The organism is Phytohabitans kaempferiae (assembly GCF_042433955.1).
Classification (GTDB): domain Bacteria; phylum Actinomycetota; class Actinomycetes; order Mycobacteriales; family Micromonosporaceae; genus Phytohabitans; species Phytohabitans kaempferiae.
Window position 1 is genome coordinate 169984 of sequence record NZ_JBHLUH010000009.1, and the last position, 56136, is coordinate 226119.

Annotated in this window: 55 protein-coding genes and 1 pseudogene (2 of these 56 cut by a window edge); 13 read left to right on the plus strand and 43 right to left on the minus strand. The window is 72.6% G+C overall.

Going from position 1 to position 56136, the window contains the following annotated elements:
* The 5 genes from ACFFIA_RS07530 to ACFFIA_RS07550 form a co-directional block, all read right to left on the minus strand.
* Window positions 1-739, minus strand: partial view of an alpha/beta fold hydrolase gene (locus tag ACFFIA_RS07530; RefSeq protein ID WP_377247543.1) — the 5' portion only. Its footprint begins 125 nt before the window's first position; the window shows 739 of its 864 coding nt (coding positions 1-739); the start codon lies at window positions 737-739; its stop codon lies off the left edge, out of view.
* Between the two features lie 17 nt (window positions 740-756).
* Window positions 757-1584: a 3-methyl-2-oxobutanoate hydroxymethyltransferase gene (locus ACFFIA_RS07535; RefSeq protein ID WP_377247546.1), complete on the minus strand. Its 828-nt coding sequence runs from the start codon at window positions 1582-1584 to the stop codon at window positions 757-759.
* Between the two features lie 14 nt (window positions 1585-1598).
* On the minus strand, window positions 1599-2084 hold the full coding sequence (locus tag ACFFIA_RS07540) for a hypothetical protein (protein ID WP_377247549.1): 486 nt from the start codon (window positions 2082-2084) through the stop codon (window positions 1599-1601).
* A 7-nt stretch (window positions 2085-2091) separates the two neighbouring features.
* Entirely contained in the window at window positions 2092-3378 is a 1287-nt protein-coding gene (locus ACFFIA_RS07545) for an aromatic ring-hydroxylating dioxygenase subunit alpha (protein WP_377247552.1), read from the minus strand.
* A gap of 89 nt (window positions 3379-3467) precedes the next feature.
* The gene (locus ACFFIA_RS07550; protein WP_377247555.1) at window positions 3468-4589 is read right to left on the minus strand and encodes a cupin domain-containing protein; all 1122 of its coding nucleotides are present in this window, start codon (window positions 4587-4589) and stop codon (window positions 3468-3470) included.
* A 124-nt stretch (window positions 4590-4713) separates the two neighbouring features.
* Between ACFFIA_RS07550 and ACFFIA_RS07555 the strand changes: the two genes are divergently transcribed.
* Window positions 4714-6312, plus strand: a complete 1599-nt coding sequence (locus tag ACFFIA_RS07555; RefSeq protein ID WP_377247558.1) for an ethanolamine ammonia-lyase reactivating factor EutA — start codon at window positions 4714-4716, stop codon at window positions 6310-6312.
* 58 nt (window positions 6313-6370) lie between these two features.
* A complete protein-coding gene (locus ACFFIA_RS07560) occupies window positions 6371-6766 on the plus strand; it encodes an STAS domain-containing protein (protein WP_377247561.1) in 396 nt (131 codons plus the stop codon).
* Between the two features lie 9 nt (window positions 6767-6775).
* Here ACFFIA_RS07560 and ACFFIA_RS07565 read toward each other — a convergent pair whose 3' ends face one another.
* Window positions 6776-6976, minus strand: coding sequence for a hypothetical protein (locus tag ACFFIA_RS07565; RefSeq protein WP_377247564.1), 201 nt, complete (start codon window positions 6974-6976; stop codon window positions 6776-6778).
* A gap of 172 nt (window positions 6977-7148) precedes the next feature.
* On the opposite strand from ACFFIA_RS07565, the gene ACFFIA_RS07570 reads away from it, so the two are divergent.
* On the plus strand, window positions 7149-7898 hold the full coding sequence (locus ACFFIA_RS07570; protein ID WP_377247567.1) for a FadR/GntR family transcriptional regulator: 750 nt from the start codon (window positions 7149-7151) through the stop codon (window positions 7896-7898).
* 4 nt (window positions 7899-7902) lie between these two features.
* Here ACFFIA_RS07570 and ACFFIA_RS07575 read toward each other — a convergent pair whose 3' ends face one another.
* The 6 genes from ACFFIA_RS07575 to ACFFIA_RS07600 all read right to left on the minus strand — a co-directional run bounded on the left by ACFFIA_RS07575 (window position 7903) and on the right by ACFFIA_RS07600 (window position 13307).
* Window positions 7903-8643 carry a class I SAM-dependent DNA methyltransferase gene (locus ACFFIA_RS07575; RefSeq protein WP_377247570.1) on the minus strand — a complete coding sequence of 247 codons (741 nt, stop codon included), beginning with the start codon at window positions 8641-8643 and terminating at the stop codon, window positions 7903-7905.
* Between the two features lie 86 nt (window positions 8644-8729).
* A complete protein-coding gene (locus ACFFIA_RS07580) occupies window positions 8730-9392 on the minus strand; it encodes a DUF2306 domain-containing protein (RefSeq protein ID WP_377247573.1) in 663 nt (220 codons plus the stop codon).
* A gap of 213 nt (window positions 9393-9605) precedes the next feature.
* Entirely contained in the window at window positions 9606-10268 is a 663-nt protein-coding gene (locus ACFFIA_RS07585) for a response regulator transcription factor (RefSeq protein WP_377247576.1), read from the minus strand.
* Between the two features lie 37 nt (window positions 10269-10305).
* A complete protein-coding gene (locus ACFFIA_RS07590) occupies window positions 10306-11463 on the minus strand; it encodes a sensor histidine kinase (protein ID WP_377247579.1) in 1158 nt (385 codons plus the stop codon).
* Between the two features lie 87 nt (window positions 11464-11550).
* Window positions 11551-12207, minus strand: a complete 657-nt coding sequence (locus ACFFIA_RS07595; RefSeq protein WP_377247582.1) for a response regulator — start codon at window positions 12205-12207, stop codon at window positions 11551-11553.
* Window positions 12204-13307: a sensor histidine kinase gene (locus ACFFIA_RS07600; RefSeq protein WP_377247585.1), complete on the minus strand. Its 1104-nt coding sequence runs from the start codon at window positions 13305-13307 to the stop codon at window positions 12204-12206. The genes ACFFIA_RS07595 and ACFFIA_RS07600 overlap by 4 nt, the downstream gene beginning before the upstream one ends.
* 154 nt (window positions 13308-13461) lie before the next feature.
* Here ACFFIA_RS07600 and ACFFIA_RS07605 point away from each other — a divergent pair, with 154 nt between their 5' ends.
* On the plus strand, window positions 13462-14079 hold the full coding sequence (locus ACFFIA_RS07605; RefSeq protein WP_377247588.1) for a hypothetical protein: 618 nt from the start codon (window positions 13462-13464) through the stop codon (window positions 14077-14079).
* A 40-nt stretch (window positions 14080-14119) separates the two neighbouring features.
* Here ACFFIA_RS07605 and ACFFIA_RS07610 read toward each other — a convergent pair whose 3' ends face one another.
* The 12 genes from ACFFIA_RS07610 to ACFFIA_RS07665 form a co-directional block, all read right to left on the minus strand.
* Complete coding sequence (locus ACFFIA_RS07610; protein ID WP_377247591.1) at window positions 14120-15337, minus strand: MFS transporter; 1218 nt, start codon at window positions 15335-15337, stop codon at window positions 14120-14122.
* Window positions 15334-16155 (minus strand): ATP-binding cassette domain-containing protein, encoded by an 822-nt coding sequence (locus ACFFIA_RS07615; protein WP_377247594.1) that lies wholly within the window; start codon window positions 16153-16155, stop codon window positions 15334-15336. The genes ACFFIA_RS07610 and ACFFIA_RS07615 overlap by 4 nt, the downstream gene beginning before the upstream one ends.
* A complete protein-coding gene (locus ACFFIA_RS07620; protein ID WP_377247597.1) occupies window positions 16155-17192 on the minus strand; it encodes an ABC transporter ATP-binding protein in 1038 nt (345 codons plus the stop codon). The genes ACFFIA_RS07615 and ACFFIA_RS07620 overlap by 1 nt, the downstream gene beginning before the upstream one ends.
* Window positions 17189-18073: an ABC transporter permease gene (locus ACFFIA_RS07625; protein ID WP_377247600.1), complete on the minus strand. Its 885-nt coding sequence runs from the start codon at window positions 18071-18073 to the stop codon at window positions 17189-17191. The genes ACFFIA_RS07620 and ACFFIA_RS07625 overlap by 4 nt, the downstream gene beginning before the upstream one ends.
* On the minus strand, window positions 18063-19010 hold the full coding sequence (locus tag ACFFIA_RS07630; protein WP_377247603.1) for an ABC transporter permease: 948 nt from the start codon (window positions 19008-19010) through the stop codon (window positions 18063-18065). The genes ACFFIA_RS07625 and ACFFIA_RS07630 overlap by 11 nt, the downstream gene beginning before the upstream one ends.
* A gap of 10 nt (window positions 19011-19020) precedes the next feature.
* Complete coding sequence (locus ACFFIA_RS07635) at window positions 19021-20595, minus strand: ABC transporter substrate-binding protein (protein WP_377247606.1); 1575 nt, start codon at window positions 20593-20595, stop codon at window positions 19021-19023.
* Between the two features lie 163 nt (window positions 20596-20758).
* Window positions 20759-21634 carry an alpha/beta fold hydrolase gene (locus ACFFIA_RS07640; protein ID WP_377247609.1) on the minus strand — a complete coding sequence of 292 codons (876 nt, stop codon included), beginning with the start codon at window positions 21632-21634 and terminating at the stop codon, window positions 20759-20761.
* A 13-nt stretch (window positions 21635-21647) separates the two neighbouring features.
* Window positions 21648-22448, minus strand: a complete 801-nt coding sequence (locus ACFFIA_RS07645; protein WP_377247612.1) for an SDR family NAD(P)-dependent oxidoreductase — start codon at window positions 22446-22448, stop codon at window positions 21648-21650.
* Window positions 22445-23287 (minus strand): NAD(P)-dependent oxidoreductase, encoded by an 843-nt coding sequence (locus ACFFIA_RS07650; protein WP_377247615.1) that lies wholly within the window; start codon window positions 23285-23287, stop codon window positions 22445-22447. The genes ACFFIA_RS07645 and ACFFIA_RS07650 overlap by 4 nt, the downstream gene beginning before the upstream one ends.
* Complete coding sequence (locus tag ACFFIA_RS07655; protein ID WP_377247618.1) at window positions 23280-24173, minus strand: polysaccharide deacetylase family protein; 894 nt, start codon at window positions 24171-24173, stop codon at window positions 23280-23282. Before ACFFIA_RS07655 ends, ACFFIA_RS07650 begins: the two co-directional genes overlap by 8 nt.
* A 41-nt stretch (window positions 24174-24214) precedes the next feature.
* Window positions 24215-25081: a polysaccharide deacetylase family protein gene (locus ACFFIA_RS07660; RefSeq protein ID WP_377247621.1), complete on the minus strand. Its 867-nt coding sequence runs from the start codon at window positions 25079-25081 to the stop codon at window positions 24215-24217.
* A gap of 549 nt (window positions 25082-25630) precedes the next feature.
* Entirely contained in the window at window positions 25631-26305 is a 675-nt protein-coding gene (locus tag ACFFIA_RS07665) for a hypothetical protein (protein WP_377247624.1), read from the minus strand.
* Between the two features lie 367 nt (window positions 26306-26672).
* Here ACFFIA_RS07665 and ACFFIA_RS07670 point away from each other — a divergent pair, with 367 nt between their 5' ends.
* Entirely contained in the window at window positions 26673-28091 is a 1419-nt protein-coding gene (locus ACFFIA_RS07670) for a glycoside hydrolase family 10 protein (protein ID WP_377247627.1), read from the plus strand.
* 49 nt (window positions 28092-28140) lie between these two features.
* Here ACFFIA_RS07670 and ACFFIA_RS07675 read toward each other — a convergent pair whose 3' ends face one another.
* Window positions 28141-29574, minus strand: a complete 1434-nt coding sequence (locus tag ACFFIA_RS07675) for a coiled-coil domain-containing protein (RefSeq protein WP_377247630.1) — start codon at window positions 29572-29574, stop codon at window positions 28141-28143.
* 399 nt (window positions 29575-29973) lie between these two features.
* Here ACFFIA_RS07675 and ACFFIA_RS07680 point away from each other — a divergent pair, with 399 nt between their 5' ends.
* Entirely contained in the window at window positions 29974-30513 is a 540-nt protein-coding gene (locus ACFFIA_RS07680) for an NUDIX hydrolase (RefSeq protein ID WP_377247633.1), read from the plus strand.
* Between the two features lie 152 nt (window positions 30514-30665).
* Here ACFFIA_RS07680 and ACFFIA_RS07685 read toward each other — a convergent pair whose 3' ends face one another.
* Together ACFFIA_RS07685 and ACFFIA_RS07690 are read right to left on the minus strand one after the other, a co-directional pair.
* Window positions 30666-31970 (minus strand): class F sortase, encoded by a 1305-nt coding sequence (locus ACFFIA_RS07685; protein WP_377247636.1) that lies wholly within the window; start codon window positions 31968-31970, stop codon window positions 30666-30668.
* A gap of 9 nt (window positions 31971-31979) precedes the next feature.
* Window positions 31980-32441, minus strand: coding sequence for a hypothetical protein (locus ACFFIA_RS07690; protein ID WP_377247639.1), 462 nt, complete (start codon window positions 32439-32441; stop codon window positions 31980-31982).
* Between the two features lie 190 nt (window positions 32442-32631).
* Here ACFFIA_RS07690 and ACFFIA_RS07695 point away from each other — a divergent pair, with 190 nt between their 5' ends.
* Window positions 32632-33954 carry a cytochrome P450 gene (locus ACFFIA_RS07695; RefSeq protein ID WP_377247642.1) on the plus strand — a complete coding sequence of 441 codons (1323 nt, stop codon included), beginning with the start codon at window positions 32632-32634 and terminating at the stop codon, window positions 33952-33954.
* Between the two features lie 189 nt (window positions 33955-34143).
* Here ACFFIA_RS07695 and ACFFIA_RS07700 read toward each other — a convergent pair whose 3' ends face one another.
* From ACFFIA_RS07700 to ACFFIA_RS07740, 9 genes are all read right to left on the minus strand, one after another.
* Entirely contained in the window at window positions 34144-34989 is an 846-nt protein-coding gene (locus tag ACFFIA_RS07700; RefSeq protein ID WP_377247645.1) for a DUF427 domain-containing protein, read from the minus strand.
* Between the two features lie 32 nt (window positions 34990-35021).
* Complete coding sequence (locus ACFFIA_RS07705; protein WP_377247648.1) at window positions 35022-36560, minus strand: polyamine aminopropyltransferase; 1539 nt, start codon at window positions 36558-36560, stop codon at window positions 35022-35024.
* Window positions 36557-37315 (minus strand): hypothetical protein, encoded by a 759-nt coding sequence (locus tag ACFFIA_RS07710; protein WP_377247651.1) that lies wholly within the window; start codon window positions 37313-37315, stop codon window positions 36557-36559. Before ACFFIA_RS07710 ends, ACFFIA_RS07705 begins: the two co-directional genes overlap by 4 nt.
* Window positions 37315-37734 carry a DUF350 domain-containing protein gene (locus tag ACFFIA_RS07715; protein ID WP_377247653.1) on the minus strand — a complete coding sequence of 140 codons (420 nt, stop codon included), beginning with the start codon at window positions 37732-37734 and terminating at the stop codon, window positions 37315-37317. Before ACFFIA_RS07715 ends, ACFFIA_RS07710 begins: the two co-directional genes overlap by 1 nt.
* A gap of 13 nt (window positions 37735-37747) precedes the next feature.
* On the minus strand, window positions 37748-38173 hold the full coding sequence (locus ACFFIA_RS07720; RefSeq protein WP_377247655.1) for a DUF4247 domain-containing protein: 426 nt from the start codon (window positions 38171-38173) through the stop codon (window positions 37748-37750).
* The gene (locus ACFFIA_RS07725) at window positions 38173-38622 is read right to left on the minus strand and encodes a DUF2617 family protein (RefSeq protein WP_377247657.1); all 450 of its coding nucleotides are present in this window, start codon (window positions 38620-38622) and stop codon (window positions 38173-38175) included. Before ACFFIA_RS07725 ends, ACFFIA_RS07720 begins: the two co-directional genes overlap by 1 nt.
* 5 nt (window positions 38623-38627) lie before the next feature.
* Window positions 38628-39257 (minus strand): DUF4178 domain-containing protein, encoded by a 630-nt coding sequence (locus ACFFIA_RS07730; RefSeq protein ID WP_377247660.1) that lies wholly within the window; start codon window positions 39255-39257, stop codon window positions 38628-38630.
* A 138-nt stretch (window positions 39258-39395) separates the two neighbouring features.
* Window positions 39396-40736, minus strand: a complete 1341-nt coding sequence (locus ACFFIA_RS07735) for an FAD-binding oxidoreductase (RefSeq protein WP_377247662.1) — start codon at window positions 40734-40736, stop codon at window positions 39396-39398.
* Window positions 40737-41159: 423 nt separating this feature from the next.
* A complete protein-coding gene (locus ACFFIA_RS07740; protein ID WP_377247665.1) occupies window positions 41160-42737 on the minus strand; it encodes a DHA2 family efflux MFS transporter permease subunit in 1578 nt (525 codons plus the stop codon).
* A 431-nt stretch (window positions 42738-43168) separates the two neighbouring features.
* Here ACFFIA_RS07740 and ACFFIA_RS07745 point away from each other — a divergent pair, with 431 nt between their 5' ends.
* Window positions 43169-43993 carry a siderophore-interacting protein gene (locus ACFFIA_RS07745; RefSeq protein WP_377247668.1) on the plus strand — a complete coding sequence of 275 codons (825 nt, stop codon included), beginning with the start codon at window positions 43169-43171 and terminating at the stop codon, window positions 43991-43993.
* Window positions 43994-44000: 7 nt separating this feature from the next.
* Here ACFFIA_RS07745 and ACFFIA_RS07750 read toward each other — a convergent pair whose 3' ends face one another.
* Together ACFFIA_RS07750 and ACFFIA_RS07755 are read right to left on the minus strand one after the other, a co-directional pair.
* A complete protein-coding gene (locus ACFFIA_RS07750; protein WP_377247671.1) occupies window positions 44001-44126 on the minus strand; it encodes a hypothetical protein in 126 nt (41 codons plus the stop codon).
* Between the two features lie 130 nt (window positions 44127-44256).
* Complete coding sequence (locus ACFFIA_RS07755; protein WP_377247674.1) at window positions 44257-45231, minus strand: helix-turn-helix domain-containing protein; 975 nt, start codon at window positions 45229-45231, stop codon at window positions 44257-44259.
* A gap of 109 nt (window positions 45232-45340) precedes the next feature.
* Here ACFFIA_RS07755 and ACFFIA_RS07760 point away from each other — a divergent pair.
* The 4 genes and pseudogenes from ACFFIA_RS07760 to ACFFIA_RS07775 form a co-directional block, all read left to right on the plus strand.
* Window positions 45341-45793 (plus strand): annotated as a pseudogene (locus tag ACFFIA_RS07760) (PP2C family protein-serine/threonine phosphatase); the annotation flags it as partial.
* A gap of 481 nt (window positions 45794-46274) precedes the next feature.
* Window positions 46275-46664 carry a hypothetical protein gene (locus ACFFIA_RS07765; protein WP_377247677.1) on the plus strand — a complete coding sequence of 130 codons (390 nt, stop codon included), beginning with the start codon at window positions 46275-46277 and terminating at the stop codon, window positions 46662-46664.
* A gap of 111 nt (window positions 46665-46775) precedes the next feature.
* The gene (locus tag ACFFIA_RS07770) at window positions 46776-47948 is read left to right on the plus strand and encodes an aminotransferase (protein ID WP_377247680.1); all 1173 of its coding nucleotides are present in this window, start codon (window positions 46776-46778) and stop codon (window positions 47946-47948) included.
* A 62-nt stretch (window positions 47949-48010) separates the two neighbouring features.
* A complete protein-coding gene (locus ACFFIA_RS07775) occupies window positions 48011-49249 on the plus strand; it encodes a cytochrome P450 (protein WP_377247683.1) in 1239 nt (412 codons plus the stop codon).
* 14 nt (window positions 49250-49263) lie between these two features.
* On the opposite strand, the gene ACFFIA_RS07780 is transcribed toward ACFFIA_RS07775, so the two are convergent.
* From ACFFIA_RS07780 to ACFFIA_RS07795, 4 genes are all read right to left on the minus strand, one after another.
* Entirely contained in the window at window positions 49264-50529 is a 1266-nt protein-coding gene (locus ACFFIA_RS07780; protein WP_377247686.1) for a cytochrome P450, read from the minus strand.
* 181 nt (window positions 50530-50710) lie between these two features.
* A complete protein-coding gene (locus tag ACFFIA_RS07785) occupies window positions 50711-51370 on the minus strand; it encodes a helix-turn-helix transcriptional regulator (RefSeq protein ID WP_377247689.1) in 660 nt (219 codons plus the stop codon).
* A gap of 255 nt (window positions 51371-51625) precedes the next feature.
* Window positions 51626-53200, minus strand: a complete 1575-nt coding sequence (locus ACFFIA_RS07790; RefSeq protein ID WP_377247692.1) for a helix-turn-helix domain-containing protein — start codon at window positions 53198-53200, stop codon at window positions 51626-51628.
* 509 nt (window positions 53201-53709) lie between these two features.
* On the minus strand, window positions 53710-54534 hold the full coding sequence (locus ACFFIA_RS07795; protein WP_377247695.1) for an SDR family NAD(P)-dependent oxidoreductase: 825 nt from the start codon (window positions 54532-54534) through the stop codon (window positions 53710-53712).
* A 510-nt stretch (window positions 54535-55044) separates the two neighbouring features.
* Here ACFFIA_RS07795 and ACFFIA_RS07800 point away from each other — a divergent pair.
* Window positions 55045-55689: a helix-turn-helix transcriptional regulator gene (locus tag ACFFIA_RS07800; RefSeq protein ID WP_377247698.1), complete on the plus strand. Its 645-nt coding sequence runs from the start codon at window positions 55045-55047 to the stop codon at window positions 55687-55689.
* A gap of 239 nt (window positions 55690-55928) precedes the next feature.
* On the opposite strand, the gene vioC is transcribed toward ACFFIA_RS07800, so the two are convergent.
* A protein-coding gene (vioC, locus tag ACFFIA_RS07805) for an arginine beta-hydroxylase, Fe(II)/alpha-ketoglutarate-dependent (RefSeq protein ID WP_377247701.1) crosses the window boundary here: on the minus strand, window positions 55929-56136 show its final stretch. 821 nt of this gene lie beyond the right edge of the window; 208 of the gene's 1029 nt are visible here — the last part of the coding sequence; its start codon lies beyond the right edge, outside the window; its stop codon occupies window positions 55929-55931.

Genomic DNA, 56136 nt, shown 5'->3' on the forward strand with positions numbered 1-56136 from the left:
GCGCCGCGGAGGTGGCGTGGGACGCGTCCTGCCCCGGTACGACCAGCGCCGGCGCCGCCACGCGCATCAGCTCCTCCGGCTCCGGTCCCGGTACGGTGTCGCGGTCGAAGAGCGTGCGGGCGGTGCCGCCGGCCACGAGCTGGTACCAAAGCGGGTCCAGCCCGGCGTACGCGCGGGCGAAGCCGTCGTCGGCGCGGAGCACGGGCGCCCACGGGCCGACCCGCGCGTCCTCGCTGAAGCCCTTCCCCTCGGCGCGGGCCAGCTCGACCACCGCGGCCAGCCCGTTGGCCCGGACGAAGACCTCGTGCTCGGCGAAGCGCGCGTGCTGGAGCATGCGGTACCGGGCGCCGCCCGCCGGCGAGTAGAGCACCAGACCGCCGGTCGCCTCCGGGTACCGCACCGCGAACTCGGCCACCACCGAGCAGCCGACGCAGCCGCCCATCAGGTGCGCCCGGCGCAGGCCCAGGTGGTCGAGCAGCCCTTTGCCCTGCGCCGCGTAGTCACGCCAGGACAGGGACTGGACCCGCCCGCCGGAGCGGCCCGACTCGCGGCGGTCGAAGAGCACGCAGCTGAACTCCTCGGCGAGCCGGGGCACCAGGTTGAGTCCCTTGTAGACGCCGTGCCGGCTCCAGTTGTCGAGCCGCGCGTTGAAGCCGCCGGGCGAGAACATCAGCAGTGCCGGGCCGCTCCCGACGACCTCGTAGTACGTCGCGATCCCGTCGATGTCCACAGTGGGCATGGTGACTCCCGGTCCGGTCAGGCGGGCGGTGTGGCGACGCCGCGCAGGTGCCGCCCGGCCCGCACGTCGCCGGCGTACTCGCTGATCGCCTCGTACGCCACGCGGGCCACGTTGGCGTACGCGCCGGCCGCCTCCTTCTCCAACGACTCGGCACCGTAGCCGAGCGCGGCCGTGGCCAGGCGCATCCGGCCGTCGAGCCACGGGCCGCCGCCGAAGCCGCCGACCACCGGGATGCCGACCGAGGCGACCACGGCGGGGCCGACGACCGGGCCGGAGTTGGTGAAGTTGAGCAGGGCCGCGCCGGCGGACTCCAGCAGCTTCGCCTCCGCGACCATCCGCTCGGTCATCGCGGCCGGCACCTCCTGCGCGGCGTCCGCCTGGCCCGAGTAGGCGACCCCGTACCGCAGGGCGGTCTGCGGGGTGATGCCGAACTGGGCGAACACCGGGATGCCGGCGCGCGTGACCGCCCGCACCGCCTCCGGGTAGTCGGCCGCGCCGTCGAGCTTGACCAGATCCGCCCCGGCCTCCTTGACCAGCCGGATCGCGGCGCGCACCGCGCTGTCCGGCCCCTCCTGGAGCGGCCCGTACGGGAAGTCGCAGCTCACCAGCGCCCGATTCACGCCGCGCCGCACGGCCCGGCAGACCACGATCATCTCCTCCAGGGTCACCTCGAACGGGGTGCGGTGCCCCCACAGGTTGACCCCGACCGTGTCGCCGACCGAGACGATCTCGACGCCGGCGCGGTCGACGATCCGGGCGATCTGGTAGTCCCAGGCGACCACGCCGACGATCTTCTCGCCGCGCGCCTTCATGGCGTGCAGGTCGGGGAGGGTCACGGCTGCCATCACACAAGCTCCGTTCAGGCGCGCAACGCGGTCAGGACGGCGCCGATGTCGTCCTCGTCGCCGGTCAGCAGCAGGACGCGGGCGTACGGCCGGAGCATCGCGACCGCGTCGAGCGCCTCCGGCCCACCGTCGACGACCAGGCCGGCGGTCATGATGCCGCGCTCCCGGCAGATCCCGCCGATGCCGGCCGCGGCGCCCGCCCCCTCGGGCGAGGTCGCCACGAGCACGCCCACGTCGGCACCGTCGAGCTCCGCGGCCACGTCGGCCGTCCCCGGTGAACCCCCGTGCAACGGTCGCATCCGGTCACCGCCGGCCGGGGCGAAGAACCGCGCGGTCGCCCAGGACCGATCGGCGGCGACCCGCCCGACGACCGCCTCGGCGGCGGCGTCGAGGGCGAACACGCGAGCGCCCCGGGACGGCGCGATCGGCGCGTCGATCCGGAAGCGGGCCTCGGCCGCCGTCGCCGCCCGCGCGCAGCTGTTGAGCAGGATGGGTCGCATGGTCGTCCTAAATGGAGGACTGCCGCACGCCCGGCCGCACGCTCACCGCGTCGCGGCAGGACTCGATGAAGGCCTCGTCCTTGGGGAGCACGACGGCCGCGGAGCGTACCCTCTGGTGTTCGGGCTCGATGCCCGGCGGCGGCGTGCCCTGGTCGCGGAGGGCGACCACCGCGCGGCGCAGCTTCTGCCTCGCCTTGATGATGCCGCTGTCGGCGGGCACGAGCCGCTCCTTGGTGCGGTCGACGATCGGCCCCATGCTCTCCTGGAGCGACGCGTCCTGGATCGCGATGCCGCGCACGCCGGAGAAGTTTTCCCCGCTGCGCTGCGTGGCGCGGTCCATCAGGTAGTCGTTCTCCTTGTTCTGCACCGGACGGTACGTGCCCGGCATGTTCTCGCTGTGCACGCCGAAACCGTCCATCATGGCCTGGCGCTCCTCCGGCGTGAGCGCCCGCACGGGGTGGTAGTCGAACGTGTAGACCCAGCAGTTCTCGTCGTCGATCGGGACCCAGAAGTGGCCGTGCACGGGGTGGTCGCCGCGCGGCGGCACCACCGTGAAGGCGGGCATCACCCACGGCGTGATCCGCCAGTAGTAGTGCCCCTCCTCGGCGTTGCGCCGGGCGCCCACGAAGAGCCCGCCCGGCGCGTCCACCACTTCGAAGAACGGCTTGAAGTCGCTCATGTTGTACTGGTTGCCCTTGGCGCCCTTGAAGAGCGGGTCGCTCTTGAGCGCGCCGGCGTGCAGCCAGGAGACGTGGCTGGAGTCGATGCCGCCCTCGAGCGCCTGGAGCCAGTTGCTCTCCTGCCAGCGCTTCGACGTGTACGTCTGCTCGGACGGCACGTGGACGAACTCGAACTCCGGCAGCGACGGCTGGTGCTGCGGCTCCCCCATGAACGCCCAGAGGATGTCGCCGACCTTCACCAGCGGGTACGCCCGGAGCTTGACGTTGCCGCAGAAGCTGCCGTTGTCGGGCTCGGAGGGCACCTCGACGCACTGGCCGGTGACGTCGTACTTCCAGCCGTGGTAGGCGCAGCGCAGCCCGCCGTGCTCGTTGCGACCGAACCACAGGGAGGCGCCGCGGTGGGCGCAGAACTCGTCCATCAGGCCGTAGCGCCCGTGGCTGTCCCGGAAGGCGATCAGCCGCTCGGAGAGCAGCTTGACCCGCACCGGCGCGCAGTCGTCCTCGGGCAGTTCCTCGGCGAGCAGCGCGGGCAGCCAGTAGCGCCGGAACAGCTCTCCCATCGGTGTGCCGGGGCCGGTCTGCGTCAACAGCTCGTTGAGTTCCCTCGTCAGCACCTCGGCACCTCCACGCTTCCCGCCGCGCCCGTCGCAGCGGGCGCCGGCCAGGCTAAAGATAATACCATTAGATAATCAGAGCAATCGCTTCAAGATCGCGACTTGGGCGGGAGCGTGCCGAGCTCGGCCTGGTACGCCTCGTCCATCCGCGGCTCGGCGCCGCTGACCCGCAGCGCGTCGGCGAACATCGAGCGCACCTCGGCCGACTCGTCGGCGTAGTCGATCTGGTGACCGCCGACGCGCCGGCTGATCCACGCCTTCGGCACGCCCTGCCCGTTGCGGATCGCCACGCCCTCGTGCTTGAGCGCCAGGTACCGGGCCGGCGTCGTGCCGGTGTTGAAGTGCTGGTGGTACCACATGTTCGGGGGGACGATCAGCGTGCCGACCTCCCAGTCGTACCGCTTGGGCTCCTCCCCCTCGGCCCACATCAGGCTGTACCCCTCGCCGGAGAGGATGATCACGTACGCCCCGGGGCCGTGCGCGTGCGCCTTCTTGTACGTGCCCACCGGAAACTGCGAGATGTGGCTGTTCATCGAGCCCTTGGCCAGCGCGAAGCGGATGTGCCCACCTCCGGCGCCCCGCTCTGCGGCGGAGACGAGCGGCAGGTTGACCGCGTCCGCGACGAAGTTCGTCCGCAGCAGCAGCCCGTCCTGCTCGCCCTTGTCGGCGAAGTAGTCCGGCTCGCCGTCGAAGCGCCCGGTGAAGTCGTGCGAGGTGTTGAAGACGAAGTCCGGGTCCTCGTAGAGGTTGATGACCGGCGGCGCGTTGGTCACCGCGACGTAGCGCGCGGGCTCGGAGCCGGAGGCGTTGTAGTGCCGGTGCCAGGTGTTCAGCGGGATCGCGAAGAGCGCGCCCTCGCGCCACTCGAACGACACGCGCTGCCCCTGGTCGTTCCAGACCTCGGTGGAGCCCTGGCCGCTGAGGACCAGGATCATCTCCTCGAAGAGCTGCCGCTGCGGGGCGAGCTCGCCGCCGGGCGGGATCTCCATGACGTAGCTGTCGTTGGACGTGCGGGACGCGTCGTGGTTGAGGAACACCGCGCTGCCGCCGCGCCGCGCCCACGGCTTGAGCTCCACCGTCCGCAGGTTTCGCACGTAGATGGCCGGCAGGATGTCCAGCCCTTCGGCGGCGACCCAGCGCGTGTAGGGGGACTCCTTCTCCGTGGCGAACTTCCTCGCCGTCTCGTCCGAAACCAGGGCGGTATCCGTCATCGTCGCCTCCTCGCGGCCTGCCACAGCCGGCCCGTCGCCGATGCCGCACACGGCTCCGGGCCCGTTGACCGGTGATGGTATCCCAGATATGGTCTGAATGTTAGTCCAATCCGGGAAGGGGCCGATGGAGCAGCCGCACAGCCTCCATGAGCACGCGCTCGGCGACTACACGCCGCACGAGCACGGGCCGGACGCGGACCACGACCATGACGACCCGGCGACGTACGGCCCGCCCCACGAGAGCCCGCTCTACCTCCAGGACAACGTGACGCTGACCAGCGTGGGCATCGACATCGGCTCGGCCGGCACGCAGGTCGTCTTCTCCCGGATCCACATGAGACGGTTGGGCGAGCGGCTGACCAGCCGGTACGTAACGGTGGATCGGGAGCCGCTCTACCGCTCGCCGGTGCACCTGACCCCGTACGCCACGGCCCACCGGCTCGACCACGACGCCATCGCCGAGCTGGTCGACGGCGCCTACCGCACCGCCGGCCTCCGCCCGGCCGACCTCGACACCGGCGTCGTGATCCTCACCGGCGAGGCGCTGCGCCGGGAGAACGCGTCCGCCATCTCCGCCGCCCTCTCGGCCGATCGCGGCGACTTCGTCTGCGCCTCCGCGGGCCACCACATGGAGGCGATGCTGGCCGCGTACGGCTCCGGCGCGGTCCGCCGCTCCCACGACACCGGCGAGCGGCTGCTCAACGTCGACATCGGCGGCGGCACCACGAAGCTCACGCTGGTCGAGGCGGGGCGCGTGGCGCGGACCGCCGCGTTCCACGTCGGCGGCCGGCTGGTGGCGGTCGATCCGGACGGCACGGTCATCCGCATCGAGCCCGCCGGCGCGCGCCACGCGCGGCGCTCGGGATACGACTGGCGGGTCGGCGACCGGGTCGACCCGAAGGCGCTCGACCGGGTCGCGCGGGAGATGGCCGACCTGCTGGTCACCGCGGTCACCACCTGGCCACCACCGGCGCACGCGCTGGCCTGGTTCCTCACCGAGCCGTTCCCGGCCACGGACGGAGTCGACGCGGTGATGTTCTCCGGCGGCGTCGCCGAGTACGTGTACGGGCGCGAGGAGCGCGACTTCGGCGACCTGGGGCACCGGCTGGGTCCAGCGATCCGGACGCGGCTGGCGGAGCGCCGGCCGGACCTGCCGGTGCGCCCCGCGGGCGAGTGCATCCGGGCCACCGCGCTCGGCGCCTCCGAGCACACGGTCCAGCTCTCCGGAAACACCTGTCACGTGTCCGATCCGCGCGCGCTGCTGCCCCGGCGCAACCTCCAGGTGGTACGGGCGCCGGTTCCGCTTCCGGACGAGGTGGACCCGGCCGAGGTGGCGACCGCGATCCGGGAGCGGCTGGCCGCCTTCGACGCCGGCGGGGACACCGACGTCGCCATCGCGCTCGGCTGGCGGGGGCCGCCGTCACACCGCCGCCTGCGCGCGCTCGCCGACGGTGTGGCCGCCGCGCTCGCGCCGCGTACCGCCGCCGGCCGGCCGATCCTGCTCATGCTCGACGGCGACGTGGCGATGTCGCTGGGCCGGCTGCTGGTCGCCGAGTGCGGCGTTCCGGCCGAGGTGCTGGTGCTGGACGGCCTGACCCTGCACGACTTCGACTACGTCGACATCGGGCGGATCCGGCTCCCCTCCCGCACCGTGCCCGTGACGATCAAGTCACTGGTCTTCGCGGAGCCGGGACACGGCGGCGATCCTCACAATCTGGTTTGACCCCCCGCCTCGGGGGGCAACCACCGCGGCACGATCTATGTTGATCATGAGGTGCGGGATGGATGAAAGCCTGAGTACGATCCGCCGCCGGTATCCGGCCGCCGACGCCTACGGCGAGCTGGGCCTCGCCGTCGAGGTGGAGGAGCGCGACGAGATCACGCTGGTACGCGCGCGGGGGGTCATCGACTTCTGGAACGTCGGGCCGTTGCAGGAACAGTTGCACGACGCGTTGCAGGTGGATCCGGCGCGGCTCGTGCTCGACCTGCGAGATGTGTCCTTTGTAGACTCGACCGGCCTGGGCCTGCTGCTCTCCGTCCAGGACCGGGCCGCGAGCGAGGACGGCTGGCTGCGCCTTGCCGGGCCGAACCCACTGGTGCGCCGGCTGCTGCGCGCCACCGAACTGGACCGCCGCCTGCCCGTGTACCCGACGGTGGCGGCCGCGGCGGCGGCCTGAGCCGGCGGGCTACCGCTGGGGCGGGTCCTCCATCGGTTCGTCCACGCGCACCGGCCCGGGCGCGTCGGCCCGGTCCCGTACCGCCTCGGCCCGCCGTCGCGAGTCACCCTCCGGCTCGGAGGCCGGCCGGCGCATGGCCCGCTCCTCGGTCTCGGTCATCGGGGTGCCGGTCATCTCCTCCTGCGCACCCCGTTCCACTCGCTCAGTCACGTCATCGCTCCCTGACATCTGGGGCATTCCTCCGGTCCGCATTCCCGGGTCGGTCGCGACGAAACGCATGGAGCGCGAAGCCAGCGGTAGAGTGGTATGACATCATTCCTTTGGTCCGACCTCGGGCACGTGCTATGCGGACCTACGTCCACCACTGCGAGGATTCGAAGCCATGGCATCCACGAAGGCGAAACCGGTCGGCACCGGCGACGACGTCGACATGTTCAAGGCGGTGTCCCTCAACCGCGTCTCCCAGGCCATCGTCGACCAGGTCAAGATGCTGCTGCGCGAGGGCCGGCTCAAGCCCGGCGACCGGCTGCCCAGCGAGCGCGAGCTGTGCGAGCGCTTCGGCGTGAGCCGGGTCACGGTCCGCGAGGCGCTGCGTGTCCTGGAGGCCGGCGGCCTGATCGACATCCGGGTCGGCGCGCACGGCGGCGCCTTCGTCACCTCGCCCACCTCGCAGCAGATCGGCGAGGGCCTGGCCGACCTGCTCAACCTCTCCCCGCTCACCGCGCTCCAGGTCACCGAGGCGCGGCAGGTCTTCGAGCTGGGCATCGTGCCGCTCGTGGTGGAGCGGGCCACCGACGAGGACATCGCGGCGCTGCGCGAGCTGGTGGAGAAGCACCAGGCCGCGCTCGACGCCGGCGAGTACACGATGTCGATGTCAGCCGACTTCCACACGCGGGTCGCCGCCGCCACGCACAACCCCGCGATCGAGATGCTGGTGCAGTCGTTTCACGGGCCGCTGCTGATGTCGCTGCTGGAGGCGCAGGTCGTCGCGCCGCTGATGGGGCACCGGGGCACGGAGGAGCACGCCGCCTTCATCGACGCGATCGCCGCACGCGACGCCGACCGGGCCATGGCGATCATGCGGGAGCATCTCCAGCGCACCGCCGACCGGGTCAGCCACGAGCCTGAGTGAGCGGTCAGCCCGCCGGCTTCTCCCAGACCGACACGTGCTTGCGGCTCTCACTGGTGAACGGAGCCCGGCTCCAGTCGTCCCACCGGTCGCGTGGCCGCAGGCCGGCGATCCGCGCCATGAGGTCGAGCTCGGCCGGCCACGCGTAGCGGAACGGCACCGACCAGTAGCTGCCCCGCCCGTCCACGACCTCCAGGTAGTTGGAGCTCATCGCCTGGGTCACCACGTCGTACCGGTCGAAGGCCCACTTGGTCGGGCTGACGTGGAACGTCACCACGTCCTGCCCGGGAGGTAGGCGGCGCAGGTCGGGCACGCCGAGCTCGACCACGAAGCGACCGCCGGGCGCCAGGTGCGCGGCAGCGTTGCGGAAGCAGTCGACCTGCGCGTCCTGCGTCGTGAGGTTGGCGATCGTGTTGAACACGAGGTAGACCAGCGAGAACTCGCCGTCGACCCGGGTCGTGGCGATGTCGCCGATCGTCACGCCGATCGCGTCGCCGCCCGGCTTGGCCCGCAGCCGGGCCACCATCGCCTTGGACATGTCGATGCCGTGCACGGGCACGCCCCGCGCGGCGAGCGGCAGCGCGACGCGCCCGGTGCCGATGGCCAGCTCCAGCGCCGGGCCGGCGCCGGCCAGGTCGGCCAGCACGTCGACCGCCGCCTCGATCGCGGCCGGCTGGAACTCCTCGGCCGTCGACTGGTCGTACCCCGCCGCGACCCGCTCCCCGAAGTAGCCGTCCTCGTCGTCCACCGCCGGACCGTACCCCGCACCGGATCGGCCCCGCATTCCGTTTTCGCGCCCCGGGTCGGCCCGCCGGCCAGGACGCGGAGGCGGGCTCATCCGGCGGTTACGGGCGGCTGGTGCGCCGGTCGGGAGCGCGCGCCGCGGGCGGGGCGGCGCAGGGCCCACTCGGCCACGGCGAGGTTGATCAGCCAGCCGGCGAGCATCAGTACGGCTCGGCCGTTGGCGCCGGGCTGCTCTCCGCCGGACATGATCAGGTACGGCGCGTGGGTGAACGCCTGCGTGCCGGCGCCGAGCCCGATCGCGTAGCCGCGCGCCATCCACGCGCGGTGGCGGGTGAAGTCGCGGCGCAGCGCGGCCGCCAGGCCGAGGAGGATGGCCAGCGCCATGGCCGCGCCGAAGACCAGCCGGAACGCGTTGACGAGGGTCCCGTCGTGCGCCGGCAGGTCGTACGCGAGCGTCATCCACAGCCCGGAGAGCGCGGCCGCCAGTCCACAGGGGACCAGCAGCCGCCCGGCGAGGCGGTGCCACCGGTGCCGGCGCAGGCTCGGTACGAACTGGAAGGCGCCGAGGAGGCAGTACACGGTCGCGCCCACGATGTGCACCACCACGGGCAGCGGGTCCGCGACGAAGCGGGCGTTGCCCGGCGTCATCTCGGGTCCGGTGCTCAGCTCGGTCACTCGCGACGCGCCGGCCACCACCGGCACCAGGCTCAGCAGGATCAATCCGACCGGCACTCGCCACTCTCGCCTCGTCATGGATCGATGGTGGCGGTCGGGGGCGGTCGGCTTCATCGGTCCATGGGCCGCGACCGACCTCGCCGATGGTCGGGGCGCGCGGTCGCACCTTCGGCGACACCGAGGGCGGCGAGGTCCACGCCGGACGGGGACCGGCGCCACGGAGGCGAGTTGTCGGGGGCCACGCCGGCACCGTGCGCCGCTGCCGTGCCGCCCACCGGAGGCGGGCGGCGGTCAGCCCTGGGCGCGCGTGCGGTTGGTCTCGTACGCCCACATGGCGATCTCGACCCGGTTTCGCACGCCGAGCTTCGTCATGAGGCTGGTGATGTGCGACTTGACCGTGCTGAGCGTGATGAACAGCTCGCCGGCGATCTCCTGGTTGGTGCGCCCCCGGGCGACGGCGACCAGCACCTGCTCCTCGCGGTCGGTGAGTGCCTCGATCGGCTGCCGTGGCGGCGCGGCGGGACCCGTGTCGGCGAACGCCTTCAGCAGCCGCGTCGTCACGCTCGGCGCGATCAGCGCGTCACCGGCGGCGGCCGCGTGCACCGCCTGGGCGAGCAGGGCCGGTCCGGCCTCCTTGAGCAGGAAGCCACGGGCGCCGGCGCGCAGGGCCGCGTACACGTAGTCGTCGAGGTCGAAGGTCGTGATGACGACGACGGCGAGCGGATCGCCGACCGAGGGGCCGGCGAGCGCCCGGGTCGCCTCGATGCCGTCCATGCCGGGCATGCGGATGTCGAAGAGGCACACGTCGGGGCGGAGCCGCCGGGCCAGCTCGACCGCGTGCCGTCCGTCGGCCGCCTCGCCGACCACCTCGATGCCGGGCTGGGCGTTGAGGATCATGGTGAGCCCGGTGCGGACGATCTCCTGGTCGTCGGCGACGACCACGCGCACGGTCACGCCGCCTCCCGGCCGGCCGGTGCGGAGTGGCGTTCCGTCACGCCGCGACTCCCGCGCGGGGCAGCACGGCGGTCACGGTCCAGCCCCGGTCGGGGTTGGGGCCCGCCTCGAACGTGCCGCCGAGCAGGTCGGCGCGCTCGACCATGCCGATCAGGCCGTAGCCGGGGGCGCTCGCCGGGCGGACCGCGCCGCTGTCGCCGTCGTCGCTGACCCGCAGGCGCACCGAACTGTCGTCGGCGGCGACGCTCACCTCGATGCGGGTCGCGTGCCGGGCGTGGCGGCGGGCGTTGGTGACCGACTCCTGCGCGAGCCGGTAAAGCGCGGAGCCGACCGAGGGCGGCAGGTCACCGAGGTCGCCGCTCACGGTCACGTCGACCGCGGGACCGGCGCGGAACCGGCCGGCCAGCCGCTCGATGTCGGCGACCTGCGGGCTCGGCGCCAGCTCGGCGGGCTGGTCGCGGCGGAGGACGCGGACCATCGCGCGCATCTCGGCGAGCGCGCGGGACGCCTCCGCCTCGATCACCCGCAGGGCCTCGACCGCGGCGGCGGGCTGCGTGGCCGAGGCGGCGATGCCGGCCTGGGCGCGGATCGCCATCGCCGAGACGTGGTGGGCGACGGTGTCGTGCAGGTCGCGGGCGATCCGCTCGCGCTCGAGGAGCTTGACCCGGTCGAACTCCCGCTGCCGCGCGCTGGCCCGGTAGCGGACCGCGGCGCCGAGCGCGGAGACGCCGAAGAGCACCGCGAAGCCGGCCACCACCTCGCCGCCGCTGATCGTGCCGGCGAGCCCGGCGAGCACCAGCTTGGCCGCGACGATCACCGAGCCGATCGCCGCCTCGCGGCCGGAGCCCCAGCGGTGCAGCGCGTACACCAGCAGGAGCAGGTAGGTCATCGTGAACATGTGGCAGGGGTCGCCGCCGAGCACGAACGGGACGACCGTGGCCACGCCGAAGCCGACCGCCACCGTCACGAGCGGTCGTGTGCGCCGCCACAGCAGCGTGGGCAGCAGCGCGAGGGCGACCACGACGCAGCCGACCCGCCACGGCAGGTCGGGCCGGAAGAGCCCTTCGACCACCACCGCCGGCGCGAACACCGCCAGCAGTGCCCAGTCGCGCCAGACCCGCGCCGGGGCGTGCGGAGGTCGCGGCTCCTCCCAGACCGAACGCAGACGCCAGACCGAACGCAGACGATGGTGCACGGTCCCATCCTACGAAGGCCGGTGCGAATTCAGATCGGCCCAAAGTACGACCGATTCGTCGGGATCGGCGCGGCGGCGGCGCGACCGTCAGCCGCCGGGCGTGACGAGGCCGTTCTCGTACGCGTACACCACGGCCTGTACGCGGTCGCGCAGCCCGAGCTTGGTCAGCACGCGGCTCACGTGGGTCTTCACGGTCGCCTCGGAGATGTGCATGGAGGCGGCCAGCTCGGCGTTGCTCCGGCCGGCCGCGACCTGCCGCAGCACCTCCAGCTCCCGCTCGGTCAGCTTCTCGCCCAGCGCCTCGGCCACCGCGTGGGCGGGCGGCATCCGCAGGTATCGGCCGATCAGCCGCTTGGTCACGGCCGGCGCGAGCAGCGCGTCACCGGCGGCGACGATCCGCACCGCCTCGGCGAGCTGGCCGGGCGGCGCGTCCTTGAGCAGAAAGCCGCCGGCCCCGGCCCGCAGCGCCTCGTAGACGTACTCGTCGAGGTCGAAGGTCGTGAGCACCAGGACGCGGGGCGCGTCGGACCGGCGGCGGATCTCCCGGGTCGCGTCGATGCCGTTGAGCTTGGGCATCCGGATGTCCATCACGACCACGTCGGGGCTGAGCGTCGCCGCGGCGCGCACCGCCTCCGCGCCGTCTTCGACCGCGTCGACGATCGTGATGTCGGGCTGGGCGCCGAGCATGCCCGCCAGCCCGGACCGGATCAGCGCGTGGTCGTCGGCCACCACCACTCGGATCATGAGGTCGACCACGGGAGGCGGGCCCGCACCGCGAACCGGTCACCGTCGGGGCCGGCGAAGACCGTGCCGCCGTACAGCCGGGCCCGCTCCCGCATGCCGACCAGGCCTCGGCCCGCGCCGCGGACCGCGACCCCCGCGGGCATCGCGTTACTCACCTCGATGTCGATCCCTTCCGCGTCGTAGCCCAGCCGGACGGTGGTCGGCGCGTTGCCGGCGTGCCGGCGCACGTTCGTGAGCGCCTCCTGCACGATCCGGAACGCGGCCAGGTCGACCCCGGCGGGCACCGGCCCGCGGATGCCGTCGACCGTCAGCGTCACCGGGAGCCCGGCGTCGCGCACATCATCCACGAGGTCGGCGACCCGCTCCAGCGTGGGCTGCGGCGCCAGCCCGCCCCCGCCGCCGGTCACGTCGAGCACGTGCCGCATCTCGGCGAGCGCCTCCCGCGCGGTGCGGCGGGCCGCGGCGATGTGCTCGCGGGCGGTCTCCGGCTCGGCGTCGATGAGCGCCTCGGCGGCGCCGGCCTGCACCGCGACGATCGACAGCGAGTGGGCGACCACGTCGTGGATCTCGCGGGCGATCCGGGCCCGCTCCTCGGCGACAGCCTCCCCCGTCGCCCGCTCGGCCTCCCGCACCGAGTCGGCGCGGCGCCGCACCAGCCAGCCGGCCCCCCACGCGCCGCAGACGAAGAAGCCCAGGATCACCACCTGGCCCACGCCGTCCGGCTCGCCGTAGTAGCCGAGCGGGAACATCGAGAGCATCGCGACGACGGTCGCCACGCCCGCCGCCGCGGCGGACCACCGGCGCTCCGCGTACAGCGCGGCGGAGAAGGTGGCCACGAGCAGGCTGGGGAACGGGAACGTGGAGTCCTCCATGCCCGGCATCAGCGCGATCCGCACCATCAGGACGGACAGCAGCGCCGCGACCACCCACAACGGTGCGCGGCGCCGCCAGAGCACGGGCGCGGTCACACCGACCGCGTACACCAGCCGCTGCCCCAGCGTCCCGGGCCCGTGCGCGGTCACCGCCTCGACCACGGCCCAGGCCAGCAGCGCGAGGGTCAGGGCCACATCGACCGGTCGCGGGCGGGACGGAGCAGGCACGACGAAAGCCTAGCCATCCCCGCTGACCTGGAGCATCAACCGCCAGAGGTATGCCCGTCAGTCGCGCGACCGACGCCAAGATAACGCCGAGGGCTGCGCCTCGGCGCCCGCCGGGCGACGCCCGCGACCGGCACCGCCACCTAGCGTCGCCACCATGACAACTTCCTTGGGTACGGGCGCCGACTCCAGCCGCGCCAGCCGAGTGGACATCCCCCGGGGCGTCGCCGCGACCGCCCTGGCCGGCACCGCCCTGGCGGCTGTCGCCGGCGCCATCCAGGCCGTGCGCCCCACCGACACCGACCCGCTCATCGACGGCGGCGAACACGTGCTGCTCGCCCTCTTCGCCGCCGCGCTCGTGCTGTGGATGCCCGGCTACCTCACGCTCGGCCGCGCCATCGGCGGCCCGGCCCGCGCCGGCTCGTGGATGGCGGTCGCCGGCACCGCGCTGCTGGCGTTCGCCATGACCGCCACCAACCTCAACGGCGAGGACTACTCGTGGTTTCCCGCGCTCGCGCTGCCGGCCAACGCGCTGTGGGCGATCGGCTCGATCCTGCTGGCGGTCGTCGCCTACCGCCGCCGCGCGCTGCCCCGGCCGCTCGCGCTCGCCCTGCCCCTGATCTGGGTCGGCTCCATCCCGCTGTCGCAGCTCGGCGGCAGCCTGGTCGCCGCCGCCATCTGGGGCGCGATCGCCTGGCTCGCCTGGAGCGGCCCGCGCTGCCCAGGCGTTTCCGCGTCCACGACGACCTCCATGAGACGAGATCGTTCACGCTAACCGGCGGCCCTGGAACGCGGCTGGAGCCCGGGTTGAGCCCTCACTCGCGGCGGTAGTCGCGCAGCTCGTTGGGGCGGGCCCCGAACCGCAGCGCCACGGCGAGCGAGCCGAGCCCGCCGATGCTCAGCGCCACCACCGGCCCGAGCGCGCCGGCGGCGGCACCGACGAGTACGTTGCCGACGGCGGGCCCGCCCCGCGAGGCCATCTGGTGGAAGGCGAGCACGCGGCCTCGGTACCGGTCCGGCGTGTCGAGCTGCACCGCGGTGTGGTTGATGGTCGTGGCCACCGCGTCGTTCGCGCCGATCACCACCGCGCCCACCAGCGCCAGCGCGAGCACCGGCGCCTGGGCGAGCAGGATCGCGCCGAGCGCGTGCAGCGCGGCGCAGCAGACCAGGACCCAGCCGAGCCGCCGGACCCGGAGCACGGTGAGGTAGCCGACGTAGCTGGCGAGCAGGGCGCCGGCCGAGGGGGCGCCGGCGAGCAGGCCGTACCCCTGTGGACCGACGTGCAGCACGTCCACCGCGAGGCTGGGCAGCACCACGCGGTACGCGCTGAGCACGGTCGCGGAGAGGTCGAGCGCCATGAGCCGCCACAGCAGCGTGCGCCGCCGCACGTACCCGACGCCGCGGGCGATGGCCTTGAGGAACGGCTCGGACCGGTCCCGTTCCCGCGCGAAGACCCGGGCCGGCAGGGCGGCCACCACCGCGACCTGTACCAGCAGCAGGACCGCCGCCAGCCCGTACATCAGCTCGGGTCCGCGTACGGCGATCAGCAGCCCGGCCACGGACGCGCCGACGAGTACCGCCACCTCGCGGGAGGGGTTGATCAGCGCGACCGCCTGCCCGAGCCGCTCCCGGCCGACCAGCGCCGGCAGCATCGCCTGCCGGGTCGGATGGTCGAGGGAGGTACCGGCCGTGACGAGCACGACCGCGGCCAGGATCTGCCAGGAGGCGACCCGGCCGGTGACCGTCAGCAGCGCCAGCGCGGTGGCGACCGCCCCCATCACGCAGTAGACGGCGAGCAGGATCCGCCGGCCGTCGAGCCGGTCGGCCAGCGCGCCGGCGAACGGGCTCACCCCGAGCAGCGCGAGTACCTGTGCCGCGCCGACCAGCCCGGTCTGCGTGAGCGAGCCGGTCACCGCGTACACGTGGTAGAGGATCGCGCTGTTGGTGCCGAACGAGCCGACCTGCACGGCGAGCACGCCGGCCCAGTACCGGCGAAACTCGGGAATCCGCAGGACCGAGCGGCCCCCGGTCACGGGTCTTCGCGCGAGCGGCGCCCGGGTACGGCGTCCAGCAGCCTGCGGGTGTACTCGTGCGCCGGCTCGGTGAAGACCCCGCGCACGTCGCCCTGTTCCACGATCTCGCCCTTGTACATCACCGCGACCCGGTCCACCAGCTGCGCCACCACCGACAGGTCGTGGCTGATGAACAGGTACGACAGCTCGTACTCGGCCTGGAGGTCCTGGAGCAGGTTGAGCACCTGGGCCTGCACCGACACGTCCAGCGCGGAGACCGGCTCGTCGCAGATCACCACCTCCGGCCGGGTCACCAGGGCGCGGGCGATGCCGATCCGCTGGCGCTGGCCGCCGGAGAACTCGTGCGGGTACCGGCGGGCGTCCCGCTCGCTGAGCCCCACGCTCTCCAGTACCTGCGCCACGCGGGTCCGCCGCTCCGCCGCGCCGTCGCCGATGCGGTGCACCAGCAGCGGCTCGCCGACGATCTGGCCGACCGTCATGCGGTTGTTCAGCGACGAGTACGGGTCCTGGAAGACCACCTGGAGCCGGCGCCGGGTCCGGCGCAGCTCCCGGGGCCGCATCCGGGTCAGGTCCTCGCCGGCGAAGACGACCGCGCCCGAGGTGGGCGGGTCGAGCATCAGCATGGCGTTGGCGAGGCTGCTCTTGCCGCAGCCGGACTCGCCCACCAGCCCCAGCGTCTCGCCCCGGTGGAGGGTGAGCGAGACTCCGTCGACGGCGCGCAGCGTGTCCGCCCGGCCGCCCCACCGGTTGGCGTGCACCCGGTAGTGCTTGTGCAGGTCCCGCACCTCCAGCAGCGGGAGACGACCGTTCTCGCCCATCACGCGGCCGCCTTGTCGGCGTGGTGGCAGGCGACCAGCGCCTCCTCGGCCACGGCCCGCGGCTCGGGGCGTTCGGTGGCGCAGATGTCGGTGGCGAGCCGGCACCTCGGATGGAACGCGCACCCCGGTGGCGCCTGCCCGGGGGCCGGCGGGTTGCCGGGGATGGCCGGCAGCCGGGTCTTGTACCGGTCCAGCCGCGGCGCCGAGGCCCACAGCCCCCGCGTGTACGGATGCCTGGGCTGGCGGGAGAGCGAGTCGACCGGCCCGGTCTCCACGATCCGGCCGGCGTACATCACGTACACGCGCGAGGTCACCTCGGAGACCACGTCGAGGTCGTGGCTGATGAAGATCATCCCCATCCGCCGCTCCCGCTGGATCTCCCGGAGCAGGTCGAGGATGCGCGCCTGCACGGTGACGTCGAGCGCGGTGGTGGGCTCGTCGGCGATCAGCACCTCCGGCTCCAGGGCCAGCGCGAGCGCGATCATGATGCGCTGCTGCATACCGCCGGAGAACTCGTGCGGATAGCTGCGCAGCCGGTTGCGGGCGTCGCTGATCCGCACCGCGTCGAGCAGCTCCACCGCCGCCCGCCGCGCGTCCGCCCGGCTCATGCCGCGCCGCTTGACGAGCACCTCGCAGAGCGTCGTACCGATGCGGAACACCGGGTTCAGCGCGGTGAACGGGTTCTGGAAGATCATCGCGAACCGCTTGGTCGCCTGGGCGCTGAAGTTGGGGCCGGTCATCGCCGCGGTCATGTCCTCGCCACGGAAGCGCAGGTGGTCGACCTCGATGTGGGCCGGCGGCGTCCGCAGCAGCCCGAGCAGCGTGCGGCCGGTGACGCTCTTGCCCGAGCCGGACTCGCCGAGGATGCCGACCGCCTCGCCCTCGGCCACGGTCAGGCTCACCCCGCGTACGGCCGGCACGTCCCGGTCCGGCAGCCGGAACGTCACGCGCAGGTTGCCGAGATCCACCAACGGCGCCGGGTCCGCGCCCACCGCGGGCCGCGCGGCGGCCGGGGCGCTGCTTTCAGGACCACTCAACTCCGGTACCGCCCCTCCGGGTCGAAGACGTCGCGCAGGCCGTCGCCGACGAAGTTCACGCCGAGCAGCAGGACGGTCAGGCCCAGCCCGGGGAAGATCGCGTTGAGCGGCTGGCGGGTCAGGAACGACTGGGCCTCGCTGATCATGTTGCCCCAGGTCGGCTCCGGCAACTGGACGCCGATGCCGAGGTAGCTCAACGCCGCCTCGTACAGCACCGCGTCGGCGAAGCCGAGCGTGGCCTGCACCATCGCCACACCGAGCACGAACGGCCCGATGTGCCGCAGCAGCAGCCGCGTGTGCCCCATGCCGACGGCCCGGCCGGCGCGGACGAACGGCCGCTTGCGCACCGAGAGCGTGGCGCCGCGGACGACCCGGATCATCGCCGGCAACTGGTTGATCGAGATGGCGATGCAGACGTTCTGGATGCCGGGACCGAGGAACGCCACGATCGCGATGGCGAGCAGGATGCCCGGCACCGCGAGCAGCACGTCCACGATCCGGCCGATCACCGCGTCGACGACGCCGCCCATGTAGCCGGCGACCAGCCCCAGGAGGCCGCCGACCAGCAGCACCGCCGAGGTGACGACGAAGCCGACGAAGATGGAGACCCGGGAGCCGAGCAGCATCCGGCTGAACACGTCCCGCCCGTACCCGTCGGTGCCGAACCAGTGCTCGGCCGACGGTCCGGCGAACCGCTCCGACGAGGTTGGCACGAGCGGGTCGTGCGGCATGATCCACGGCGCCAGCACGGCCACCACGATGACGACCGCGACCACCACGAAACCGGTGATCGGCATCCAGCCCAACTGGCGCAGCACCGAGGACCGGCGGCGAACCGGTGGGATGTCCACAGTAGAGGGAGTCAATACGTCAGTCGGCATAACGCACCCGGGGGTCCAGCATCGCGTACACGATGTCGACGATCAGATTGATCACCACGTAGGTCAGCGTCACGAGCAGGACGATGGCCTGGATGACCGGATAGTCCCGCCGCTCGATGCTGGACAGCAGCAGCGTGCCGAGGCCGGGCAGGTTGAAGACCCGCTCGGTGACCAGGCTGCCGCCGAGCAGGCTGCCCAGGTTGAGCCCGACGACGGTGACGATGGGGATCAGCGCGTTCTTCAGCGCGTGCCGGTACAGCACGCGGCGCCGCCCGAAGCCGGATGCCTGGGCGGTCACCACGTAGTCCTGCGAGAGCACCTCCAGCATCGAGGTGCGGCTCATCCGGGTCACGACCGCCGCGTACAGGGCGCCGAGCGTGACCGCCGGGAGTACGAAGCCCTGTAACGACGTCCAGAGCCCTTCGCTGAGCGGCCGGTATCCGGAGGTGGGGAACCAGCGCAGGTTCACCGCGAAGACCAGCATCAGCATCATGCCGACGAAGAAGCTCGGCACCGAGACGCCGACCAGGCTGGCGGAGAGCGCCAACCGGTCGGCGGCCCGGCCCTTGTGCGCCGCCGCCAGCACCCCGGCCGGGATGGCCAGCACGACCGTGAGCAGCGTGGCCAGGATGGCCAGCGTCAGGGTGACCGGGATGCGTGGCGTGATCAGGTCGGTGACCGGGCGCCGCAGCTGTACGGAGTTGCCGAAGTCGCCGCGGGCCAGGTCACCGAGCCACGCCAGGAACTGCGTGTGGATCGGGTCGTTCAGGTTGAGCTGCTCGCGCAGCGCCTCGATCTGCTCCGGGGTCGCGTTCTCCCCCACCATCGCGAGCACCGGGTCCCCCGGCACCACCCGCACGAGGATGAACAGCCCCACCGCGAGCAGGAAGAGGGTCGGGATCGTGTGGAGCAGACGCTTGACGATGTACCTGAACAACGGGCACTCCCTAGTCGGTGACCCACACGTTCCAGAGGCGGACGGAGTCGAACGTGTCCGCCTCGAAGCCCTTCACCCGCTCGTTGGCGCCGTAGAGCGTCCCGCTGAGGTAGAGCGGCAGGATGACCGCGTCGTCCTTGAGCATCTTCTCCAGCTGGGCGAAGAGCGCCTTGCGCTTCTCCTGGTCGACCGTGCCGGTGGCCTCGTCGTAGATGCGGTCGTACTCGGGGTTGCAGTAGCCGTACCGCTTGCTGGCGTTGCAGTAGTACCGGATGTAGAAGACGTCCGGCGTGGTCATGAAGGCGCCGCCGGCCGAGTTCATCTGGTACTTGCCGCCGACGCCCCGGGACAGGAACGTGGCGTGCTCCAGCTTGTTCACCTTGACGTTGAGGCCGACCGCCTTGAGCTGCTGCTCGGCGACGACCGCGTTGGAGCCCTGGTACGCCGGGCCGCCGGCGATCAGCTCGATCGGCTCGTTGTTGTAGCCGGCCTCCCGGAGCAGCTGCTTCGCCTTCTCCGGGTCGTTGTCGTACGGCCAGTAGTCGTGCGCGCCGGGGACGAACCAGTGCACCTCCGGCGGCACGTACCCGCCGGTGACCCGGCCGTAGCCGAAGTTGGTGACGTCCAGGAACTTCTGGCGGTCCAGCGCGTACGTGATCGCCTGCCGCACCTTGAGGTTGTCGATCGGCGCCCCGGAGGCGAGGTTGAGCGAGAGCACCGTCCAGCTCGACCCGTCGCTCTTGAGCACGCTCACGTCGGGCAGGGCGTCCAGCCGCTCGGCCTCGGACGGCGCCACGCGGATGTCCACATCGAACTGTCCGGTCTCCAGGCCCGCGGCGGCCGCGCCGTCCTCGGGCACGACCTGAAACTCGACCCGCTCCAGCATCGCCTGGCGCCGCCCGGCGAGCCCGTCCGGCTCGGCGTCGATCGGCTTGTACTTCTCGAACGGCACGACCACCGCCCGCACCTCGGGCTCGAAGACCTCCACCTTGTACGGTCCGCTGCCGATCGGCTTGGTCGCCTGCGCGCCGCCGTCGGCCGAGCCCTTGGGGACGATGACGGCGCTGATCGGCGCGGCGAGGTCGTCCACGAGCGACGCCTTCGGCTCACCGAGCTTGATGGAGACGGTCAGCGGGTCGACCACGTCGACGCTCTTCACGTCGCCCAGCTCGTTGTCGAACTCGGCGTTGGCGTGGAAGTACTCCAGCGAGTACTTCACGTCGTCGGCCGTGATCGGCTGGTCGTTGTGGAAGAAGAGGCCATCACGGATCTTGAAGGTGAACTCGGTGGCGTTGTCGTTGACCGTCCAGGACTCGGCGATCAGCGGCTTCGGCTGCAACCGCGCGTCGACGGTGACCAGGCCCTCGAAGACCTGCCGGTAGAACTGCCAGCTCGACGTGTTGCTGTCGCTGAACGGGTCCGAGCTGCGCATGCCCGCGTACTGGCGGACCACGATGCTGCCCTTCGGCGGATCGCCCACCTGGGGGCGCGCGCTGTCGGTGCTGTTGGTGTCGCCGTCGTCTGACGAGCCGCACGCGGTCGCCACCAGGACCGCGGCGACCGCCACCGCGATGGTCCGGGGCACCGCGCCCGCTCGACGTAAGGAAAGCCTCATCTGTTCGCCCCTGAAGGATCAATGGACCATTGGACTAACCATAGTGTCGACATGTTTCGCCGCAAGAACAGCGGCCGGATGTAACCGGATCGTTGCCGACGATCGGCCGGACGGGCGGTGTCCGGCTGGCGGGTCAGGCGCCCACGCCGGCCAGCGCGCCCACGCGGCGGGCCAGGAACTCGCCGACCGTGCCGGCGATGTCGTCCGGCGCGTCCACGTGCATGTAGTGACTGGTCGGGAAGAACCGCACCTCGGCGCCGTCGATCCCCTCGCCGTACGCCAGCTTCTCCCCCTGCCGCCGCTCGTCGCTGGTCGAGGCGACCAGCAGCAGGGTCGGCGCGGTCACCTGGGGCAGGTACGGGCCGACCTCGTCGGAGTCGAGCCGCACCGCCCGCAGTTGGGCCAGCACCTCGCGGGGCAGCTTGCCGACCAGCTTGCCGCCCTCCTCGCGCAGGCCGAACCGCAGCCCGCGCAGCCGGTCCTCGGACCACACGGCCAGCGGATGCCCCCGCTTGGCGTTCTCCACCGCGTCCTCGAAGGTGTCGAACGGCCCGAGCCCGCGCCCGACCCGGTCGTAGAACGCGTCCGCCGCCTCCCGCGAGGGCCACACCATGCGGGCCGGGTCGACCAGCACCAGGCCGGCGACCCGGTCGGGGAAGCGCCCGGCGATGTACGCGCTCAGCCAGCCGCCCCGGGAGTGGCCGACCAGCGTCACCGGTCCGTCGGTCAGCTGCTCGTGTACCGCCAGCACGTCCTGCGCGCAGATGTCCGGGCTGTACCCGGTCGCCGGCCGCTCGCTGTCGCCGCAGCCGCGGTGGTCGAGCGCGACGACCCGGACCCGGTCACCGAACCGCTCGGCGAGGCGCTTGCCGAGGGGGTACCAGTTCCAGCAGTTCGAGCCGCACCCGTGCAGCAGCAGGACCAGGTGCGCGCCGTCGCCGCCGCGCCACTCGATGCCGTGCTGGCGGATGCCGTTCGCGTTGATGTGGATGTCGGTCGGTTCTGACACTGAAGAGCCCTTTCTAGAACACGCTGCGCGGCGTCGCCGTGTGCGCCGGTGCGGCCGCGTCGCCCGCGCCGGAGCCGCCGTCGACGTGCAGGATCTCGCCGGTGACCCAGCCGGACTCGGGCGCGGCGAGGAACGTGGCGGCCGCGACGACGTCCTCCGGCGCGCCCAGCCGGCCCAGCGGCAGGCTGCGCCGCACCGCCTCGCGGTAGTCGTCCGTGGAGACGTGGCCGGCGCGCGGCACCAGGCCGGGCGAGATCGCGTTGACCGTGATGCCGTACTCGCCCAGCTCCAGGGCGAGCACCTTGGTGAGCATGTTGACCGCCGCCTTGGCCGCCGAGTGCGAGACGCCGCCCTTGCGGGCCTTGCCCGCGGCGCCCGAGCTGAACAGGATGATCCGGCCGCCCTTGCCGGCCTCGGCCATCGCCCGCCCGGCCGCCTGCGCCACGTTGAAGCTGCCGGTGACCGTACTCTCCAGCTCCTGCCGGAACAGCTGCGCCGGCATCTCCAGCGAGTGCCCGAAGGAGCTGCGCCCGACGCTGCACACGACCACGTCGAGTCCACCATGGACACTCACGACGGTCTCGACCCAGCGCTGGCAGTCGGCGGGCTCCCGGACGTCGCCGGTGAGCGCCAGGACGTCTCCCGCCACCGCCTCGGCGGCCTTCGCGAGTGGCTCCGGGCGCAGATCGGTGAGGGCGAGCTTCACACCGCCCGCGTTCCAGGCCCGCGCGATCGCCAGCCCCATGTTCTCGCCCACGCCGGCGATCAGCGCGACCTTGCCGTCCAGGCGGAAGCCGGGGTACGCCACGCTCACCGCACCTCGTCCAGGACGGTGGCGTCGAAGCCGTCGAGCAGCGGCGCGAGCGCCCGGAACAGCGGCATCTGCACGCCCAGCTCCTCGGCCACCTCGATCGAGCGCTCGACGCCCCGCCGCGGATGGTTCGGATGGTGGTACGCCCAGTCGGTCAGCGCCCGGTTGGCCCCGCTGCCGGCGCCGATGAACGGGCGCAGCTTGTTGGGCTCGATCCCCAGCGCGCGGGCCAGCCGCAGCGCCTCGTAGTCGGCCCGCAGCGTGGCGAAGAGCAGCAGGTTGTTGACCATCTTCGCGACCTGTCCGGCGCCGACCGGGCCGACCAGGCAGACGTGCGTGGCGAACGCGGCCAGCGCCGGGCGGCAGGCGTCCAGCACCGCCTCGGCGCCGCCACACATCAGCGTCAGGCCGCCGGTGCGCGCGCCGTGCTCACCGCCGACGAGGGCCGCGTCGATCAGGTGTACGCCGCGCGCCTCCGCCAGCGGCGCCAGCTCCTGGCAGGTGTCCGGCCGGATCGACGCGCTCACCGCGACGACGCTGCCCGGCCGGGCCGCGGCGAGGATCCCCTCCGCGCCTTCGAGCACCTGCCGGACCTGCGCGTCGTCGACCACCACGACGAGGATCAGGTCGCTGGCCGCGGCGACCTCGCCGGCGCTCTCCACAGCCCGGGCGCCCGCCTCGGCGGCCGCCGACCGGGCGTCCGCGCCGACGTCGGTGGCGACCACGCGCCAGCCGTCGCGCAGCAGCCAGCCGCCGATCTCGCGGCCCATCTTGCCCCAGCCCACGATGCCGACCACCGAGCCGTCCCGGGTCAGCGGCGCGGGCGCCGCCGGCTCAGGCATCGACCGTTTCCCGGTGCGCGGCGGCCGACGCCAGGACCGCGTCGGCGACCTCGTCGCTGGTCGAGATCCAGACGCCCTCCCGGCCCTGGACGTGGTCGATCAGCTTGGCCAGGGCGTCGCTGCGGCCGGGCCGCCCGCTGATGAACGGATGCAGCGAGTACGGCACGTACACCGGGCCGTCGACCGACTCAGCGTGCAGCGTGTCGAAGGTGGTGCGCCAGATCTCGAACGCCACCTCGGGGTCGCCGCCGAAGCCGGTGCGCCCGTACGTGCGCATGTCGCCGAAGGGCTGCCGGACCACCTCCACGCCGGTCCGGTCGCCCATCGTCAGCAGGTACGGCAGGTCGGTGACGAACGAGTTGCTGTTGTACTTGAGCCCCTCCTCCAGCACCAGCTCGGGCGTGTGCGGGCTCTGGTGGCACGAGCGCCAGCCGGTGACCGGCGCGCCGGTGAGCTGCCGCAGGATGCCCAGCGTCGCCTGGAAGATCTCCCGTTCCTGCTCCTTGGGCATGTTCGTCACCACCTCGTGGTGGTAGCCGTGCCCGGCGATCTCGTGCCCGTCGGCCGCGATGGCGAGCACCGTGTCGGGGTAGTGCTCGGCGATCGCGCCACAGATCGTGAACGTCGCCTTGACCTCGCGCTCGCGCAGGACCCGCAGGACCCGGGCGATGCCCTTGGTGCGGCCGTACTCCTGCTCGGTGTAGGTCTCGTAGTCGACCCGCCCGTTCGGCCCCGGCTTGGCGGCCTCGTTGCCCTGGTAGTTGAAGACGATGTTGACCGCCGTGCGGTACGACCCCGGCCAGGCGATCTGGTCGTCGATGAAGCGTTCCTCCACCGCGGAGCCGCTGTCGGTCCGCTGGCGGCATACGGCGCAGTCGTGTTGCATCGTGGACACCTTCCGGTCTGGTGGCTAGTCGAGTCTGGTGGCTAGTCGAGGACTCGCTGGAAGTGGGCGGCGGCGTCGCGGCGCCGGCAGATCCACACGTTCGGATGGCGGCGGGCGTACTCCACGCACTCGCGGAGCGCGGAGACGCCGAACGGCCGGCCGTAGTAGGTGGGGTGCAGCGTGACCGAGACGATCCGGGGCTGGTCGGTCACCTCGCTGCGGACCTGGTCGAAGCCGCGCTGGAAGATCTCCACGAAGACGCTGGGCGGCGCGCCGAAGCGGCGGAAGAGCACCGCGTCGTTCACCTCGTCCATGCGGGGCATCGCGATGAGCTTGCGGTCGCCGTCGCGGCCGACCACGACGGGCACGTCGGAGTGGCGGAAGTCCTTGCAGTACCGGTAGCCCTCGCGCAGCAGGCTGCTCACCGTGTGGTCGCCACGCTGCCCGCCCTGGCTGGACCAGCCGACCGGGCGCACGCCGGTGAGCTTCTCCAGGATCGCGGTGCAGCGGCGCACCTCGGCCAGGTCCTGCTCCTCGTCCAGCAGGAACATCCGCTGCGACTGGGAGTAGCCGTGGCCGACCAGCTCGTGCCCGGACCTGACCAACTGGTTGGCGAGGTCGGGGTAGAGCTCGACCGCGCGGGCGCTGGTGGAGAGCGAGACCTTCACGTCCAGCTCGTCGAAGACGCGGGCCAGCCGGGGCAGGCCGGTGGTGGCGCCGTACTCGTACCACGACACCGAGGTCCAGTCGGTCTTGCCGAGCCGCTTGGCCTCCTCCGGAAACTCCGGGGTCATCGCCATCTTGGTCATCGGCAGGCCGTCCCACGCCTCGAAGGCCACGCCGATGGTGAGGATGACCTCGGTCCCCGGCGGCATCTCCACGTCGATCGACGAATCCACGTCCGGCATGCGACCCCCTGTTAGTTGGAATAATGATTAGACCATTATGGGTCGAGGTTGGCCATCAGCCGGACGGCCCACCAGCCCAGACACCCGCTGACCAGGGATCGTACACGGACTAAGGTCCTAATGTCAGTCCAATAGCCCAGATATGTGCCCACGCCTCAGGGACGGCGGGGACGGTTCGGCGGCTCTGCGGCGTCGACCGCTCCCCGTGTTGTCGCCACGGACGCAAGATGTCAGCGACGGCGCGGGCGCCCCGCCCTCGGCCGGACGGTCAGTCGATCGCACGGTAGGTGACCATGGCCGTGCCGGAGTCGACGGTACGCGGCGCGTGAAAGCAATGTCGGGGACTTTGCCGCCTCGTCCGTAGCGGGAAGCGGCAAAGACAGGGAAATTGTCGGGATCATGGTGGTGTGCTCGCTTCGGCCTGCCCGCGCGAGGTGCTTCTCTCGCCTCCGGCCTTCCCTGTCACTACCCCCGCACCGCAGACCGCGATCAAGACGACTTAGGGCGCCACCGACGCCACAACTCGTCTTGTCTATTGTGGAATGTCCGCTATGGGGCTGCCGGGAGGCGGATCACGGCGGCGTCGACCCACTCGTGCAGATTGTCCTTGCCCACCAGGTAGCGCGTGCTCTGGTCACCGTCGGTCATGACGGCGAGCACGCGCCAGCCGCCCTCGTCGGCGCCGGCCTTGGCGGTGTGCTCGGCGACGACGCCGGGCAGGAAGGCGACCAGGTGGCCGTCCGGCCGGGCGGCCCGCCCGGCGCCGCTGTCGGCGCTGGCCTGCCGCGCCGCGCGTACGAACGCCTCGGCGACGCTGGCCCGCGCCCGCACGGTCTCGGTCGCCACCGCGGCCCGCCCGCGCACGTCGGAGGCGAGCAGGTAGGCGATGCCGAGGATCGCGGCGGCGGTGACGATCGCGCCGACCCAGAGCGCCACCTGCTGGTTGTCCGGATTGGACGACCACCATCCGCGCACCGCCGCCCAAGCGGCCACCACCGCGCCGCTCAGCCCCGCCGCCCACCACTTGCTCGCCGCGGTCGCGCCGGCCTCGATGAGGGCGACGCTCTCCGGCGGGCCGGAGAAGGCCGAGGAGAAACCGCGCGCCTGGCTCAGCTCCTGCTCGGTGGGGAGCAGCTTGATGGCGCGGAGCAGGGCGGTCGACGGGCCGGCGATGTCGTCGCCGGAGACGGCCTCGGACGGTACCCGCACCTCGTTGGCGGTCATGGGACACACCCTTCGGGGGAGAAAGCCACAGTGGAACGACCGGCAACCGATCATGCGGGAAGGCGGACCCGGGAGACAACCGCGGAAGCGTCGGCTATCCGTCACCTCGGGTCGCGACCCGCCAGGAAGGGGATCGCCGAGCATTGATCCATCGTAGGACTTGGATTTACCGGAAATCTTTCGTAACCTGAGCTGCATCTGGGCCTCGGCCCGGACAGTCGTGCGGATCGAGCACCACGGGCCTGGCGGAGTGGCACCCCGGCCGATGTCGCCGTACCTGTCGCGAGCCAACGCGCGGGACGGTCCCACCTGGTCGCGTGGCCACATGCCATCGCGGCACCCCACCCCACGTGCGAAAGAGGCAGTGATGACAAAGCAGAATCGGCGGCGGAGGGCGAGAATCGCCGCCACCTGGTCGGCTCTCCTGACCGGTGTGGCCGCCGTTGCCGCGATCACGACGGTGATGGCGGGCACCGCCACCGCCGCCACCACGCTCGGCGCGTCCGCCGCCGAGCGGGGCGGTCGCTACTTCGGTGCCGCCGTCGCGGCCAACAAGCTGAGCGACAACGTCTACACGACGATCCTCAACCGTGAGTTCAACTCGGTCACGCCCGAGAACGAAATGAAGATCGACGCGACCGAGCCCAACCAGAACCAGTTCAACTACACCAACGCGGACCGGATCGTGCAGCACGCCCGCTCCCGCGGCATGGCCGTGCGCGGCCACACGCTGGCCTGGCACTCACAGCAGCCCGGCTGGATGCAGAACATGTCCGGCACCGCCCTGCGCAACGCGATGCTCAACCACGTGACCCAGGTCGCGACCCACTACCGTGGACAGATCCACTCCTGGGACGTGGTGAACGAGGCATTCGCCGACGGCTCCAGCGGCGCCCGCCGCGACTCCAACCTGCAGCGCACCGGCAACGACTGGATCGAGGCCGCCTTCCGCGCCGCACGGGCCGCCGACCCCAACGCCAAGCTCTGCTACAACGACTACAACACCGACGACTGGACACACGCCAAGACCCAGGCCGTCTACCGCATGGTCCAGGACTTCAAACAGCGCGGCGTCCCGATCGACTGCGTCGGCCTCCAGTCCCACCTGAACAACCAGTCGCCGTACCCGAGCAACTACCGCACCACGCTCTCCAGCTTCGCGGCCCTCGGTGTCGACGTGCAGATCACCGAGCTGGACATCGAGAACGCGAACGCCACGTGGTACCGCAACGTGGTCAACGACTGCCTCGCCGTCTCGCGCTGCACCGGCATCACGGTGTGGGGCATCCGTGACTCGGACTCGTGGCGGGCCAGCCAGAACCCGCTGCTGTTCGACGGCAACGGCAACAAGAAGGCGGCGTACGACGCGGTGCTCCAGGCACTGAACAACGGCGTCACCCCGACCACCCCGCCCACCAGCAACCCGCCCACGAGCAACCCGCCGACCAGCAACCCGCCCACCACGCCCCCGGTGACCACCCCGCCGCCGGGCGGCGGTGGCTGCACCGCGACGGTGTCGCTCAACTCCTGGACCGGCGGGTTCGTCGCGACGGTACGGGTCACCGCCGGATCGTCGGGCACCAACGGCTGGACCGTGAGGATGACGCTGCCATCCGGTGCCACCGTGACCAATGCCTGGAACACGCAGCGCAGCGGCAACACCGGCGCGATCAACTTCACCAACGTCAGCTACAACGGCCGCATCGCCGCCGGGCAGTCGACCGAGTTCGGCTTCCAGGGCACCGGTGTCGGTACGGGCATGACGCCGACCTGTTCCGCCACCTAGCCGGGCGACGCCCCGGGCTGGCTGGTCCGGCCCGGGGCGACCCGAACGGCTACTCGGCCATCCGGGGTCCGGGCTGCACCGGTACGACGTTGCCGCCCTCCGGATGGCCGTTGGCGTATCCGGGCTCGGCGTGGCCGTTGCCGTAGAGCCCTGGCTCGGCGTGGCCGTTGCCCGGCTCCGGTTGGCCGTTGCGCGGGCCCGGCTCGAAGAGGCTCCGGGCGGGCACAGGCTCCGGGGCGGAGGCGGGCTCCGGCACCTGCGCGGGCTCGGGCGCCGGGACCGCCTCGGCCGCCGGTGCCGGCTGCTGCCTCGGCGCCACCTGCGGGAACTCCCCCGTCGCCACGTTGCTCGCGGCGGCCGCCATCACCGCGGCGGCGGCCAGGTCGGCGACCCGCTTCGCCTCCCGCTGCACGCGGGCGCGCACCTCCTTGGCGTGGCGCTCGGCCGAGTCGGCCGAGCCGCGCGCCTCCTCCAGCCGCTCGAGCTGGGCGGCCAGATCCTGCCGGACGACCCCCAACTGCTGGAGCAGCTCGGCCAACTCGCGCTCGGCGACGTCGCCGTCGTGGCGCACGCGGGTGAGCTGCTCCTGCCCGGCCTCCAGCTCACTCTGCATCTGGGCCAGCGCCTGCCGGCGCATCTGGATCTCCTGCTGCACGAGCTGGAGCTGCTGCTGGTGGCTGGCCTGCTGCTCGTCGGCCCGGCGCCGGATGTCGGCCGCGTGCTGCTGCGCCTCGGCCAGCAGCGTGGCGGCGCTCTGCTCGGCCTGCGAACGCTCGTCGGCCATCTTCGCCTGGGCGGCGGTCATCTGCTCGGCCAGGTCGCGCTCGGCGGTCGTACGCCGCTCGCCGATCTCCCGCTCCACAGTGGCCTGCCACTGGTTGAGCTCCTGGCGCGTGTGCGCGCGGGCCGCCTCGGTCTCCTGCTGGGCCTGCGTGCGGCCCGCCTCCAGCATCGCCTCGACGTCGGCGCGTGCCTGCTCGGCCCGCTGGGCGCTCTCCTCGTCGACCCGCTTGGCCGCCTGCACGCTGCGCTCGTGCGCGGCCTCGCCGTCGGCCCGGATCCGCTCGGCCATCTCGCGCGCGTCGGCCAGCGCCCGCTCCGCCTGCGCCTCCAGGTCGGCGCCCCGCTCGGCGGCGGCCTTGACCAGCGCCTCGCCCTGCCGCTGGGAGAGCGTGATGATCTGGTCGACCATCGGGCCCAGGTCGCTGAACGACGCCTTGTCGATCTGCGGCGGCCGCTCGCGCAGCTCGGTCAGCTCGGTGTGCAGCTCGGTCAGCTCGGCCCGTTGCTGTTGCAGCTGGTTGGCGAGGTCGCGGACCTGGGCCACCGCCTGCCCCCGCTCCGCCGCGAGCGCGGTGCGCTCGCTCTCGGACTGGGCGACGTAGCGGTCGACCTGGCTCTTGTCGTAACCGCGGAGCGTGATCTGGAACCGCTGGGACGCCGCCCCATCGGTCGCCGCGACCGCCTCACCACGCTGGGACATGCGTATCCTCCAACCGGACCGACAGCAGCCGGGGCCGCCGTCGGATGGGGTGGCGGCCCGCCGCCCGCAAACGCTACCGTCACCGCGCCGCGAGCCATAGTGGGGAGTCGGCCACGATCACGCTCCGATCGCCCGCCGTGATCACCTCATCGACCCGGCAGGTCGGGCCGACGTGGTACAGACCCCCGTGTTAGCCTGCGTCATTCTGTAATGGATCCGACTCACCGCGCGCAGGCGCCTGTGCCTGCTCTGTGCACAGAGGACCATCACCTGGGCTCGACCTCCACGCCGAGCTGGCCGAGGCGCCACTCACCTGAGCCGCCCCGCGGCCGAAGCTCCCGGCGCGGCCGGCGAAGCCGGGGGGCGGCCGTAGTGCGGCCCGCCCTCGACCTCGAGCCGATGGAGTCCCGTGCGGGAGGCCAGCGTTGGCTCGTCTCCTGGCATCCGCCCGAGGTCGAGCCGGCCGGCCGGCCACACGGTGCGGCCGGCGCCTGCGTGGCCGGTGACCGGCTCGTACTGATCAGCCACGACGGTACGCACTGGGGCTTTCCCGCCGGGCGGCCGGACGGGGACGAGAGCGCCGAGGAGACCCTGCGCCGCGAGGTGTGGGAGGAGGCGTGCGCCCGCGTGGAGACCGCGCGGCTGCTCGGCCACGCCCGCAGCGAGTGCGTGGCCGGGCACGAGGCGGGGCTGGTGCTGGTCCGCTCGTACTGGCGGGCGGAGGTCGAGGTGCTGCCGTGGCGCCCGCGCTTCGAGATCGCCCACCGCCGCCTCGTCCCGGCCGCCGAGGCCGCCGGCCACGTCCGCGATCCGGACCCGGTGGGTACGCGGATCGCCCAGCGCGCCCTGCTGGAAGCCGCCCTCGCCGCCCCGCCGGACGAGGATGACACTCCCCCCGGGCGACCGGGGGCACGCGGAGCGCCTGCCCACGACTCGTGAGCCCCGCATGGCTACCGCGGCGAACGGTGACGACGGGCCCGGTCCCGCACCGGGCCCGTCCAGCCTTACGGTCGTCCCGCCGCCATAATCACGCATCGTGGCCGAGTAGCCACGTCATGACACGCGGCCACCGTTGTCTCCACTTTCGGGACTCACGAGCCACGGGACCGCACCAGCGCGGCGAAGACGACGACGTTGTCCGCGTACCCGGTGGTGCCGCCGACCCACCGCCCGCCGCACGTGATGAGGCGCAGGCCGGGGCGACTGAAGTCGCCGAACACCTCGTCGGCCGGCAGGTGCTGGCGGTCGAAGCGCTTGACCGAGTTGACCTCGAAGACGGCGACGGTGCCGTCCTCGCGCGTCACCTCCACACGGTTGCCGGGGCGCAGGCGGGAGAGCTTGTTGAAGACCGATGGACCTTCGCCGTTGTCCACGTGGCCGACGATGACGGCGGGGCCGTACTCGCCGGGAGTCGGACTCTGGTTGTACCAGCCGGCCTCGTCGAACCGGTCTCCGGTCGGCACCGCGATCGCGCCGTTGGGCTCGGTGCCCACGCCGTGCACCTCGGCACTGATGCGGACGGCTTTGGCCCGGATGTTGACCGGCGGGCTCCGCTCCAGCACCGGAAAGTCGCGCGGCGGCGGCCAGAATCGGGCGGCGGGGCCGTCTGGCAGGACATCCACGCCGGTGACGCGTTCGAAGCCGAAACCGGTGACGGTCAACAGCATCAGCGCGATGATCGTCGCCATCACCGTGCGCAGTCCCCAGTCCGGCCCGCCCACTCTCCGGGCGGCCCGGGACAGCGGTCCCCCCAGGCCAGCGGCCACGTAGTGCGCGTACCCCGCCGGGACCGCGTCCTCAGGCGCGGGGTCGTCGTGGGGCACCGCCGCGTCCGGCGCCGGCTCGACGCCGTGCGTCTCCCTGTCGGACACCTCGCCCCGCGCGGGCGCCAACTCCTTCCCGGGGGCCGGCTCCGCGTCCGGCGCGGCAGCCGCCTCGCCATCCGGCGAGGGCTCGCCACCGGTCTCGGCGTTCGGGTCGACGGCGTGCCGCGGGGCGGGGCCGATGCCCGGGCGGTCGGGCGGCGCGCCGTCCTCCTCCGGTGCGGCGTGTCTCGGGCCGGCCCCCGCCGGGCGGCCCGGGACGAGACCCGCGGCGGAGGGACTGGCGGTGGCCCCGGCGTAGAGCGAGCCTGGCGAGGTCGGTCGTTCCGTCGGCTCCGGCGTGCCGGCGGCGGGCGGGCTGTCCGGAGTCTCGGCCCGCTGGGCAGCCGGTCCGGGCAAGCCCCGGGGCCCCTCGGCCCGTACCTCCTGGTTCTCGGGTGATTTGGGCAGGGCCTTGGGCTTGGCCGCGGGCGCCGAGGTGACGCTTGCTTTCGCGATTTCCGCGGCCATGCCCGCGGCGGCGCCGAAGATCCTCTCCAGGCTCGGCCACGGCCCGTCTTCGTGGTCCGGCATGTGCGTGGCTCAGCTGCTCGAACCGGTGCCTCGCCGGTGCCGCACCAGCAGCGCCACGCTGGCGCCCACCGCCACCGCACCCAGGCCGCCGGTCAGGACGAGCGGGTCGATCGTGCCGCCTGCCGTGCCGCCACCGCCGGTGGCGGGACCGCGCGTGGCCTTGCTCATGTTGACGACGGTCAGCGTGGTGCTCGCGGTGCTGTTGTCGCGGCAGGTGAGGATGACGTCGAAGGTGCCCGGCGGCTTGCGGTCGGGCACGGTGGCGGTGCCGACGAGCAGGCCGTTCTCCGGGCGGAGTTCGGCTCGCCCGAAGGCATCCGAGCGGACGCTCGCCCCCCGGTTGTTGCCGTTGCAGTTGGCCCGGATGTCCACCTGGTCACCGGCTTGTACGGTGCTCGGCGTGACCTCCACGAACACCTCGGCGCCGCGCTCGGCGGCCGGCATTGGCGTGGCGGTCGTCGCTGCTGCCATGGGCTGAGGCTCCGACCCGGCCGCGGAGGCGGCGCCGGCCAGCGTAGGCGTGCCGGCGAGCGCCAGGGCCGTGAGCCCGACGAAGATCGCATGAACGGCGTACCTATAGCTCATCGCAGTCGGTTTCCCGGCCACCCCGGGCACAAACGGCGGCAGCGCCGACCGACAATCTTCGATACGATGCCGCGACATGGCGACACCTGTGGTGACAGGGCTTCCGATCGTTGGCAGCGCGCTGGGCATGGCCAAAGATCCCGCGCGTTTTTTCGTCAAGTGCTATCGCGAGCACGGGCCAGTGTTTCGCGTGCGACTGATGGGCAAGACGTACACGGTCATCGCCGGCACCGACGCCGCCAATTTTCTCAACACGCGCGAGGGTCGGGAGTGCTTACGGTCAAAAGAGTTCTGGCAGGGACTCGTCGACGAGTACGGCGCCACGCGCACCATTTCCGGCGAAGACGGCGAGTCGCACAAGGAGCTGCGCGACATGATGCGCCGCGGCTACTCGCGTGAGGCCGTCAAGGGCCGTCACGACGAGCTGGTCGCCATCACCGACCGCTCGATCGAGCGCGACTGGCGGGTCGGCGAGCGGGTCCCGGTGGTGCGCGCGATGCAGTACCTCGTCACCGACCAGCTCGGCTCCATCCTCACCGGCATCGCCCCGATGGAGTACGTGCCGGACATCCGCCTCACCACCCTCTACATCCTCAACGTGCTCGTCACCCGCCAGCGTCCCAAGGTGCTGCTCCGCGACCCGCGGTACAAGCGCGCCAAGGCCCGCGTCTTCGAGCTGGGCGAGCGGATGATCGCCGACTACCACGCGGCCGGCCAGCGCCCCGACAACCTGGTCCGCGACATCATGGACGCCCACGTGACCAACCCCCGCGCGATGCCCGCCGACGACCTGGTGCTCAGCCTCACCGGGCCGTACGTGGCGGGGCTCGACACGGTGGCCAACACGGTCGCCGCATTCGTGTACGCGGTGCTCAAGCACCCACACGTGCTGGCCCGCGTGCGGGCCGAGGCGGACGCGCTCTTCGGCGGCGGCAGCCTCGACGACGAGGCGCTGAAGAAGATCCCGGCCATCCGCGGCGCGCTGATGGAGACGATGCGCCTGTATCCGATCGCGGTGGCCCAGATGCGCACCGCGACCCGCGACTTCACTTTCGCCGGCCATCTCATCAAAGCGGGCGAGACGCTCTACATCGGCACGAGCGTGCCGCACTTCATGGACGAGTACTTTCCGGAGCCGGAGACCTTCGACATCGACCGGTACGAAAAGCCGCGCGCGGAGCACATGGGCTCGGGCGTCTACTCGCCGTACGGGCGGGGACAGCACACCTGCCTGGGCAAGAGCCTCGCGGACGTGCAGATGATGCTCTCGATGGCACGCCTCTTCCACAAGCTGGACCTGGCGCTCGACCCGCCCGGCTACACGCTGGTGACGAAGACCGCGCCGACTCCGGGACCGTCGATGCGCTTCAAGGTGCGGGTCAAGGGGTACCGCAACTAGGGCGTGTCTGGTGGATCTTTGCGGGGCTGCGGCGGGCCCAGACGGCGCCCGGCGGCACCGGACGAAAGGCCACATACAACACCGGTATGCGACCTTCCGCCCGGCACCACCGGACCGCCGCCTGGACCTCGCCTCGCACCCACAAGATCCACCAGACACGCCCTAGGGCGACGGGGCGGTCGACGCCGCCTAGGCTTCGCTCTCGAACGACTTGTAGCGCCACCAGTCCGGGTCGGCCCACGGGCCGTCGGGGCGGTGCTCGCGGATCCCGTCGACGTCCATGTCGACGCGTTCGTTGAAGAAGGAGACCCGGTCCTTGACCCGCGCGGCGTCCTGGCGGGGAGCCTCGTACGTCCAGGCGATGTTGACGTGCGGCGTGTCGCCCACCGTCGCCGACCAGTAGCGGGCCTCGCCCTTGTACGCGCACCGCGAGCGGTAGTCGCTGGGCTCCAACTCGATCCGCACGTCCGCGCGTGGGAAGTACCACCTCGGCACCAGCCCGGTCTCGTAGATGACCACGGCCCGCTCGGACTCGGCGAGGGTCACGCCGTCAAGGCTGGCCCGCACGCGGCGGGAGGAGGGCAGGGCGTCCACGCGGTGGTACGGGTCGCGGATGTGGGCGATCGCCTCCTGGTCCTCCTCGTACCAGCGGTCCAACGCCCGCCAGTACAGCGCGACGTGCCCGGCGATCCGCGCGGCCTCGCGGGGCGGGGACGGGTACGCCAGCGCGGCCCGCTCCACCATCCGGTCGCCGAGCCGCAGGTCCCACACGTCGCTGTCGCCAAGCGTCTCAGAGGGCGGGCCGGCGACGGTGGAGGGTACGAGCAGGTCCATCCGCACGTCTTCGCGAGGGTAGAAGCACCGGGGCAGCCGCCCGGGCTCGTGCACGAGCTGCCCGCGGGCGCTGTCGACGACCGTCTCACCGTCGAGGATGCCCCGCATCCGCCGGGGGTACGGGTCGATCAGCACCATCCCGGGCGCGAACACGCCCGCCGGCGCGTGGCCGAACGGGCCGCTTCCCATCGTCAGTGACACGGCTTCAGCGTGGCACGGCGCCGGCCGCCCGCTCAGTAGTTTCGCCACTCCTGTCGGGCGTACTCCAGTACCCGGGGATGGAGGAGCGTGGAGGGCTCCACCGCGAGCCGCCCGCGGTCCGGCGGGAAGACGGCGGCCGCGCGGAGCACGTCGGAGTCGAGGAAGCGCAGCGGTGGCGCGTCCCCGGGGACCGCCGGCGTGGGACCGGTGGACGCGGCCCCCGCCAGCAGGAAGCCCCAGTCGCCGAAGGAGGGGACGTCCACGTGGTACGGCGTCGTGGCGAAGCCGGCCTCCCGCATCGACGCCTCGATGCACCAGAACGAGCGGGGGGCGAAGTACGGCGAGCCGGCCTGCACGACCATCTGGGCGCCGGGCGCGAGCACGTTGCGCAACAGCGTGTAGAACTCGACCGAGTACAGCTTCGCGGTCGCCGTCTCGTCCGGGTCGGGCAGGTCGACGATCACCGCGTCGAAGCGGGCCGGCGCGGTGCGGAGCCAGCCGAAGGCGTCGGCGTTGACCACGCGTACGCGCGGGTCGTCGAAGGCGCCCCCGTTGAGCGCGCGCAGCTCGGGCCAGGAGCGGGCCAGCGCGATCACCGCCGGGTCCAGCTCGACCACGGTCACCGAGTCGACGTCGGCGTAGCGCAGCGCCTCCCGTACGGCCAGCCCGTCGCCGGCGCCGAGCACGAGCAGGTCGCCGCGGTGCCCGGCGAGCACGGGGTGGACCAGCGCCTCGTGGTAGCGGTACTCGTCGACCGAGCTGAACTGGAGGTCGCCGTTGAGGTAGAGGCGCAGGTCGCGGTCGCCGCCGGCGAGGGGCGGGGTGGCGCGGGTGAGCACGATCTCCTGGTACCGGCTCCGCTCGGCGTGCACGATCGGGTCGCGGTAGAGCTGCTGGCGGGCGGTCACCTCGAAGTCGTGCGCGACGACGTAGGCGTACCCGAGGAGGAGACCCACCGCGACGGCGCCGCCGCCGAGCCCGGCGCGCGCCCGGCGGCTCAGGTCACGCCGGAAGAGCGTGAAGACCAGGGCGGTGCCGGCGACCGCGTTGACCGCGCCCACCACCAGCGCGCCGCGGAGCTGGCCGAAGGCCGGGAGCAGCAGGAACGGGAAGGCGAGCCCGCCGAGCAGCGCGCCTATGTAGTCGGCGGCGAAGAGGTCGGCGACCGCGCTGCCGGCCGCCTGCTCGCGGATCCGCTGGAGCAGCACCATGAGCAGCGGGATCTCCGCGCCGATGAGGGCGCCGAGCACGAACGCGGTGGCGACCAGCGCCGGGGCGTACAGGTCGAGCCAGGCGAACGCGGCGTAGAGCGTGAGCACCGAGACGCCGCCGAGCAGGGCGAGCGCCAGCTCGATCACCGCGAACGAGACGGCGGCGCGGCTCTGCAGCGGCTTGGCGGCGAGCGCGCCGATGCCCATCGCGAAGACCATGACACCGAGCACGATCGACGCCTGGCCGGCGGTGTCGCCGATCAGGTAGCTGCCGAGCGTGACCAGCGCCAGCTCGTACACGAGGCCGCAGGCCGCGCAGACGAAGACGGCGGCCAGTACGGCGCTGCGGGCGAACCTCATTTCCGGGGCGCCGCCCGCACCGGTGGCGGTGTGGCCCGGGGCCGCCGGGCGCGCGTCCGCTCGTGCTTGTGCTCGAACCAGCCGATCCCGATCGCCAGCACGCCCAGCGCGAGCAGCGCGGCGGCGCCGGCGATGTACGTCCAGCGGTCGCGCCAGAAGTCGCTGCCGGCGTCGGGAGCCGGGCCGGGGGCGGTGGCGCCGGAGGTGGCCACCGGCACCGCCGGGACCGCGCCCCGCTCGGCCACCAGCAGCGGCAGCGCGAGGGCGGCCTGGCACACCGCCCAGTCCGGCTCGTCGACGAACGCGCTGTTGTCGAGCCCGAAGCGCGCCAACTGGCTGACCGTCGGCGCGGTCACACCGGACGACGCGATGGTCACCGTGGCGGAGTCCGGGGACTCACTGCTGGAGCTTGTCCACCGCACGTTGGCCCGGACCTCGACCCACCTCGGGCACCGGACCGGGTCGCTGTCGACGGCGACGGTGGCGCCGAGGTTGGAACCCACGTTGGCGCCGCCGGTGCCCCACGAGTAGCCGGTGCCGAGCCGCCAGCCGTAGCAGACGCCCTGGGCCTCGCTGGCCCGCGCGAGCTGGGCGACCGTCGCCGCGTTCATCTCGCCGGTCGGCACCGGTACGACGGTGGCGTTGTCGAAGCTCGGCGGGCGGAAGATGAGCCAGGCCGCCACCACGAGCACCACGACACCGAGAAGGCCCAGCACCTTGAGCCGCGTCGCGATGCGCTTGGCGGCCGTGCTCATCAGCTGATCGCGGCGGCGATGATGCCGCCGGTGGCAAGGTGCACCATGGCGGAGACCCACACCGCCGGATGCGGCTCGGGGTCGACCAGGATCTCGCCGAGCTTCCCGGGCGACGCCATGTCGAGCAGCAGGAACGCCGCCGCCATGATGAGCAGCCCGAGCAGGCCGTACGCGCCGGCGCCGATGATGCCCTTGACGAAGTCGTCGTCGCTGGAGACGATCGCCGCGACCACGATGATGCCGACGCCGGCCAGGTTGGACGTGAGCAGCAGCGCGGCGTTGCGGTTGCGGTCGACCCAGATCAGCTCGCGCAGCCGTCCCGGCGTGGCGATGTCGACCAGCACGTAGCCGACCGCCATCAACACCACGCCGACCGCGCCGTACGCGAGGGTGACCAGCAGATCGGTGACCAGGTCCATCGGTGCGTGCCTCCTATTTGCCGGCGCCGGGGCCGCCACCGCGGATGGTGCCGCCGCGGCCGCCCCATCCCCAGTAGTTGCCGACGGTGCCGTGATAACGGGGATAGGCGGTGGTCATCTTCTCGACGAGGATCAGCGAGCCCACCGCGGCGAGCGGAAGGATGACCACCGAGTCGTCGTCGTAGCGCAGGTAGACCCCGCTGGCGTCGACGTACCGGTCGGCCGGCGTCCACACGCCGCTGATCTGGTCGGCGACCTCGCTCGGCGCCTTCGCCGAGGTGTACGCCAGCGCGTCGGTGCCGATGTCGCGCGCCGCCGCCCGGCTGTAGTTGTCGGCCACGTAGCCGCGCGGCGAGAAGCTCCCGGTGAAGACGCCCACGGCCGCGACGATCGCGCCGACCACGGCGAGCCCGATACCTACGACGAACCATCTGCGCATCAGCGGTCTCCCAGCCACGTGCGGGTGGTCACCAGCTCACCGGTCTGCGGGTACGCGTGCCAGGTGCGCCATCCCCCGTCGACGGCGCGCAGCGCGGTCACCGCGTCCGGGTCTCCGGGGAAGACCCCGACGAGCGCCCTCGGGTCGTCGGCCAGCTCCCGCCACAGTGGAGCCGCCTCCAGTGCCTCCACAGTGGAGGTGAACGCGTAGCCCTGGTCGTCCACTGTGGACGGGAGGTGGGCGTCGTGGCCGGGCAGGCAGGCGACCGTCTCCACGAGCCGCGTGCCGTCCGCCGCCGTCCAGACCACCTGGTGCGAGGCGCCGAGCAGGCGCAGCTCCAGACCGGGCAGGCGCAGCACGTGCAGCGCGGGCAGCTCGGGCAGGCCGAGCGCGAAGCTCAGGTCGCCGGCCGTCGTGTCGGCGTACGGCGTGTCGAGGCGCACAAGCAACGTGCTCAGCCCGCCTGCGGATAGATGAGCACCTCGGCGCGGTGCAGCTTCTCGCCGCGCCCGACCTCCCACTTGCCGCTGTCGCCGAACGACTCGAACGACAGCAGTGCCCCGTCCGGCGCCTCGTAGTCTTCGTAGCGCACCGTGCCGGTCGGGTTGAGCCCGGTCGTGCCGGTGGCCGTGTACCGCGCGCGCCCGCCCTCGTCACGCGCGTAGCGCCGCCCGTCGAAGTCGACCGTCGGCGCGCCCGGCGTCACGGTCGCGCTCGGCACCTCGTGCCAGAGCGCCAGCTCCAGGTCGGGGTCCTCCTCGACGGAGAGCCACACCTTGCCGCCGGCCGCGTCGTCGAGCAGGTGCTCGGCCCAGGTCCAGTCGCCCTCGGCGAAGGCGAGCGAGCCGCGCACCGCGTACGACTTCGTGCGGATCTCCACGATGTCGCCGGGCTTGAGGGCGCGGGGGTCGCCGCGGAGCGCGTCGGTGTCGCCGGTCTGGAACGGATCGACCGGCGCGGCCGCCGGCGGTGGCGCCTCCCGCTGCCGCTTCGCCCGGTTGAGCGCGACCACCGCGATCACCACGCCGGCGACAGCCACGAGGCAACCGAGCCCCACCACAAGGAACGCCGCGTCACCCGTCACGCCCTGCTCTCCCCCCAACGACCTCGTTGGCCGCCGAGATTAGCAAGACGGATCAAGCCAACCGCAGGTGGTGCGGCAGGCGTCGCGGGGCGTGTCAAGCCATGCGCGGATGGTGACAGTCCACTGTGGGTGAGCGGGTCAGAATGGCAGCGGTGTCGCGGTGAAGACGCCGTGCGGGTCGTAGTGGGCCTTCACGCCCTTCAGGCGCGCGGCGTTGTCGCCGTAGGCGTGCGCGATCTGGTCACGGTCGCCGGGGGCCAGCAGACTGGGGTATCCGCCGGGAAGCGCGACCCCCGACAGCGCCGACCACACCTCCTCCGTCCACGCCCGGTGGGGCGCCGCCGGGTCGTCCGGCTCCCACACCGCGCCGATCTCCACCATGAGGTGGTCGCGGCGGTTGCCGAAGGCGGTGGCGTCATCGGGTACGCGCGCGGCGGCGCCGTGGAAGTGGTGCACCACCACCCCGGAGAGCGGCGACGTGCGCGCCTCCCCCGCCGCGACCAGCGCCTCGATCGCCCCGGCGGTGTACCCCGGCAGGCTGCGGGTCCGCATCTCGTGGTGCCGCCCGCCGGCCGCGTACGGCTCGAAGCGGGCGAGCAGGTCGTGGTACGTGACCGGGCTCCGCTCCGCCACCACCGGCGCGCCCAGCCCCAGCACCTCGTCGAGCACCGGGCCGCCCGCCGCCTCGTCACCGCACCAGGTGGGCGAGAGGAAGACGGCCGGCCCACCGTCGGGGCCGGAGATCACCCCGCTCGGGACGGTCAGCTCGTCGGGGGCGGTGGCCAGCAGGTCGCCCAGCCGCGCGAGCACCGCCGCCGCGCCCGGCCAGGCGTGCAGCGCGAAGCCGGTCACCAGCCGGGGCACGGGGTGCAGACGGACGCGGAGCGCGGTGACCACGCCGAAGTTGCCGCCCCCGCCGCGGAGCGCCCAGAAGAGGTCGGGCTCGGCGGTGGCGTCGGCGGTGACGATCCGCCCGTCGGCGAGTACGACCGTGGCGCCGAGCAGGTTGTCGGCCGCCAGTCCGAGCCGCCCGACCAGCGGCCCGTATCCGCCGCCGAGCGTCAGCCCCGCCATGCCGACGCCACCGACCGTGCCGCCCACCGCCAGCAGCCCGTGCGGCGCGGCGGCCGCGATCACGTCACGTACGGTCGCGCCACCCTCCACTGTGGCGACCCGCGCGCCGGCGTCCACTGTGACCTCCCGCAGGCCGCCGAGGTCGACGACCAGCCCGCCGTCGTTGAGCGCCCGGCCGGCCCAGTCGTGCCCGCCGCCCTTCACCGAGAGCGCCAGCCCGTGCTCCCGCGCGACGAGCACCGCGGTGCGCACCTGCGCCGCGCTCGCCGGGCGCACGACCACCGCCGGCCGGCGCCGGACCGCGTCGTTCCAGACCCGGCTGGCCCGCTGGTACTCCGGCCCGGACACCAGCACGCGGTCGACGCCGAGCCGCTCCGCCAGCTCCCGCGCCGCCCCGATGCTCATCGACGCCCCTCCGCTCCGCCGGCTCCTCCGCCTCGCGGAGCGTACGCCACCTTCCACGACCCCGAGGGAAGCGAGACCTCGCGCGGCGGCGACCGTTCCCTACCTGACCCCAGGGCGTGAGCCGGTCAGGTTGCCGGTCACCTCCGCGTGGGAGGGACGCAGGCCGGTGGTCGCGGCCATGAGCAGCGACAATTCGGACGAAACCTGCGGCTGACACCATGATCACCGCTGCACAGCCCATGATCACCGCCTGGCGGGCGGCCGGGCGGGGGGCGGGCGGGGGCGCGGCCGCCAGGTGCTCCCCCTTGCGGGCGGGCCTTGCGGGTGTGGAGCGCGGAGGGTGCTGGGCGCGAAAAAACTTCCGGCCTCCTCCGGCGACAGCGCATCGGAGGAGGCCGGAAGCTCGGTCAGGCCGCCCGGGTCCTAGTGGATGATCGTGGCGGGGCGCTTGGGGAGGTCGCCCGTCGGGTCTTCCAGCAGGCGCGACACCTCGCGCTTGCGGGGCAGGAGCGCGATCGGGATGAAGGTCAGCAGCACCAGCGCGAAGCCGACCCAGAAGGTCGTGGCGAACGAGTCCGCCACGAAGGCGAGACCGCGCTGGATGATCGACGGGTCCACCGGGATCTGGGCGCCCTGCTGGTGGGCGATGGCCACGCCGGCCTCGGTGAGCGGCTCGCCGGTGCGCGGGTCGTCGACGCCCGGGATCGGCGCCGACCCGTTGAGCCGGCTGGTGAGGATCACCGACATCACGGCGGCGCCGACGGAACTGCCGATCTGCTGGAGGATGTTGACCAGGGTCGAGCCGCGCGCCGTGTCGTGGGCGGTCAGCGTCCGCAGCGCCGAGGTCATGATCGGCATCATCGTGCCGCCCATGCCGAGGCCCATCACGAACAGCGAGCCGCACAGCAGCAGGTACGACGTGTCGGTGCCGACCTGCGTGAAGGTGAAGAAGCCGGCGGCGATGAGCGCCATGGCGAACGGCACGGTGCGGCCGACCGGGATCTTGTCGGCCAGCATGCCCGCGATCGGCATGGTCAGCATCGCGCCGATGCCCTGTGGCGCCATCAGCAGACCGGCGTGGAGCGTGGACTCACCGCGCACCTGCAGGAAGTAGCTCGGGAACAGCAGGCCCGCGCCCATGAACGCGATGACGAACACGAAGAGTGACACCGACGCGATCGTCAGGTTGCGGTTGCGGAAGAGTCGGAGGTCGAGCAGCGGATGGCGGGGCCGGAAGGAGTACAGCACGAAGCCGATCACCAGCACGCCGCCGACCAGCATCGTCGCCCAGACCCGGGCGGCCGTGATGGTGCCGGTCTCGGGCAGCGACGAGACGCCGAAGAGGAAGAGCGCGAGACCCGGCGAGAGCATCAGCATGCCGATGAAGTCGAACGACTCGGACGGCTCGGCCGCGTCCTTCGGCAGGGCGAACTGGGCGTACGCGAGCGCGATGATGCCGATCGGCAGGTTGATCAGGAAGATCCAGTGCCAGCTCGCCGCCTCGATGAGCCAGCCGCCGAGGATCGGGCCGCCGATCGGGCCGAGCAGCATCGGGATACCGAGTACCGCCATCAGCCGGCCGATCCGCTCGGGCCCGGCCGCACGCGTCATGATCGTCATGCCGAGCGGCATGAGCATGCCACCGCCCAGGCCCTGCACGACCCGGTACGCGATGAGCTGGCCGATCGTGTCAGCCGTGGCACAGAGTACGGAGCCGAGCGTGAAGAGGAGCAGGGCCAGCATGTACAGCCGTTTGGTGCCGAACCGGTCGGCGGCCCAGCCGCTGAGCGGGATCACCGTGGCCAGGGCGAGCGTGTAGCCCGTCATGGTCCAGGCGACCTGGGCATAGGTGGCGTCGAACTCGGATTGGAATGTCGGCAACGCGACGCTCACGACGGTGACGTCGAGGATCGACATGATCGCGCCCAGCACGACGACGCCGGCGACTTTCAGTACGTTCGCGTCGAGCTTGTCGGGCACTGCTGCGGCTTGATGGGTCACGTAACTCTCCAGGTCAGGCGGCCGGTAGGCCAGTGTCGACGCAGGGTGGGACGACTACGTTGGGTCGCGCCACTGGGCGGCCCCCGTATCCACCGGCCGCCAGTCTTCCGGATCGATGATCACACGGCGTACTCGTTTCGCCCGCCAAACCCCGAGCAGACGTGTCCTTGCTCACGCGTCGAATTTTCGGCGTCCTCCCCCCGCCGGCCCGGAAACCGCCGCTCCGATCTCCCGATCCGTCACATCTCGGACATCGCGCCGGTGCGCGACCGCGGCCCGCCCGGACGCCGAGATCCTCGCCCGCACCGGGGAGAGGAAACCTGGTGGGCCACAGTGGACCGAGGAACGACCATGTGGCACGTGTGGTGGATCCAACACCCGACTAGGATTGCCTAACCTAATGGCACGGGCGAGCGACGCGAAGGACGGCCATGTCTAAACCTCGGCGGCAGGCTCCCAGTCAGTACGTACTCGCGGTGGAGGCGACCGAGTGGTTGACGCCGCACCTGGTGCGCGTGATCGCCGCGGGCGACTCGCTGGCCGGGTTCGCCGACAACGGGCACACCGACGCGTACGTGAAGCTGCTCTTCGTCGACCCCGAGGTGGGCGGCGAGCCGCCGTACGACCTCGCCGCGCTGCGCGCCACCCTCCCGCCCGAGCGGCAGCCGGTGGTGCGCACGTACACGGTGCGGTGGGTCGACCGCAGCGCCGGGCGGCTGGCCATCGACTTCGTGACCCACGGTGACACCGGCGTCGCCGCGGTGTGGGCCGCGCGGGCCGTGCCCGGTGACCGGCTGGTCGTCTCCGGTCCGGGAGGCGCGTACACACCGGATCCGGATGCCTGGCACCTGCTCGCCGGCGACCTCTCCGCGCTGCCGGCCATCGCCGCGGCGCTGGAGGCCCTGCCGGGGCGCGCGTCCGGCGTGGCGTACCTGGAGGTGGGCGACCAGGCCGACATCCTCGACCTGAAGTGCCCCGAGCAGGTCACGGCGCACTGGCTGATCAACCCCGACCCGGCCGACACCGCGTTCCTGGCCCGGGCGGTCGACGGCGGGCAGTGGCCGGCGGCCGGCGCGGCGGGGCCGGTGCAGGTCTTCGCGCACGGCGAGCGCGAGTCGATCAAGGCGATCCGCAAGGTGCTGCACGAGCGCGGCATCCCGCGGGAGCGGATCTCGATCTCCGGCTACTGGGCCCGCGGCCGCACCGAGGACGTGTTCCAGGCCGAGAAGCGCGAGCCCATCGGCCGCATCGACTGAGCCTCGGTCAGCGGTGCTTGCTGACCCGCACGAAGTGCCGATCGCCGTCGACGGTGAGCCGCGGCTTGCCGTACGTGTTGACCAGCAGGTGGTGCGCCACTTCGAGGTCGGTCGTCTCGAACCGGGTCGCCACGGGTCACCTCCGGGGGAATACGGGTCACCTCCGGGGGAATACGGGTCACCTCCGGGGGAATACGGGTCACCTCCGGGGGAATACGGGTCACCTCCGGGGGAATACGGGTCACCTCCGGGGGAATGAGGGTCTACGTGTGCAGCGTGCGGCTGGGCGACTGGCCGTAGCTGGTGCGGTAGTCGCCGGCGAATCGGCTGAGGCTGCCGAATCCCCAGCGGCGGGCGATGGCGGCCACCGTCGCGCCGGCGGCGGGGTTGGCGGTCTGGAGGTCGCGGTGGACGCGCTCGAGGCGGACCCGCCGCAGGTAGGCCATCGGCGTGATGTCGAGGTGGCGGCGGAAGGCCTCCTGGAGGGCGCGCGGGCCGATCCCGGCGGCGGCCGCGATGTCGGCCACGGTCATCGGCTTGTCGGCGTGCCCGTCGACGAACGCGACGGCCCGGCGGACCACCGCGGGCGCGACCCGGCCGGTGCCCGGCAGGTGGGCCATCGTCATGGTGGTGTTGGGAAAGACGGTGAGCAGCGCGGAGACGGTCAGCCGCACCAACTGGTCGGCCATGAGCGGCGGCACGTCGAGCTCGGACGTAGTCAACTGCCGGCACACGTACGCCGCGGTGGCGGCCCAGTATCGCCGCATCGACGCGGACACCGGCGTCATCGACTCGAACCGGAGGTCGGCGGCGGGCACGCCGGTGGCCGCCTCCGCCACCTCGGCGGTCAGGCCGACCGGCAGGCGGACGAGGGCGACGGAGGTGTTGCCGTACTCCCCGTCGGACGGCTCGCCCACCGGATGCAGGAAGCCCTCGTCGCGCGGCAGGGCCACCTCCCGGCCGCGCATGCGGACCAGCGCACCGCCCTCGGCGACGAAGCCGCACGCGAGGAAGTCCATCGGGTCGGTGGCCGCGACGTACCGCACGCCGGCCGCCCGGATCAGGTGCGCGCCGAAGGCGCCGTAGGTGCTCGACCGCACGCGCAGGTCGACGGCGGCCGGATCCTCGAAGGTGACCTTGGCCTGATGGGCGACGATGCCGTTGATGGCCTCCACGGCGAGGTCACGGTCGCGGGTGCGGAGCTCGTCGTGGTGGACCACGGCTGCCGATGATGACACGGTCGCACCTCCGCCGGCGGGTCCCCAAAGACTAGCCGCGGAGCGCGGTCACTACCTCGAAAACGCAGCTTGCCCGTTCTCCCACCATGGGAACCATCGACCACGCTCGCACCAGCCGGTGACGACGCTGACCGCGATCCTGCGCGCCGGCTCGCAGCTCGCGCTGGTGCACGTCGGCGACACCAGGGCATACCTGCTGCGCGGCGGCGACCTCTTCCCGCTGACGCAGGACCACACGTACGTGCGGTCGCTTGTCGACCAGGGCCGGCTTGACCACGCCGAGGCGGCCACGCATCCGCAGCGGGCGCTGCTGGTGCGCGCGCTCGGGGCCGGCGACCGCGTGGAGGCCGATCTGGCGCTGCGGACCGGGCTCCCCGGCGACCGGTACCTGCTCTGCTCCGACGGGCTCTGCGCCGTGGTCGAGCCCGAGGCGCTGCGGTCCGCGCTCGCCGAGCCGGGCGCCGGGCCGGAGCAGGTGGCGGACCGGCTTGTCGCGCTCGCGTACGCCGCCGGCGCCCCGGACAACATCGCCTGCGTGGTCGCCGACCTGGTCGAGCCCTGACCGCTCACCCGATGCCGCCGGGAGCCGTCTGGGTCCGCCGCGGGCCAGCCACGCCCTCGTGAAACAGGCCGTGGGGTTGGGGGCATGCGAGTGGTGATCGCCGGAGGGCACGGCAAGATCGCGGCGCGGTCACCCGCGACGACGTCGCCGCCGTGCTGGTCGCCCTCCTCGACGCGCCGGCGAGCGCCGGCCTCACGCTGGAGCTGGTCGGCGGCGACACCGCCATCGACGCGGCGGTCGCCGCCACCATCCGGTAACGCCCCGCACCGGCGGCCACCGCCGCCGTGGTCGTCCTCGTCCCACGATGAGGTACGAAACGCCGGCCGCGACAGCGAGCGACCGTGGCCGACGCTCGGCGACCCTCCGGGGCCGTCCACTATGGACCGGCGGAAGCCTGCCCCGCCGGTGGAGCCCTGGCCGCGCCGCCCGATGGTAGGCTCCGGGCACTTCGACTCTCCTCGCTGGCGACGGGCGGCCGGACATGACGACGCAGATGATCAATCGCGAGCGGCTGGCGTGGGACAGTGCGCGGGCTCTCGTGCGCGTGCTCGGGTCCGCCCAGGTCACCGGCTGGCTGCACGGGCAGATGGCGGCCCAGCTGGGCCCGGCCTCGGCGGCGGCGCTGGCCGAGTCCCGGCGGCGGCTGTTCGCCAGCCCGAGGGCCGACGCGCCCCAGGTCGAGGCGGGCATCTGGCGGGCCCGGCTGCTCGACCTGCTCGCCACCGACGACGCGCTGGCCGGGCCGCTGCGGGAGCTGACGGCCGAGGCGCACGAGCGGCTCGCGGTGGCCGCCGACGTCCAGGTCCCCGGCCAGGCCGAGCACGACCGGGGCCCGCGCGTCATCGACCTCGACCACTACCGCGCCAGCTAGCCTTCGCGGCACCGGGAGCGGCATCGCGGTGGTGTCCCGTGAAATCGGGGATGGTCGCGCCGTCCCCGGCCCGGGAGGCTCGGCGCTACCGGGGCTGAAGGGAGCATCCACATGCGGCTCAACGAGCGGGCGGTCGGCACGGCGGACTCGCCGATCTGCGTGGCGTACGCGTTGCTGGAGGAGCGCCGCAAGGAGCGCGAGCTGCTCGACCTGGCGCAGGCCGCCCCGCAGTACCCCGCCGCGCCGGAGGTGGTCGCGCACGTCGCCGCCGCCAGCCGGGACGCCCACGGCGGCGACTACGTGGAGATCGCCGGGCTTCCGCGCCTGCGGGAGACGTTCGCCGCCGAGCTGTCCGAGGCTTACCAGGGGCGTGTGCGGGACGAGCACGTCGTCGTCACCGCCGGCTGCAACCAGGCGTTCTGCCTCGTGGCGTCGGCGCTCGCCGGCCCCGGCGACGAGGTCATCCTGACGCTGCCCTACTACTTCAACCACGACATGTGGCTGCGCATGGCCGGCATCGTCCCCGTCTACCTCGAACCGGGGGCCGACCTGGTCCCCACGCCGGAGGCCGCCGCGGCGCTGGTGACGCCGCGGACCCGGGCGATCGTGCTGGTCTCGCCCGGCAACCCGAGCGGCGTCACGGTGCCGCCGGACGGGATCGCCGCCCTGGCCGAGGTCGCCGCGCGGCACGGCATCGCGCTGGTGCTCGACGAGACCTACCGCTCGTTTCGCGGCACCGCCGAGCCGGCGCACGGGCTCTTCGCCGACCCAGAGTGGGGCCGCACGCTGGTGAGCCTGCACAGCTTCTCCAAGGATCTGGCGATCCCCGGCTACCGCGTGGGCGCGGTGGTGGCGTCGGCGGCGCTCAACCGCGAGGTGACCAAGCTGCTCGACTGCGTGGCGATCTGCGCGCCCCGGATCGGGCAGGAGGCGGCCTGGGCCGGGCTGACCGCGGCCGGCGAGTGGCGGCTGGCGCGGGCCCGGGAGGTCGACGAGAAGCGCCGGTGGTTCCTCTCGGCGATGGCCGAGCGCCCGGGCGGCTTCACGCTGCTCTCCGCCGGTGGCTTCTTCGGCTGGGTCCGCCACCCCTTCACCGGCCGCCCCACCGCCGACGTGGTGCGCGAGCTCGCCGTCGAGTACGACACACTGGTGATCCCCGGCACCGCGTTCCTCCCCGACGACCGGGGCACCTTCCGGGTCAGCTTCAGCAATGTCGACCGCGCGGCGATCACCGACTTCGCCGGGCGCCTCGCCGCGCTCGCCACGTCCCACCGTCCTCAGTAGAGGGCGCGCGCCCCCGGTTCGCGGGACGGGACGGGCCTGGCCGGAGTACGTAGCTTCTGGCTATGCGGACCAGTAGCGCGGACGCCATGCGGACCAACGGTGCTGACGGCACGGCAGAGCCCGTCTACGACCCGTTCTCCTACCGCGTACACGAGGACCCCTACCCCGTGTACGCCTGGATGCGCGAGCACGCACCGCTGTACCACAACGCGGAGCGCGACTTCTACGCGCTCTCCCGCTACGAGGACGTACTGGCGGCGCTGCGCGACCCAGGGCTGTTCTCCAACCGCAACGGCATCTCGCTGGAGCCCGACCTGTGGGGGCCGCACGCCGTCAAGACCAGCTCCTTCCTCGCCATGGACCCGCCCCAGCACGGCCAGATCCGCCGCCTCGTGGCGAGCGTGTTCAAGCCGCGCCAGGTGGCGGCGCTCGAACCCCGCGTGCGCGCGCTGGCCCGGGAGCGGCTGGAGCCGCTGCTGGAGTGGGGCAGCTTCGACTTCGCCGGCGAGTTCGCCGCCGCCCTGCCCAACGACGTGATGTGCGAGCTGCTCGGGATACCCGCCGCCGACCGCGACCAGATCCGCGCCGACAACGACCTGCTGAACCACTGCGAGGACGGCACCGAGATCCGGTCGGGCGACACGGTCGCCGCGGGGTTCCGCCTGGCCGCCTACTACGTCGACTTGATCAAAGAGCGACGCGGACGTCCTGGCCACGATCTCCTCTCCACGGTGCTCGACGCCCGGCCCGGCGGCGAACCGCTCACCGACTCGCAGGTCGTGGCACTGCTCTTCCTGCTCGTGAGCGCCACGAACGAGTCGACCGGAAAATTGATCGGCAATGCCTGGTATCACGGCTGGCGCCTCCCGGACGTCAAGCGCGCGGGGCTCGACGGGCGGGCCGTGGAGTGGGGCAACGAGGCGTTGCGTTACGACTCGCCAAGTCAGATGATGGCACGCACGCTCACCCGCGACACGGTCATCCACGACACGCCCGTCCCGGCCGGCGCCCGCGTGGCGCTCCTGCCCGCCTCGGCCAACCGCGACCGGGAGGTCTTCCCCGACCCGGACACCTTCGACCTCGACCGGGACACGAGCCGGCACATCAGCTACGGCCACGGCCCGCACTTCTGCCTCGGCGCCTCGCTCGCCAACCTGGAGATCACGGTGGCGTTGCAGGAGCTGGGCGCGGCCGTGTCGGACTACGAGGTGGACATGTCCGGCGCGGAGTACATCCACTCGCCGCACCAGCGCGGCTTCGCCTCGCTCCCCACGCGGGTCACGCGCCGCCGCGGCGCCTGAGCGCGCGCCGGTCCTCAGCCGACCGGTGCGCGCGGCGTCCGCCGATATGTGACCTCGCAGGGCAGGGTCTCGAAGCCGTGCTGGTGCGGCGAGTGGAACCGCCGGACCGAGGGCAGGTCGATCTCGTAGTCGGAGATCAGCGCCCCGATCTCGTCGAGCGCGATCCGCATCTCGAGCTTCCCGAGCGCCGCGCCGAGGCAGAAGTGCGGGCCGTGCCCGAAGCTGAGCATCCGGGTCGTGTCGCGGTCGAGGTCGTACCGCTCCGGGTCGGGGAAGACGCGCCGATCCCGGTTGGCGGCGGCGTGGATCAGCGCGACCCGGGAGTTCGCCGGGATCGTCGTGCCGTGCAGGACGATGGTCTCGGTGAGCAGCCGCGCCCCCATCTGGCTCGACGAGTCGTAGCGGAGCGTCTCCAGCGCCCACGCCTCCGGGCGGCTGTCCAGCCCGGCCCGCCGCACGTCCGGATGGCGCGACGCGTGGTACCAGGCGTTGCCGAGCGTCTTGCCGGTCGACTCGTTGCCCGCACTGATCGTGATGAACAGGAAGCCCATCAGCTCCGCGTCGGTGAGCTTCCGCCCCTTGACCTCCGCGGCGATCAGCGTGGACACGAGATCCTGGCCGGGCCGGCGGCGCAGGCCGCTGACCAGGTCGGCGAAGTAGCTCGCGAGGCGCAGGGCGGCGGCCATCGAGGCCGGGCCGCGGTCGTCGGAGCCGTCGCTGCGGCGGTTGAGGTCGTCGGTGTCGGCGCGGATCCGGTCCCAGTCCGCGGCCGGGATGCCGAGCATCTCGCAGAGCACGTCGTTGGGGACGGCGGCCGCGTAGTCGGCGGCGAAGTCGAACCGCGGCTGGTCGCGCAGGGCCGCGAGCCGCGCCCGGGCCAGCTCGCGGATGCGGGGCTCGAGCGCGGCGATCTTGCGGGGCGTGAAGGCGCTGGAGATGAGCCCGCGGTAGAGCCCGTGCTCGGGGGGATCCATGGAGAGGAAGAAGCTCGTCTGCCGCGCGTTCGGCCCCCACAACTCCGGCTCCAGCGAGATCCCGTTGCGGCTGGAGAACCGCGCCGGGTCGCTCAGGCCGGCGAGGACGTCGGCGTGCCGGGTCAGCGCCCAGAAGTCGCGCTCCTCGTTCCGGTAGACCGGGGCGTGCTCGCGCATCAGCGCGTACACCGGATAGGGGTCCTCCTGGACCCGGTAGTCGAACGGGTCGTAGTGGATCCGGGTCTCCTGCCCCGCGATCGGTGACGCGTTCGCAGCCGCCCTGGCCGGGTTGACGGTATCGGTCATTCCAGTCCTCCACCGCGACGCCACATGCCGCTTTCGCAAACCGTACGCGTACCCGCTCCCGGCCTACCTGTCCCTCTTTACCGGGGCACCTCCCTCTTTACCGGGGCACCTCCCTCTTTACCGGGGCACCGCCTCACCCGAAGCACAGCAGGGCGGCGTCGCGACCGGGCGGCGTCGCGGGTCAGGCCAGCGCACCGGCCAGCGGCGCGCGGCCCGGCTCGCCGGGGTCGGCGTCGCGGGGGCCGGACTCGCCCGGCAGCCAGCCGAGCAGGGCGGCCCGGGTCAGCTCCGCCTTGTTGCCGACGCCGAGCTTCGCCTTGATCCGCTTGACGTACGTGTCGACGGTGTGCGGGCTGATGCCCAGGCGCCGCGCGATCTGCCCGTGGGTCAGGCCGTGCGCGAGCTGCCTCAGCACCTGCGACTCGCGCCGCGAGAGCCGGGAGCCGGAGGCGTCGGCCGGCGGCGGGATGGGCGCCGCGCACGCCTGCGGTACGAGGTGCGCCCCGCCGGTCACCGCGTGGATCGCGCTGACGATCTGCTCCCCCGACTCGCGCATGTCGATGACGTCCGCGGCGCCCGCCTCCAGGTACGGCGCGCCCTGCGTCGCCTGGTCGCGGTGCAGCACCAGCACCGCGGTCGTCCTCGCCATCTCGGTCACCTGGTTGAGCGCGTGCCGCGGCCCCAGCGAGTCGGCCTCGACGAGCGCGGCGTCGCCCAGCCAGGGCGGGTCCGGGTCGTACGAGGTGCGGGTCGAGACCACCTTGATCCGGGCGGCGGACATCACCTGCACCAGTCCGAGGAGGTAGACAGGTGAGCTGACAAGTACGTCGACTCGAATCATGCGGGCTCCCCGGCGGCATGTGGAACCGTAGCGCTGGCGCGCTCGCGCGTGCCGTGACCAGTACGACCGGCGTGGTACTGGTGCGTGGCTCTACGGGGACTGTAGTGCGTCCTCACGGCGGGAGCGGCAGGCGAAGCGGCAGAACGGCGGAAGCTTCCGGCAGCCGGCGGCGGCGGTGTCGCCGAAGCAGCGGACGAAAGGCCCCATACCAGTTTCGGTACGGAGCCTCCCGCCGGCGAGGACCGCGCAACCGCCCTACGACGCGATCGCCGTCATCCGCAACTCCCGGCGCGGAGCCAGCCCGAGGTGGCCGTGGTGACCGGTGACCTCGCGCCCCTGCTCGGCCACCACCTCGGGCCAGCCGCGGCCTGGACGGGCGGCCCCGCCCCGGATCCGGGCGACGCGCTGCACCACCTCGTCGACCCTCGTCCGCGACCGCTCGGGCTGCTGGCGGAGCAGGTGCCGCACCAGGTTGAGCACCACGAAGCGGGACCGGTCGGTGCCGTTGGCGTACCGCACGACGCCGCGGGTCAGCAGCCGCCCCACGACCGAGGCGCACGCCGAGCCGGGGATGCCGGTCGCGTCGGCCGCGCCGCGCACCGTCCAGCCGTCGCCGGTCTCCGCGAGCCTTGCCAGCAGCAGGCGCTCCGACGGCTCCAGCGACTCGACCGCCTCACCGAGCAGGCACCGCATCCCGGCCGAGTCCTCCCCCATCGGCGACCGGTCGGTGAGGTCGAACGGATCGGCCTCGACGAGCTGGAGCAGCACCTCCGGCTCGTACACCAGCAGCCACTTCGCCACGGCCTCCAGCGCGAGCGGAAGGCCGTCCAGCCGCCGGCACAGCTCCGCCACGGCCCGCAGGTCGGCGCCGGTCAACTCGATCTCCGGCCGTACGTGGCGGGCCCCGCGGATCAGCAGCCGCACCGACGGTACGCGCGCCAGCGTCTCCGCGTCCCGCTCCTCCTCCGCCTTCGGCACCGCGAGCGGCAGGAGCGGAAAGGCCCGCTCGCCGAGGATCCCCACGGGTACGCGGGCGGTGGCCAGGACGCGCAGCCCCCGGCACTCCTGGAGGAGGCGGCTGAGCCGCCCCGCCCGCAGCTGCCCCGGCCGGTAGCCGTCGAGGACGAGGAGCGTCGGGCGGTCGCCGATCAGCGCGCAGAGCTCGCCGCCGGTGTCGTCCGGCGGGGCGACCAGCTCGTCGAAGGCCAGCCGCAGCGGCTCGCGCCACCGGTCGGACGGCCCGCGGTCGGCGGGCTGCGCGCCGGCGGCGCTCATCCACAGCACGGGTACCCCCTCGGAGTGGTACAGCGCGCCGGCCACCTCCAGCGCGACCCGGGTCTTCCCCACCGCGGCCAGGCCGGCGATGGTCAGGAAGCGCTGGTGTCCGGGAGTGAGCAGCTGCTGGATGGCGCGGACCTCCAGGTCGCGACCGACGAGGCCGTCCAGCGGCACCGGTGGCGGCATCGGCTGCGGCTCGTACACCTGCCGGAACGGCTCGCCCACCGCCGGAAACCCGCACGCCGCCTCGAAGTCGGCCCGGCCACGCCCGGTCAGGCCGAGCCCCGTGGCGATCAGCCGCACGGTCTCCGGCCGAGGCCGCGCCGACCTGCCCTGCTCGATGTCGCGGATCGCCCGGACGCTGACCGTCGAGAGGTCCGCCAACTGGCGCTGTGTCATCCGCCGCCGCGTGCGATAGGTCCGGAGAACCTGGCCGAACTGGCTCCCCGCCCAGGCGTCCCTGCCCCCCTGCGCGCCCGCGGGTCGGTCGCCGAGCCACGCCTCCGGCGCGCCCAGCACGTGTACAGCGCCCGGATCTGTTGCCCGAGTCACCTCCTGTGCCTCCCCCCTCCCCCGTTGCCTTTTCGCACGCGAGCACGAACCGGCGCCCCGCTGCCCTAGCGGGTTTCCCGCGCGCGAATATCGTCGGACCACGTCCAAGACACTCATGAGGCAGCGAACGGTGGTCCCGCCGACGCGAACCTCGTCGACGGCACCAAATGAAAAAGCGGGAGATGGCCTTCCAGGTGGGTTGGGAAGGAGCGCCCCGGGCTAACCCGCCGCCAGCGAATCGACTTGTCTCGTATCACTCATCCAGATACCTCGGCCTGCCGATGTCCCGCAACAGAACGGGAGCGCCGTCCGGGGAACGACGCCCGTGGACATCCGCCCACGATCGGTCCCCGAATGCCTCCCGACCTCTCGTGTGACGAGGGAGAATGTCGATCCATGGAACTGTAACGATGGTAGGCCGTGGGGTGGCTCCGCTGTCAACATCCAATATTTCATCATCACGCGGCGTAGCAGACCCTCGCGAACAGACCCTGAATCGTTGTGGTTCGTCACCAGTCCAGCGGGGTACGACCGCGGTAGAAACCGCCCGTCGGCCCGTCGTCCGGCAGCGTCGCCAGCCACACCGGCGCGTCCGCCGAGGCGGAGAGGCGGGCGCCGTTGGGATCGCCGTGCACCGGTCCCGGGCAGCAGGCGTTGACCAGGATGCCGGCCGATGCCAGCTCGTCGGCGAGCATCCGGGTCAGCGCGTTGACGGCGCACTTGGAGGCCCGGTAGGCCGGCAGGCCGCGCCGCATGCCGGCGAGGCTGGCCAGGCCGCTGGAGACGTTGACGATCCGGCCGTACCGCCGCGCGTACATGAGCGGGACGATCGCCTGGGTCAGCCGCCAGGTGCCGAGCAGGTTGGTCTCCAATGTGGAGCGTACGACCTCCAGGTCGACCGTGGCCACGCCGTCCCGGTCGTCATCGATCAGTACGGCGGCGTTGTTGACCAGCACGTCGCAGCGGCCCAGCCGCCGGTCCAGCCACGACGCCAGCCGCGCGACGCTGCCGGGGTCGCGGATGTCCAGCTCGCGCACCGCGACCCGGTCGGCCAGGTCACCGAGCAGCTCGACCGCGGCCCGGCCGCGGTGCGCCGAGCGGCTCGCCAGCACCACGCGCATACCACGCTCGGCCAGCATCCGCACGATCCGCAGGCCGAGGCCCTGGCTGCCGCCGCTGACCAGCGCCACGTGTCCGGAAAGCGGCAGCGGTGCCACGGGCGCGCCCGTACCGGACCCGGCCGGATACCGCGGCACGGCCAGCCCGTCGTCGAACATCGGTACCGGGCGACCGTGGTTGGCGACGGCAGCCCCGTCGTGATGAGCCCCGCCCACGGCGGTCGCCATCCTCTCGTCGAACCGGCCCTGGCACGCCGTGTCACCGGACTCGCACCAGGTCTACAGTGGACGATCTACTGGAATCGATGCGGTGAACAGTCGGTGCCGCACGCGAAGGCCAGCCCTCCGAGGGGTGCCGCGGGGCGTACTGCTTCCTGCGCCATATGCGACGATTCTGGATCATCCGCCGCACCCCGACACGTCCCCGATTGCGGCGACCAGCGGGTCACCAGGATCGGCGTCACCGGTGTCCCTAACCGTCCCCAAAAGGCGGGACCGGTGGCTGCCCGAGACGTACTGCTAGCGTCGCGAATGGGTTACAGCCAGTGAAGTCCATCCATCGATGCTCTCTCGGCGATGCCGCGTAGCAGCGCTTGGGGAGGGTACAAACAGCTGGTCAGCGTCGGGGAATCGAATAGCTGATCAGATCAGTAGGTAGGGGGTTGTTGGTCGCCCATCCGCAGGGCGGCAGGACAATTGCGGCCGAGACACCATTGCGGGGGCCTCGTGATTCGTATCGATGTTCTGGCAAGTTCACCAATTTTTCTCGTAGGCCTCGTCCACACTCTGACCGATGCCGGGATCAAAGTAGTCGCGGCGAGAACGTCGCCCGACGAGGAACCGTCCTGGCTCGCCGACGCCGTCCTCATCGACGTCGACGCCCTTCCCTCCCACTCCGACCTGGATCCGATCACCGAGGCGGCGCGGAGCACGGCGGTACTCGTACTGCACGACGCCCCGGCCGAGGCGGCGGCGTTCTTCCGCGCCGGCGCGTCCGGAGTGATCAGCAGGCGCGAATCCGGTGAGCGCATCGTCCGCGCCGTGCGGGCGATCACCTCCGGCACGCGGGTCTGCCCGGAGGAGTGGAACGGCCCTCCGGCCGTCGAGCGGACCGAGCTTCCCGACCACCACCTCTCCGAGCGCGAGGAGCAGGTGCTGGGTCAGATCTCCCGAGGGCTGACCCACGGGCAGATCGCGACCCGCCTGGGCATCAGCCCGCACACCGTCGACACGTACGTCAAGCGCATCCGCGCGAAGCTCGGCGTGGGCAACAAGGCCGAGCTGACCCGGGCGGCCCTGCTCGGCAGGGCGGCCAGGGAGGCCCGTGGCCGGCCGGACACCTCCGGGTCGTCCGCCGAGTCGGCCGCCTGAGCCGGAGCGGCCACCGTCCGCTGTGGACCCGCCCGGTCCACCGGCTCCGCACAGACCGCCCGGCGGCCGAGAAGGGCGCCGCGCCTTCCGGGCACGCACCGGCCGGGCCGCTCCCGCAGAGCGTCCACATGAGACCACACCGCGCGTCACGCCGCCGCGGTCGAGGCCGCCTGACCTCGACCGGGGCGGCGTCGCGTGCGTGGGGGGAACGGCGGGAAGGACGGCGGACCAGCGGACCGTCAGTAGATGACGCGGTCGTCGGCGGCCCGCCGCCAGGCCCGCGAGCCGCGGATGTTGCGCGTGATGTTCAGCCGCTTGAGCCACCGGTCGGTGCCGTCGTAGCGCGGCCGGAACGACCGCCGCCCGTGCACCGCGCGGAAGTTGTCGATGAACACGCAGTCGCCGGGGCGCAGGCCCACGTCCTTCATCTTCGCCTCGATCTGGTCG

What these genes read in the sequence shown, in the direction of transcription:
- ACFFIA_RS07535 (WP_377247546.1), bottom strand. Translation starts at nt 1,584, where the DNA reads ATGGCAGCCGTGACCCTCCCCGACCTGCACGCCATGAAGGCGCGCGGC.
- ACFFIA_RS07540 (WP_377247549.1), bottom strand. Translation starts at nt 2,084, where the DNA reads ATGCGACCCATCCTGCTCAACAGCTGCGCGCGGGCGGCGACGGCGGCC.
- ACFFIA_RS07550 (WP_377247555.1), bottom strand. Translation starts at nt 4,589, where the DNA reads ATGACGGATACCGCCCTGGTTTCGGACGAGACGGCGAGGAAGTTCGCC.
- ACFFIA_RS07555 (WP_377247558.1), top strand. Translation starts at nt 4,714, where the DNA reads ATGGAGCAGCCGCACAGCCTCCATGAGCACGCGCTCGGCGACTACACG.
- ACFFIA_RS07560 (WP_377247561.1), top strand. Translation starts at nt 6,371, where the DNA reads ATGGATGAAAGCCTGAGTACGATCCGCCGCCGGTATCCGGCCGCCGAC.
- ACFFIA_RS07570 (WP_377247567.1), top strand. Translation starts at nt 7,149, where the DNA reads ATGGCATCCACGAAGGCGAAACCGGTCGGCACCGGCGACGACGTCGAC.
- ACFFIA_RS07580 (WP_377247573.1), bottom strand. Translation starts at nt 9,392, where the DNA reads ATGACGAGGCGAGAGTGGCGAGTGCCGGTCGGATTGATCCTGCTGAGC.
- ACFFIA_RS07595 (WP_377247582.1), bottom strand. Translation starts at nt 12,207, where the DNA reads ATGATCCGAGTGGTGGTGGCCGACGACCACGCGCTGATCCGGTCCGGG.
- ACFFIA_RS07605 (WP_377247588.1), top strand. Translation starts at nt 13,462, where the DNA reads ATGACAACTTCCTTGGGTACGGGCGCCGACTCCAGCCGCGCCAGCCGA.
- ACFFIA_RS07615 (WP_377247594.1), bottom strand. Translation starts at nt 16,155, where the DNA reads ATGGGCGAGAACGGTCGTCTCCCGCTGCTGGAGGTGCGGGACCTGCAC.
- ACFFIA_RS07625 (WP_377247600.1), bottom strand. Translation starts at nt 18,073, where the DNA reads ATGCCGACTGACGTATTGACTCCCTCTACTGTGGACATCCCACCGGTT.
- ACFFIA_RS07650 (WP_377247615.1), bottom strand. Translation starts at nt 23,287, where the DNA reads ATGCCTGAGCCGGCGGCGCCCGCGCCGCTGACCCGGGACGGCTCGGTG.
- ACFFIA_RS07655 (WP_377247618.1), bottom strand. Translation starts at nt 24,173, where the DNA reads ATGCAACACGACTGCGCCGTATGCCGCCAGCGGACCGACAGCGGCTCC.
- ACFFIA_RS07660 (WP_377247621.1), bottom strand. Translation starts at nt 25,081, where the DNA reads ATGCCGGACGTGGATTCGTCGATCGACGTGGAGATGCCGCCGGGGACC.
- ACFFIA_RS07665 (WP_377247624.1), bottom strand. Translation starts at nt 26,305, where the DNA reads ATGACCGCCAACGAGGTGCGGGTACCGTCCGAGGCCGTCTCCGGCGAC.
- ACFFIA_RS07670 (WP_377247627.1), top strand. Translation starts at nt 26,673, where the DNA reads ATGACAAAGCAGAATCGGCGGCGGAGGGCGAGAATCGCCGCCACCTGG.
- ACFFIA_RS07675 (WP_377247630.1), bottom strand. Translation starts at nt 29,574, where the DNA reads ATGTCCCAGCGTGGTGAGGCGGTCGCGGCGACCGATGGGGCGGCGTCC.
- ACFFIA_RS07680 (WP_377247633.1), top strand. Translation starts at nt 29,974, where the DNA reads ATGGAGTCCCGTGCGGGAGGCCAGCGTTGGCTCGTCTCCTGGCATCCG.
- ACFFIA_RS07685 (WP_377247636.1), bottom strand. Translation starts at nt 31,970, where the DNA reads ATGCCGGACCACGAAGACGGGCCGTGGCCGAGCCTGGAGAGGATCTTC.
- ACFFIA_RS07690 (WP_377247639.1), bottom strand. Translation starts at nt 32,441, where the DNA reads ATGGCAGCAGCGACGACCGCCACGCCAATGCCGGCCGCCGAGCGCGGC.
- ACFFIA_RS07695 (WP_377247642.1), top strand. Translation starts at nt 32,632, where the DNA reads ATGGCGACACCTGTGGTGACAGGGCTTCCGATCGTTGGCAGCGCGCTG.
- ACFFIA_RS07705 (WP_377247648.1), bottom strand. Translation starts at nt 36,560, where the DNA reads ATGAGGTTCGCCCGCAGCGCCGTACTGGCCGCCGTCTTCGTCTGCGCG.
- ACFFIA_RS07710 (WP_377247651.1), bottom strand. Translation starts at nt 37,315, where the DNA reads ATGAGCACGGCCGCCAAGCGCATCGCGACGCGGCTCAAGGTGCTGGGC.
- ACFFIA_RS07715 (WP_377247653.1), bottom strand. Translation starts at nt 37,734, where the DNA reads ATGGACCTGGTCACCGATCTGCTGGTCACCCTCGCGTACGGCGCGGTC.
- ACFFIA_RS07720 (WP_377247655.1), bottom strand. Translation starts at nt 38,173, where the DNA reads ATGCGCAGATGGTTCGTCGTAGGTATCGGGCTCGCCGTGGTCGGCGCG.
- ACFFIA_RS07735 (WP_377247662.1), bottom strand. Translation starts at nt 40,736, where the DNA reads ATGAGCATCGGGGCGGCGCGGGAGCTGGCGGAGCGGCTCGGCGTCGAC.
- ACFFIA_RS07745 (WP_377247668.1), top strand. Translation starts at nt 43,169, where the DNA reads ATGTCTAAACCTCGGCGGCAGGCTCCCAGTCAGTACGTACTCGCGGTG.
- ACFFIA_RS07765 (WP_377247677.1), top strand. Translation starts at nt 46,275, where the DNA reads ATGACGACGCAGATGATCAATCGCGAGCGGCTGGCGTGGGACAGTGCG.
- ACFFIA_RS07770 (WP_377247680.1), top strand. Translation starts at nt 46,776, where the DNA reads ATGCGGCTCAACGAGCGGGCGGTCGGCACGGCGGACTCGCCGATCTGC.
- ACFFIA_RS07775 (WP_377247683.1), top strand. Translation starts at nt 48,011, where the DNA reads ATGCGGACCAGTAGCGCGGACGCCATGCGGACCAACGGTGCTGACGGC.
- ACFFIA_RS07780 (WP_377247686.1), bottom strand. Translation starts at nt 50,529, where the DNA reads ATGACCGATACCGTCAACCCGGCCAGGGCGGCTGCGAACGCGTCACCG.
- ACFFIA_RS07785 (WP_377247689.1), bottom strand. Translation starts at nt 51,370, where the DNA reads ATGATTCGAGTCGACGTACTTGTCAGCTCACCTGTCTACCTCCTCGGA.